Genomic DNA, 57671 nt, shown 5'->3' on the forward strand with positions numbered 1-57671 from the left:
GCACCCACTGATCCGCGAGCAAATGCTCGCTCAGTTGAAACAGCAGCCACCTCCCTACTCGGTTCTGGTCGCTCCTTTGCTATTCGAGAACAATCTGGATGCCTTGTGCGATGAAACAGTTCTGATCGATGTACCGGAGTCGGTTCAGCGCCAGCGGGTGACTCAGCGTGACCGAGTGGATGAGAACCAGGTACAGCGGATAATCGACAGTCAGATGAGCCGCTCCGACAAACAGGCCCGAGCGACGCATTGCTTAGACAATACTGGCACACTCGCCCACCTGGAATCCGCCATTCTTGCATTGCATAGCCACTTTGTGGCAAAAAGCTCCTGAGGAGCCTCTGAATCATTCCCCCCTGTGCTCTGGCTTATCCGAGGGACGTTGCCACAAGGCGGACTCATGCAGGAATGTCTGGACCTTTCAAATGAGTCCAACGCGGTGGCAACGTTCCTCGGAAAGTCGGAATGCCGCACCACCCGTAGGGCGCGGCTAAAACGTCCTGCCCCGGCGTTGCACTTCTTGACAAGGGCTACGGCCATTGTGCTGCGAAGTGCGCCTTTTGCCAGAACTTTTTTAGCTCGTGCAGAGCCCTGGGGGAATGGTTCAGAGGCTCCTCAATAATCTGAATTGAATCAAGAGGAATACCGGCATGTCAGCCAAAGCGCCACCTCAGGTACCCTGCCCCACGTGCAAGAAGCTCATTACCTATTCAAAAGACAATACCTGGCGGCCCTTCTGTTCGGAACGGTGCAAGCTGATAGATCTGGGTGAGTGGGCGAGTGAAGGACATAAAATTGCCGGCAAACCGGCGTATGACGAAATGATGAGCGAAGACTTGGAACGCTGGACGTCCAGCGACTCGAAGCATTGAATGACGTGGACCCGTTAGAGACGCCAGCCAATAGAAGAACGGACGCCCATGAGTTAGGTGACATGGCTGCCCGGCGACAAAGGCCTCGAGCAATCACCGGTCTCATTCTAACTTCCGGCGCGCCCTTTACTCATTAAGCCTTGCCCGCTTTTGCGGGGATCAGCCAGGCGGCAATGAGCGCTGCACCCAATGCGCCGACTGCCAACATGACCAGACTGCCCCCGTAAGCGAGTTGATAAGCGCCAACAATGGCGTCATACCCGTCAGCGTTGGAATCAGGGAAGAGACCAAATTTACCCTGGTCTGACTGATTGAACGTTTGAAACAGGAGCGCCGCGCAGGCACCCGCCCCAGCAATGGCGAACAACCCCGCCAGCCGACTGGCGGTGTTGTTGATGCCCGAGGCGGTGCCGGCACGGGCATCAGACACCGAATTCATGACCGTCGTCGTCAGCGGAGATACGACGATGGCCATGCCCAACGCCATAATGCACAGGGGCAGCTCCACACCCAGCCAGAAGTTGTCGAACTGAAATGCAAGCCCGGCAACCCCTGCAGCCACCACCAACGAACCAAATAATAACATCGGGCGCGCGCCTATCCGGTCGCCCAGCTTGCCTGCCTGGCTCGACAACAAGCCAATAATCAGCCCAAACGGCATCATCGCCAACCCTACCTGGGTGGGCGTCAGGCCCCGGTACTCTATAAGGTCGATTGGCACCAGAAACAGGGTGCCGGACAATGTCCCGTAAAGCAGCAGGGTCATTAGGTTGGTGCCGGTAAAAGCCCGGCTTCGAAACAATACGGTCGGTGCCAGGGGTTGCTTCACCCGGCCTTCGTACCAGAAAAAAACCATCAAACCAACGAGTCCCAGGCAGACCAGCGCAAGGGACAGGGCGAGACGCCCTTCCGTATCGGTCAGCCAGGTCAACCCCAGCGTCAGCGACCCGCAAGCGAGAAAAGCGATGAGCGCTCCTCCCCAGTCGAGTCGACCTCTAGCGGAGCGGTCGCGGGTTTCAGGCATGAAAGCCAGGGTCAGCAACAGCACCAGTGCGGCCAGTGGCAGGTTGATCCAAAAGGCCGCCCGCCAGCTGAACAGGTCCATTAAAATACCACCGACAGCAGGACCGAGGGCTGTAGTCAGCGCTGAAGCACCGGCCCAAAGCCCAATGGCATGGCCGCGTTCGCCTTCCGGATAACTAGCCGAGATTATAGCCAGGCTTTGGGGAACCAGCAGTGCAGCACCAACGCCTTTAAGGGCCCGTCCAGCGACCAGCACTTCCGGGCTGGGTGCCAGAGCGCAGAGCAGCGATGCCAGCGCAAAAAGAAGAGTACCGGCCAGGAACACACGGCGCCGGCCAAGGCGGTCACCTGCGCCACCGCCGACCATTAACAGGGCTCCCAGAAGCAGGGTATAGGCATTCAGCACCCAGAGCATCTCTGTGAGGGAGGCACCAAGATCGGTGCGGATGACCGGCAGGGCGATGGTGACCACGGAGCCATCAATAAATGCCATCGCCGAGGCCAGGATCGTTGCCGCCAGCACCCAAGGCCGTTGTTTTGGTGGGCAGGGCTCAAGCCAGTCAGTCATAACTCGAAGGACCCGTGTTGTTGATAATCGGCGTCCATAGGATAGCCCGCTTTCGTCGGGACAGACTCACGTCCCTCGCAATGCTAACGTGATTGCCGGAATCTCGAGATCAATTCTGCATTGGCTTCGGGGAAGGTGTACCCGTCGAGCTCATCGATAGGCACCCATTGAACTAGCTGGCCTTCGCAGCCCCGGGCAACACCCTCAGTGCTGTGGCACACCCAGGTGTCCAGTAGAACAGTTTTGTCGCCGTAGTCGAAGGGAAGCTCCATCAGGGGCGTCATTTGCTCGGGATCCAGGATCAGACCAACTTCTTCCTGAAACTCTCGGACCAGTGCTTGAGCCGTGGTTTCACCAGCCTCTACTTTGCCACCGGGAAATTCCCAGAGGCCGCCCTGATGCTGATGGTCCTGACGTTTGGCGATCAACACCTGGCCATCTCGCACCACCATACCAACAGCAACGTGTACGGTTTTTTTAGGCGTGTTGGTCACTGTCTTGCAACCCTTTAACTACGGTAATCTGCATTGATGCTGACATAGTCGTGAGACAAGTCTGTGGTCCAGATCCGGTCTGAGACCTCGCCTTGGTTCAGGTGAACCCGAATGGCAATTTCTTCCTGAGCAACGACGGCGCTACCCGCTGCTTCGGTGTAGCCGGGTGCTCGTTCGCCTTTGCTGACGATCTGAACATCATCCAGCCAGATATCAACCTGGTCGACGTCGAGCTCTGCTACGCCACTGCGGCCCACCGCGGCCAGAATGCGGCCCCAATTGGCATCAGAAGCCGTGAGCGCCGTCTTTACCAGAGGGCTATGGCCGATGGTATAGGCAACGCTGAGTGCTTCTTCGGTGGTTTTAGCGCCTTCGACGGCAATCTCAACAAACTTGGTTGCCCCTTCGCCATCCCGCACGATGGCCTGCGCCAACTCCAGCATGACTTCCGAGACGGTCTTGAGCAAATGACGGTAAACGTCGCTGTCTGTCGACGTGATGGCCGGGGCTTCGGTCTGGCCGGTGGCAATGAGAATACAGGCGTCATTGGTCGAGGTGTCGCCGTCGACGGTAATGCGGTTAAAGCTGCGCTCATTCGCGGCCGTCAGCAATTGCTGCAGGATATCTGGCGCAACGTTCGCATTGGTGGCAACAAAACCCAGCATAGTGGCCATGTTGGGCTTGATCATGCCCGACCCCTTGGCGATGCCAGTGACGGTAATGGTTTCATCCTGGTATTCGAACTGGCGCGAGCAGCCTTTGGCACGGGTATCGGTGGTCAGAATGCCTTTGGCGGCATCGGCCCAGTGGTTAGGGCTCATCGCAGCCACCACATTGGGCAGTGCCTGGGCAATGGCGGGCATTGGCAGGTACTCGCCAATAACACCGGTTGAAAACGGCAGCACCTGCTCGGGCTCAATGCGCTTCAGGGCCGCCAGGCGGGCACAGGTTTCATGCGCGTCTTCAAGCCCCTGCTGGCCGGTGCCGGCGTTGGCATTGCCGGTGTTAATGACCAGACAACGGATATCACCCTGTTTCAGATGCTCGCGAGCCACGATAACCGGTGCGGCACAGAAGGCGTTGGTCGTAAATACACCGGCCACCGAACTGCCCGGAGCCAGTTGGAACACCACTAGGTCTTGCCGGTTGGGCTTCTTAATGCCCGCGCAACCGACACCGATGGAGATGCCGTCGATCGGAATCAACGGGGCTGTATTGGGTTGTCCAACGGCCATCCTTGCACCCTCAGTTCAATTTTCCGTGACAGTGTTTGTACTTCTTGCCAGAACCACAGGGGCAGGGCTCGTTTCGGCCCACCTTGGGGGCCTGACGCGCCGGAGCAGCCTGGGCTGCCGCTGTATCGGGTGCCGAACCTGCGTCGGCTTCCGCCTTGGCGGCGTCTTCCAGCGGCGTTGCCTTGCTGTGTTCGAAATTCATTCGGGCCATAGCAGCTTCGCGGCGTTTGCGCTCTTCTTCGGCTGATTCTTCCGGCGTACGCACTTGAACGTGTGACAGGATGCGAATGGTATCGGCTTTAACCTGCTCGAGCATGGCCTGAAACAGCTCGAACGACTCGCGCTTGTATTCCTGCTTGGGGTTTTTCTGCGCATAACCGCGCAAATGAATGCCCTGACGCAGGTGGTCCATGTTGTAGAGGTGCTCTTTCCAGTGCTGGTCCAGCACCTGCAACATGACCTGCTTTTCGAACTGGCGCAGGGCCTGTGGGCCAGCGACCGATTCTTTCTCTTTGTAGTGAGCAACGGCGGCTTCAAGGATGCGTTCGCGCAACTTCTCTTCGTGCAGGTGGTCGTCGGCATCCAGCCATTCCTGAACCGGCAGTTTCACGCCGAACTCTTTCTGCACCGCAGTTTCCAAGCCAGAAATATCCCATTGCTCGGGCAGGCTCTGCGGCGGAATGTATTCGCTGATTTCAGCGTTGACGATGTCGCTGCGAACATTGTCGATCACATCTTCAATGCTGTCGGCCGCCATCAGGTCATCGCGTTGCTGATACACCACCTGGCGCTGAGAGTTGGCCACATCGTCGTATTCCAACAATTGCTTGCGGATGTCGAAGTTGCGGTTCTCGACCTTGCGCTGCGCCTTTTCGATGGCGTTACTGACCATTTTGGCTTCAATAGCTTCACCGTCTTTCATGCCCAGCGATTGCATGATGCCTTTCATGCGTTCGGGCATGAAGATTCGCATCAGGCTGTCTTCCATCGACAGGAAGAAGCGGGATGACCCCGGGTCGCCCTGGCGACCGGCACGGCCACGCAACTGGTTATCGATACGGCGGCTTTCGTGGCGCTCGGTACCAATAATGTGCAAACCACCGGCTTCGATCACTGTCTGGTGGCGTTCCTTCCAGTCAGCCTCGGCGCGTGCCAGAGCATCCGAGTCGGCGCTGTCGAGATCCAGCACTTCTGTTTCCCAGTTACCACCAAGCTTGATGTCGGTACCCCGCCCTGCCATGTTGGTCGCAATGGTCACGGCGCCGGGCTGCCCTGCCTGGGCAATCACCTGAGCTTCCCGGTCGTGCTGCTTGGCGTTCAGAATGTTGTGGGGCACCTTGGCTTTGGTCAGGGCTTCGGAGATTCGCTCCGACGCCTCTACAGAGGCTGTACCCACCAGAACCGGGCGCTTTTTGTCGCGCTCGGCAATGATGTCTTCAATCACTGCGTTGAATTTTTCAGGTTCGGTCAGGAAAATCAGGTCGTTAAAGTCGGTACGGGCAATGGGCTTGTTGGTTGGTATCACCACCACGTCGAGACCATAGATCTGGTTAAGCTCGAACGCTTCGGTATCGGCCGTGCCCGTCATGCCAGACAGCTTATCGTACAGCCGGAAATAGTTCTGGAAGGTGGTTGATGCCAGGGTCTGGTTCTCTTTTTGAACCTGGAGGCCTTCTTTGGCCTCTACCGCCTGGTGCAGACCATCGCTCCAGCGACGCCCGGGCATAGTGCGGCCGGTGTGCTCATCAACAATGACCACCTGGTCGTTTTGCAAAATGTAGTCGACGTTGCGCTGAAACATGTAGTGGGCTTTCAGGCCCGCCGTAACGTGGTGAAACAGCAAAAGATTGTGCGGTGCGTAAAGGGATTCGCCTTCTGGCAGCAAACCCGCATCCTGCAGCAGGGATTCAACCCGGTCATGGCCCTGCTCGGTCAGTTCAATGGAGCGATTCTTCTCATCGACCAGGAAATCGCCGTCTACAGCTTCTTCACCCTCGGTCGCTTCTTTGGCCGGTTTCAACGATGGAATCAGCTTATTGACCTGAATGTAGCGTTCGCTGGAATCTTCGGCAGCCCCGGAGATGATCAGAGGGGTCCGGGCTTCATCGATCAGAATGGAATCCACTTCATCCACAATGCCGAAAGCCTGACCGCGCTGGAATTTGTCTTTCAGGCTAAACGCCATATTGTCGCGCAGGTAGTCGAAGCCGAATTCGTTGTTGGTACCGTAGGTGATATCAGCCTGGTAGGCGGCCCGCTTTTCGTTCGGGTCCTGTTGTGAGACCACAATGCCGACTGTCAGCCCAAGCGCTTCATACAAAGGGCGCATCCATTCCGCATCACGCCGCGCCAGATAGTCGTTCACGGTGATGATGTGAACTCCTTTGGCAGGCAGGGCATTCAGGTAGGCAGCCAGGGTGGCTACGAGGGTTTTACCCTCGCCGGTCTTCATCTCGGCAATCTTGCCGGAGTTGAGCACCATACCGCCGATCATCTGCACATCGAAATGGCGCAAACCCAGTACGCGGCGGCTTGCTTCCCGCACCAGTGCAAAGGCTTCGGGGATCAGGCTGTCGAGCGATTCACCCTTTTCCAGCCGTTCACGAAATACAGCCGTCTGACCTTTGATCTCGTCGTCAGACAGGCGTTCCATGTCGGGTTCCAGGACGTTAATTCGCTGTACCAGGCGGGCCAATCGCTTAATTTCGCGGTCGTTCTTGGAACCGACCACCTTCTTCATCAGTGTCGTGAACATAGGAGAGTGTCGTTTTTTAGATTCGATTCAAAGACTTAGTGGTGGTCAACTATACTGACTGCAAGTGCTCTTGTCTTTGAAATTGTAAAAATAGTCTGGCGGGGGCTTTTCGGGCCATCACCCGAAAAGGTGAGGGGTGTCTATTTGGCCAAAACGCCCCGGACAGGACGCTAAAACCGGGCTACGCGATCGATGTATTTCGCCGGATCAACCGACTTGTCACGGTGCAGCACTTCAAAATGCACGTGCGGGCCAGTCGAGCGGCCGGTGCTGCCCATCAGGGCGACAACATCGCCCTTGCTGATCACATCACCTACGTTAACCAATATTTCCCGGGCATGAGCATAGCGGGTGACATAACCATTGCCATGGTTTACTTCGACCAGATTACCGTAGCCATATCGATCGCTCGCCCAGGTAACCACGCCGGCAGCGACGGCAATGACGTTCGAGCCTTCCTTACCAGCAAAGTCGACCCCGTCGTGCCAGGCTACGTTGCCATTGAAAGGGTCATTCCGGTAGCCATAACGGGAGCTCATCCAGCCGCGCTCAATAGGGCGGCCGGCAACAAAGGTAGAGGATTGTATTTTGCGGTCGCCCAACAGCGAGTCCAGTACAGACAATTGCTGCTCGCGGCTGTCGATCAGGCTGGAGAGTTCATTGAGGGCATTCACGAAATCGGGCGGTGAATAGGCATCACCGACATCGCTTTCCGGACCACCTACGGCCGGGTCGATGCTGAAATCAAACTCGCCGTCTTCAAGCTTGGCAACGTTAACCAGACGCTCACCGAGTGCGTCGAGGCGGGTCAGACGGGATTGCTGTTGGGCGAGTTTTACGGTTAGGGCACGAATCTGGTCTTCGGTATAACTGCGGGTACGTTCAAGCTCTTCTTCCTGAAACGCCATACGCTCCTGCCAGGCCTGAACCGCCCGGGAATCCATTACCAGAGGCGTATCGTCCTGATACCAGAGGTGCACCATGTAAGCGCCACTGCCCATCAGGCTGACCGCGATCAACACCAGGAATGCCACCAGCAGTGGCAATGATAACGTTCTGGAACGGCTATGACGCCGACTGACAAAGATCACGTTCATACTGCGCGATTACCTATCCTGAACAAGCGGCACGAAAGACCGGGACGAGTGTTTCGTGCGAACCGCCCGATCACCACTCAGTGCTGCCCTGCCAGTCGCAGGCGCCGTGATTGTGAGACCCGAGCGGTACACATGAGTTGTTAGCTTGTTGCAAGCACCGGCGCATAGGCGATGGGCACTGAAGCCGCTTCTTCATTTTCGAAAGTTACGAACTCCCAGGCGTCTTCCTGCTTGAGCAAAGCCCGTAACAGCAAGTTGTTCAGCCCGTGGCCCGACTTATAACCGACAAAGCGGCCAATCAGGCTGTGGCCCAGCAAGTACAGGTCACCCACGGCGTCCAGTACTTTGTGCTTGACAAACTCGTCTTCGTATCGGAGCCCATCTTCGTTCAAGATTTTGTAATCGTCAACGGCGATTGCGTTATTCACGCTAGCGCCCAGCGCCAGATTATTGGCTCTCAGGTACTCGAAATCGCGCATAAAACCGAACGTACGGGCCCGGCTGATCTCTTTCACAAAAGCCGTGGTGGAAAAATCCAGCTCGGCCGTTTGCGAACGATCACGAAACACCGGGTGATCGAAATCGATGGTGAATCGCACAGCAAAGCCTTCATAGGGCTCAAACCGGGCGATCTTGTCGCCATCTTCCACGATGACCGGCTTCTTAATACGAATAAAGCGTTTGGCCTTGCCCTGTTCTTCGATTCCGGCGGACTGCAGCAGAAAGACGAAGGGACCGGCGCTGCCGTCCATAATCGGCACTTCGGCCGCGCTGACTTCGATGTAGGCATTATCAATGCCCAGGCCAGCGCAGGCCGACAGCAGGTGCTCGACGGTGTCGATGCAGACATCACCCTTTACCAGGGTCGTCGACAAGGTGGTATCGCCCACATTCAGGGCATGGGCAGGAATTTCCACAACCGGATCAAGATCCGTGCGGCAGAAAACGATACCCGTGTCGACGGGCGCAGGTTTCAACGTCAGATACACCTTTTTGCCTGAGTGCAAACCCACGCCGGTAGCACGAATTGCGTTCTTGAGTGTTCTCTGTTTTACCATGCGTTCCGATCCTACTGTTTGGTTCAGCCAGTCGCTACTGGCTCAACGCCGTCAAAATATTAAGGGCAAGCATTCTACCAGAAGCTTGACAGCGAACCTACGCTATTTCTGTACAGATTCAGTCAGCCTGACGGCGCAAAAACGCTGGAATATCGAGGTAATCCAGGTCTTTCGCACTGCGCATTGGTTTGCTGTCTTCCGCTGCGGCTTCTGAAGGCTTGGCATTACGCACTGCAGTGGGGCGATCGAGCTTCTTGTAGTCGACACTGCCATCTGCTTTGCGGGTGTTATCTACCGCCACCTTGGGCTTGGCAGCCATGGCTTCGGCCTGGCCAATGCCAGTCGCTACCACGGTCACACGAATCTCATCACCCAATTCAGGATCAATAACCGTGCCAACTACAACAGTTGCGTCTTCAGAAGCGAATTCTTCGATGGTATCACCGACTTGAGTGAACTCATCCAGCCCCAGATCGACACCGGCTGAGATGTTGACGAGGATGCCTTTGGCACCATGCAGATCAACGTCTTCAAGCAGCGGGCTGCGAATCGCCATCTCGGCAGCTCTGACCGCACGGTCTTCTCCGGAGGCAATGCCACTACCCATCATCGCCATGCCCATCTCAGACATAACAGTCCTGACGTCGGCGAAGTCGAGGTTGATGGTACCGGGACGAATAATCAGGTCAGCGACACCTTGAACAGCGTTCAGAAGCACGTTGTTTGCTTCGGAAAAAGCTTCCAAAAGCGTCACATTCTTACCCAAAACGGTCAGTAATTTCTCGTTGGGGATAGTGATCAGTGAATCCACATGCTCGCGCAGCATGTCCAGACCTTCATTGGCGACCTTCATCCGGCGGCGGCCTTCAAACGGGAAAGGCTTGGTCACTACAGCGACGGTCAGAATGCCCAGTTCTTTGGCCACTTCTGCGACGACAGGCGCAGCGCCGGTACCGGTGCCGCCACCCATGCCCGCGGTGATGAACACCATGTCAGCGCCCTTGAGCACTTCGGCAATGCGCTCACGGTCTTCCAGCGCCGCCTGACGGCCTACTTCCGGGTTCGCACCGGCACCCAAGCCCCGGGTAATGCCATTACCCAGCTGCAGTTGGGTAGTGGCCTCTACGCCACGCAATGCCTGGGCATCGGTGTTGGCGCAAATGAACTCAACGCCATTGATGTGCGACTGCAACATGTGACGCACGGCGTTACCGCCGCCGCCGCCACAGCCAAACACCTTGATCACCGCCGCTTGCGGCTGTTCGTCGACGAGTGTGAACATATCGCCGCCGTTTACTTCCGGATCATAATGTTTCATTTTCCTGCTCCTTCCATTGTTTTAAGAATGGATGTTGTTGTTTCAGACCCGAAGGTCTGTGCCCTGAATGTGTGAGGGTCGTCCTGTCTTGGCTGCCACTTACTGCCTGAATGCGGCAACCGTCCTTTTTCCGATCCGGCGTACCGGCTCGGTCTTGCAAAATGGTTAAAAATTGTTCGCCATCCAGCTGCGAAACCGGGTCCAGGCGCTCTCTTTGGGAACCTGCGCCTGTTTGCGCACCCGAGTGGCGGGCTGCTTGCCGCCCTGAAGCTGCTTTAACCCGTACTGCAACAGGCCAACGCCGGTTGCGTGAATCGGGTTGGAGACCACATCCGACAAGCCCGAGACATTCTGCGGATAGGCCAGCCGGACTGGCACATGAAAAACCTCTTCGGCCAGTTCCACAGCGCCTTCCATCTTGGCAGTGCCACCCGTCAGTACGACTCCGGCCGGGATCATGTCTTCGAAACCGCTGCGGCGCAGTTCTGACTTGATCAGGTTAAACAGCTCCTCATAGCGCGGCTCGACCACTTCAGCCAGAGCCTGGCGGGTCAGTTCGCGCGCACTGCGGTCACCCACGCTCGGCACCTTGATGGTTTCATGCGCACCGGCCAATTGAGACAGCGCGCAGGCGTATTTGATCTTGATCTCTTCGGCATGCTGGGTCGGCGTGGCAAAGGCCATGGCGATGTCGTTGGTCACCTGGTCACCGGCAATCGGGATCACCGCCGTGTGGCGAATCGCGCCTTCAGTAAAAATCGCCATATCGGTCGTGCCGCCGCCAATGTCGACCAGGCAAACGCCCAGCTCCCGTTCATCGTCAGTCAGTACAGCCTGGGCAGAAGCCAGCTGCTCGAGAATGATCTGATCGACTTCCAGCCCACAGCGACGCACACATTTGTCGATGTTCTGCACGGCATTCTGGGCGCCAGTCACCAGATGCACCTTGGCCTCCAGTCGCACGCCACACATGCCCAAAGGCTCTTTAATACCTTCTTGTGAATCGATGATGTATTCCTGCGGCAGTATGTGCAGAATCCGCTGATCGGCCGGGATAGCGACGGCTTGGGCAGCATCGATCACGCGCTCAAGGTCAGCCTCGATCACCTCTTTTTCCTTGATCGCGACAATACCGTGGCTGTTCAGACTGCTAATGTGGCTGCCCGCGATGCCGACATACACAGAATGAATATCGCAGCCAGACATCAGTTCAGCTTCCTCAACCGCGCGCTGAATGCTCTGCACGGTGGATTCAATGTTCACCACCACGCCTTTTTTCAAACCGCGCGACGGGTGCGACCCCAGGCCAACAATCTCAATGCCGCCTTCGGCTGTCACCGTACCCACGATAGCGACGACCTTGGATGTACCGATATCCAGCCCGACGATCAATTTTCCCTGAAACGGCGATGTCATCTCTCACCTCATACCGATGGTTCAGAAGATGCCCGGTGTCCGACGGCCAGGCCGTTCGGATACCGCGCATCGATGTATTCAATCGTGCCGGGTGCCACGCCCTCTGCATTCAGCAGCACAACCACCCGACGTGTTCTTGCCAGCATGTCTTTGGACCCCAGCGCTACTTCAATGCCACTGTCCAGCGTGAGCGTCCACGCACCACGACGGTGCATTTCGACGCCATTGAGCCGCTGCCCTGCACCGGAAAAGACCCGGCTAAACTGCAGGTATTGCTCCATCACGCGCTTGGCCTGTGCGTCCGGCCCACTCAATTCAGCCAGAACCAGTTCAGCAACCGGACGGCTCAGCGGCTCACCGTCGCTGTTTAGCACCTGATCGCCGTTCCAGCGGGCGACCGGCTCATGCTCGGTTACGGCCAGTTGCAACCGGTCGGGCCAGGCTTTGGTGACACTCACTTCGGCTATCCAGGGCAACTGTTCCAGCCTCTGCTGCACCTCACCCGGCGCAATGGTCAGCAAGCTGCGCCCGCGGAAAGCCTCCATGGCCGTATCCAACCTGTTGCGATCTTCATAAACCAGCAGTTCATCCACCTGCCAAGTGGTGACCGCCATGGGGCGCCAGTCCAGTGATACGTCCTGCTCGGTCACCCACCGACCACCAACAACCAATACCGCGACAGCCAAACCACCCGCCAATGCCTGCGCTGACAGGCGCAGTGCGCGCCGCCAATTGCGCGGCGGTTTGCTGGGCTTGCGCGGTACAGCGCCCTGGCCGCGTCGCTTGTGCTCGGTCACGCCCGCTGCTCCGGCACCGTGGCCAGAATCCGGTGCATCAGCTCCGGCAATGGCCAGCCATGCGCTACCGAGGCTTTGGGCACCAGGCTGTGATCGGTCATACCCGGAATGGTGTTCACTTCCAGCACAAAGGGCTGTCCGGCACTGTCCATCATCAGGTCAACCCGCCCCCAGCCCTGGCAGCCCAGCGCCTGAAAGGCTTTTACCGACAGTGCTTTCACCTCGGCTTCCTTAGCGTCCGATAAACCCGAGGGCAAGGCATAGTGGGTGTCGTCTGCAATGTATTTGGCGTTGTAATCGTAAAACCCGGACGCCGGCTGCAAGCCAATCACCGGTAATGCCTGATCTCCGATAACAGCGACGGTGTATTCCTTGCCCACCACGAACTGTTCGATCATGACCTCGGTGTCGAACTGGAACGCCAGCGCACAGGCTTCACTCAGACCGGAAGCGTCTTCGACCCGGCTCATACCAATACTCGAACCTTCATGCACCGGTTTGACCATGACCGGGTATTCCAGCTGGCTAGCCAGTGCCGTGCATTCTTCTGCCGATCGCACCACCGCAAACGGCGGTGTCGCAATCTGGCTAGCGCCGAACACCCATTTACTGCGCAATTTGTCCATTGCCAGAGCCGACGCCAGAACGCCACTGCCCACATAGGGTATGCCCAGCCATTCGAGCAGGCCTTGCAGCGTGCCATCTTCGCCGCCCCGGCCATGCAGCACCGGGAATACCAGATCAAGCCCGGTGGTTTGCAGCCAGCTGATCAGCTCCGGACGACCGGTTACGTCGTGCTCGGCCACCTGATACCCTGCCTCTTGCAAGGCCCGGATAACGGTACGTCCACTGCCCAGAGCAACCTCGCGTTCAGCTGACTGCCCGCCATACACCACACCCACACGTGGGAATCGCGCCAGGGTTTCAGTATTGACGAATGCAGCACCGGTCATGATTCAAACCCCAGCCTTGCTGCAGCAATGTCGGCCGACAGCGCCCCAACATCACCCGCGCCCTGCGTTAACAGGATGTCTCCGGCCCGCAACACATCAGGCAGTACATTCAGCACCTTGTCTTTATGTTCGATAAAAATCGGATCTACCCGGCCGCGCAGCCGGATGCTACGACTCAGACTGCGGCCATCGGCACCGGCAATGGTCTCTTCCCCGGCCGGATACACATCCAGTAACAACAACACATCGACTTTGGACAACACGTCGACGAAGTCTTCATACAGATCCCGGGTGCGGCTGAACCGGTGCGGCTGAAACATCACCACCAGGCGACGATCTGGCCAGCCCTGACGAATGGCATCGAAGGTCACTTCCAGTTCGCGCGGGTGGTGTCCATAGTCGTCGACCAGCATCACCTCACCACCGGGAACCGGGTATTCGCCCTGCAACTGGAACCGGCGACCCACGCCTTCAAAACCGTTAAGCCCCTGGCAGATGGCGTCGTCCGTCATGCCTTCATCGGTCGCAACGGCAATGACGGCCAAGGCATTCAGCACGTTATGCATGCCAGGCATATGCAGCACGATGTCGAGCGGCTCGTGTCCGCTTGGCCGGTGCACACGGAACTCGGTCCGGCCACTGATCTGACGAACATCCACAGCGCGGTAGTCGGCATCCGAGGCCAGCCCATAGGTTACAAACTGGCGTGACAGGCGCGGCAATATGGATTGAATGTGCTCATCATCGGCACACAGCACCGCCAGCCCGTAAAACGGCAGGTTGTGCAGAAACTGGATGTAGGTGTCTTTGAGCTTTTCGAAATCACCTTCGTAGGTATCCATGTGATCGGCATCGATATTGGTGACGATCGCCGTCATCGGTTGCAGATGCAGAAAGGAGGCATCGCTCTCATCCGCTTCAGCCACCAGATAGCGGCTGGTGCCCAAACGGGCATTGCTGCCCGCGCTGTTGAGCTTGCCGCCAATCACAAAGGTCGGGTCAAAACCACCCTGCGCCATCACCGAGGCCATCAGCGATGTGGTGGTGGTTTTGCCATGTGCACCGGCAATGGCAATGCCGTGCCGGTAGCGCATCAGTTCGGCCAGCATTTCGGCACGGCGAACCACGGGAATGCGACGATCCAGTGCCCATTTCACTTCCGGGTTCAACGGGTTAATGGCACTTGACACCACCACAACATCAGCGCCAATAACGTTATTCTCATCGTGACCGATAAACACCGTGACACCCATGGCGGCCAGCCGCTCGGTAGTCACGCTGTCTTTCAGGTCGGAACCACTGATGTTGTAGCCCTGGTTATGCAACACCTCAGCGATGCCACACATGCCAACACCGCCGATGCCGATAAAATGGATGCGGCGAATGCGGCGCATTTCAGGAATCGGAAACTCTTGTCCGTTGTTTATATCCAGGCGCGTCATGCCGCGTCCTCCACTGCCAATTCGTTAATCACCGAGACTACTCGCTGCGCGGAGTCCCGTATTCCGCAGCGCCAACTGTTCGTGGCCCGGGTCTTCAATTCGGTTCGGTGGCTGTGCCAGTAGGTCAGGCGTTCAGCCAGCCAGGTGCCAGTAAAGTCGGCCTGGTCGATCAGCTCAGCGGCCTGTTCATTCACCAGCCATTCGGCATTGCGAACCTGTTGCTGATCGCGATGCCAGGGGTACGGCACCAGAATGCTGTAGGCACCTACGGCGGCGAGTTCCGATACCGTCGATGCACCACTGCGGCACACCACCACATCGGCCCAGGCGTAGGCTTTGGCCATATCGTCAATAAACTCAACGACGCTGCCTTCTACGCCAGCGGCCTGATAGGCCGCCAGGGTTGCTTCAACTTTGCCACGGCCCGCCTGATGCCAGAGTTCGGGGCGTGTTGACTGGGTAAGCGCGCCAACGGCACGGGGCACAACCTCGTTCAATGCCTGGGCACCCTGACTGCCGCCCATCACCAGCACCCGCAACCGCCGGTGACCACCGAGGCCGCGCTGTACCGGCTCTCCCAGCCCAAGCAGTGCCTTGCGCACCGGGTTCCCGACCACTTCCACATCGCCGGCAAAGGTGCCGGGGAAAGCCTGCAACACCCGGGTCGCGCGCCCGGCCAGGCGAGCGTTGGTCAGGCCGGGAATGCCATTTTGTTCATGCAACACCAGCGGTACCCGGCGCAACAACGCCGCAATACCACCCGGTGCCGACGCATAGCCGCCAAAACCAACCACTACGCCGGGGCGCAACTGGGTCAACACCGACCAGGCTTGAGCCAGTGCGCGAATCAGATTCAGCGGCGCCATCAATTTGCGAAGCAGCCCACCGCCCTGCCAGGCAGAAACCGACAGGGCGTGAAGGTCATATCCGGCTTTTGGCACCAGCGTCATTTCCATGCCACGACGCGCACCCAGCCAGCTCACGGCATAACCGGCTTCCTGCAGCGCTTCAGCCACTGCCATCGCCGGGAAAATATGACCGCCGGTTCCGCCAGCCATGATCAGCACACGCTTCATTTGGCCCCCTTCGCGCTCATGCGCAAGGTTTCGCCATAAACACGATTAACCAGTGCTACCAACGCCATGCACACCAGCAGGCTGGTCCCGCCCGCGCTGACGAATGGCAAAGTGAGGCCCTTGGTAGGCAACAAGCCGGTATTCACACCGACGTTGATAAAAATCTGAATCGAAAACAGCATGGCGATGCCGTAGCTGACAAAAGCACCGAACAAATACCCTTTTTGCTCTGCCAGACGGCCAATGGCGAACATCCGGTAAATCAGCGCCGTAAAGAGCCCCAGTACAACCATCACGCCGACCAGGCCCAGCTCTTCACCAATAATGGCCAGAATAAAGTCGTTGTGGGCCTCCGGCAGGTAGAACAGCTTCTGCATGGAATTGCCCAGGCCAACGCCAAACCATTCACCCCGTCCAAAAGCGATCAGAGACTGGGTAAGCTGGTAGCCGCTGCCATAGACGTTCTCTTCCGACCAGGGGTCCATGAACGACAACAGCCGCTGTACTCGGTAGCTCTGTGCAAACGCCATCAGCGTTACTGCACCTGCCGCCGCGAGCACGGCCAGGAAAAACTGGCCGGCCTTGACGCCCCCCAGAAACAACATGCCGAGAATGGTACCGATCACCACCACCACGGTGCCGAAATCGGGCTCCAGCAACAGCAACACCACCATCACCGACATCACCAGCAAGGGTTTAACGAACCCGGACAGACGGCTGATGACTTCATCCCGGCGCCTTACCAGATAAGAGGCGACGTACAGAATCATCGCGACCTTGCCCAGTTCGGAAGGCTGAAAACCCACCGGGCCGAGATCAATCCAGCGCCAGCTGCCTTTTACTTCCCGGCCGATGCCCGGTATCAGCACCAACACCAACAGAACCATCGCCAATACCAGTAGCAGCCAGCTGAAGGATTGCCACAATCGCAACGGCACCGCACTCACCAGATAGGCCAGGCCAAAGCCGAGCACCATGTAAACCGCATGGCGCAAAACAAAGTGGTGAGGCACACCGAACGTCTGTTCACTCACATCGATGGATGCCGAGCCGATCATCACCAGACCAATCAGCAACAGCGCCATGCTGGTTCCCAGCAAAACCCGGTCGGGCTGCCACATGGGTTGATAGGCAACCGCCAAACGATCAGACAGTAACGGCAGGGCATTCGCCTGAGCAGTCATAGGCGCGCCTCCACCCAGGACCGAAACACATTGCCCCGATGCTGAAAGTCATTGAACTGATCAAAACTGGCACAGGCAGGTGACAACAACACAATGTCGCCGGTGAGCGCTTCTGCTTCGGCTCCGGCCAGTGCCTGCTCCATGGTGTCGGCCCGGTGAACGGTGCTGGACCGTCCGCCAGCGGACAGCGCGGCGACAATCTGCTCCTGATCCTGACCAAACACCCAGGATGACTTGCACAACTTCGCCACCGGCTCGTTCAACGAACTGAAATCGGCCCCCTTGCCCTGACCACCCAGCAACAGGATCAGGCGCCCTGGATGATCACGGCCCAGTCCATCGACAGCGGCCAGGGTGGCACCCACGTTGGTGCCTTTTGAATCATTCACAAACTGCACACCATTAATGGACCCAACGGGCTCGCACCGGTGCGGCAAGCCTTTAAAGGACTTCAAGGATGCCAGAATGGCGTCGCGGCCCAGGCCAATGGCCTTAGCCAGCGCCATTACCGCCAGGGCATTGCTGCGATTGTGACGACCAGGCAAGGCAACGTCGCTTGCCGGGAACCACAGGTCACGACCACAGGCCAGCCAGGCTTCGCCTTCATGCTCCAACACTCCAAACTGATTCAGATCGGGCTGACCCAGGCCAAAGGTTGTCTGGGCGACACCGGTTGGCAGCAACGGCGAGGTAAGAACGTCATCCCGGTTATACACAGCGTGACGGCAGCCAAAGTAAATACGCTGCTTGGTTTGCTGGTAGGCGGCAAAGCTCGGGTAACGGTCCTGATGGTCCTCGGACACATTCAGTACCGTGGCCACATCGGCACGTAAGGGCCCGACCAGCTCCAACTGAAAGCTCGACAGCTCCAGAATCGCCAACTCGACGGGCTCCTCCAACAAAGTAAGCGCCGGCTGCCCGAGATTGCCTCCAACCACATAAGACAGCCCGGCACGGCTGGCGATATCCGCCAGCCAACTGGTGACCGTCGATTTGGCATTGGACCCGGTGATCAACACGGTGCGGCCCTGATGCGCCTGGCAAAACAGCTCGATGTCGCTGCTCAGACGGACTCCGTTAGCGAGCGCCGTCTGAACCGCCGGAGTCGATAGCGGCACGCCCGGACTCATCACCAGGACATCCACCCGGGTCATGACATCGGCATCAAAGCCACCGAGCGTGACGTCAACGTCCGGAAATTCAGCCCGCAACGTATCCAGCCCCGGGGGCGTCTGCCGGCTGTCGATCACCGAAACCAACTTGCCCTGCGCCACCAGATAACGGACACACGACAGCCCCGTAGCCCCAAGGCCCACGACTAAATAATGTGTGTCTGCTGCTATCAGTGCCATATCAGCGAATCTTCAACGTTGCCAAACCGATCAGCACCAGAATGACGGTGATGATCCAGAACCGAACAATGACCCGGGGTTCGGGCCAGCCTTTTAATTCATAGTGGTGGTGCAGGGGTGCCATCCGAAAAATCCGCCGGCCGGTCAGCTTGTATGACGCGACCTGCAGAATCACCGATACCGTCTCGGCCACGAAAACACCGCCCATAATAAACAGCACCAACTCCTGCCGAACGATCACTGCCATCACACCCAGGCAGGCGCCTAGCGCCAGCGATCCCACATCCCCCATAAATACCTGGGCCGGATAAGTGTTGAACCACAAAAAACCGAGGCCGGCGCCGACCAGTGAGCCACATATGATGATCAGCTCACCCGCGCCCGGCACGTAGGGAATCTGCAGGTATTCTGAATACACCGTATTGCCGCCAACGTAAGCCAGCACGCCCAGAGCGCCACCGACCAGTACCGTGGGCAGAATCGCCAGGCCGTCCAGGCCATCGGTCAGGTTGACCGCGTTGGACGTGCCGACAATGACGAAATAGGCCAGCACCACAAAAAAGCCACCCAGTACAATGGCGATGTTCTTGAAAAACGGCACATAAAGGGTGTTCGCCACAATGTAATCACCTGATGTCCAGAACAGCGCCAGCGCACCGCCCAGACCAAACACCGACTGCCACAAATACTTCGAGCGGGCCGACAAACCGCGACTGTCACGCTTGACCACCTTGCGATAATCATCAACCCAGCCAATGGCGCCAAAACCGGCGGTCACCAGAATGGTGATCCAGATGTAACGATTACCCAGATCAGCCCACAGTAGCGTCGACACAACGATCGACACCAGAATCAGTGCGCCGCCCATAGTCGGGGTGCCAGCCTTGCTCAAATGACTCTGAGGTCCGTCGGTCCGAACCGACTGCCCAATCTGGTACTGACGCAGTGTCCGAATCAGCCAGGGGCCCAGAACCAGCGACACACCAAGCGCCGTCAGCACGCCAAAAATGGCTCTCAGTGTCAGGTACTGCAACACGCCGAAGCCGGAGTGGAGCTGAATGAGGTACTGTGTCAACCAAACAAACATCAAGGTTTCCTTTTCAGGGTTTCTACGACCCGTTCCATACCTGCACTGCGCGATCCCTTGACCAGTACTGCGGTGGTTTCTGTCAATCTGGATGGCAATGCATCCAGCAATTGCTTCAACGTTTCAAATGACTGACCGCCAAAGGCGTTGGCGGTCACGGATGATTCAGTTCCCAGCGTCCAGAGCGACTGAATGCGGCCTCGCGCGTATACACCCAGCTCCTGGTGCAGAGCGTGGCTATCGTCGCCAAGCTCCGCCATATCGCCCAATATCAGCAAGGTATCGCTGCTTTGCTCCGCCAATACATCGATGGCGGCTTTAACCGACGCCGGACTGGCGTTGTAGGCATCGTTGATCAGAATACCGCCATGCCCGGACACCAGCGGTTCCAGTCGGCCGGGCTCGGGCTGCATTTGTGACAACCCCTCGGCGATATCCAAAGGTGAAACCCCGGCCAGCCAGGCCGTTGCCGCAGCAGCGGCCGCGTTCAGCGCCATGTGCTTGCCCAGCATCGACCAGGAGACCGAAATATCACCATCGGGCAACGACAGGGTGAATTCACTGCCGGTGCCCGAAGCCTGGAAAGACAACAGGCATACATCTGCACGGCTGTGCTGCCCGAAACTGATCACTCGACGATCAACCGCCCGCTTCAGCCAGCCCTGATAACCCGGGTCGTCATGATTAAGTACACAACCGCCATCGCGTTCGGTGCCTTCAAGAATCTCGCCTTTAGCCTGGCGAACCTGTTCCAGGCCACCAAAGCCGCTTGAATGGGCTTCAGACGCATTCAGCAGCAGACTGATGTGCGGACGGGAGAAGCGGGTCATCCATTCAATCTCTCCGATAGCACTGGCCCCCATTTCAAGCAACACGCGCTGATGCTGATCACTCAACCTAAACCAGGTCTTCGGTACACCAATGTCGTTATTGAAATTGCCCTGTGTCGCCAGCAACCCGGGCTGCTGGTTAAAAATATGCTGTAACATTGACCGGGTAGAGGTCTTACCGGCGCTGCCGGTAATGGCCACCACCTGGCCTTCAAATGCGTTGCGCAGCAGCCCGGCCAAATACCCCAGCGCCAGCCGCGTGTCGTCCACCACTATTTGCGACACCGGGCAGTCAGCAACGGGGTTATGCACGACAATAGCCGCCGCCTGCTTGAAAATGGCGGTCGTCACATAGTTGTGCCCGTCGAACAGGTCGCCCACCAATGCAACATAGACATCGCCTGGTGCAACGGTGCGACTATCGGTTGAGACCTCCCCGATAACCCGGTCTTCACCAATAAGCTGCCCCTGACAGGCAGAAGCCCACTGACTCAGTGTCGGACTACTCCACATGGTTAACCTCCTGCCAGGCCAACACCGTTTCCTGATCTGAAAACGGATGCCGTGTACCCATGATTTCCTGATAGGCCTCATGGCCTTTTCCTGCAATCAGCAACACATCACCTGCGCCGCAGCGCGCCAGCGTTTGCTCGATGGCGGACCGCCGGTCGGGGATTTCAGTCACACGATCCGGGTGGGTAAAGCCCGGCCGGATATCAGCCAGAATGGCTGCCGAGGCCTCACCACGAGGGTTATCGTCGGTGACCACCACAAAATCGGCTCCCTGCTCGGCTGCGGCGCCCATTTCGGGGCGCTTGCCGGGATCGCGGTCTCCGCCGCAGCCAAAAATCACACCCAGTCGCCCGGATACATGGTCCCGGCAGGCCGACAGCGCCTTGCTGACGGCATCGGGCGTGTGGGCATAGTCAACGACCACGGTGAGGCCTGAGTCGAGCGTCAGTTTTTCCATACGACCCTTGACCGGGCGCAAGGTCGATAACACCCGCGCGGCGGTCGACAAGGGTACAGATTCAGACAGCAGCACCGAAAAAGCGGCCAGTGCATTGCTCAGGTTAAATTGCCCGAGAAGAGGAAGATTCAATTCAGTTTCGCCCCAGGGCGTTGCGATCACAGCATCGATGCCACCGGGATGGCACTGGTGAGAAACCACGCGAACATCTGCCTCGGGCGCATGACCAAAGGTAATGACCCGCTCGGCCACAATGGTGTCCAGATGCTGCTGCACCCAGGCATCGTCGAGGTTCACAATGGCATTCACCAGGCCCGGCCGCTGGAACAGAGTCCACTTGGCGTTGCCGTAGGCTTCCATGGTGCCGTGATAGTCCAGATGGTCACGGCTCAGATTGGTGAAGACCGCCGTCTTGTAACGCACACCGGCAACCCGTCCCTGAACCAGACCGTGGGACGACACTTCCATCGCACAGAAACGCCCACCCTGGTCGCGCTGGCGCGCCAGCTCACGGTGCAAGCGCACCACATCGGGCGTAGTGTTAATGGTTTCCTGCAAGGCACCCCACAAGCCCTGACCATTGGTGCCGATGATGCCGCAGCGCTTACCCAGGTAATCCAGCGACTGGGCAATGTACTGGCAGGTCGACGTCTTACCGTTGGTGCCGGTAATGCCGATCATTTGCAGGTGGTCACTCGGTGCCTGATAAAAATCGTGCGCCAGCTCACCCAACCGGGCTTTAAGATCGGAAACGACCACAACCGGCACGTCAGTGCCGGTGACCGGGTGTTCAGCGATGACCGCAACCGCACCAGCCTTGACCGCCGCGTCTATATAATCATGACCATCAACGGCCGCCCCTTTCAGTGCAATGAACACATCCTTGCGGCCCACTTCACGGCTGTCGAGCGTCAGATCGCGCACGGCCAGTCCAGACAGCTCAGGAATACCAGGCAAACCATTATGCAGAGGCATCATTGATCACCCTCCATGCGTGCCTGGGGTGGAATCAGATCCGGCTCGACGCCCAGTAAAGGCAGTGCCTGCCGCATAATGCCGTTAAATACCGGAGCAGCCACCCGACCACCATAATAAGCATCGGAAGGGGGTTCGTTGATCACCACCACGGTGACCACCTCGGGATTTTGAGCTGGCGCCACTCCAACAAAAGTCGACATATAGCGATCGTCAAAATAGCCTTCACCGCCCACCTTGTGCACGGTACCTGTCTTGCCTGCCACACTGAACCAGTCGAGCGTGGCGGAGGTGCCGGTACCGCCCGGTTGCACCACGGTTTCCATCATCGCCAGGACCTGACTGGAGATTTCGCCGGAGATAACCTGAGGGCCCGTCTCAATGGGCGCATCCATCAAAATGCGAGCGTTGACCTTGTGTCCGCCATTGGCCAGGGTCGAATAAGCTTGGGCCAATTGCAGTGGCGTGACCGCAATCCCATAGCCATAGGCCATGGACGCTTGCTCGACCGGCCGCCACTCCACCTGATTCGGCAAGCGGCCAACCGCTTCACCGGGGTAGCCAATGCCCGTACTCTGACCCAGACCCAGCGAGTAGAGCATGTTCCAGATATCCTGCCCTTCGAGCGCCAGCGCTACCTTGGCCATGCCAATATTGCTCGATTTGGTAATAATGCCGGTCAGATCCAGTTCACCGTAATTGCGAAAATCGCGAATGGTGTAGCTGCCCAGCCTCATATAGCCAGGACTGGTATCAATAACGGTGTCGGGCCGGAACTGGCCACTTTGCAGCGCAACCGCCATGGTAATGGGCTTCATCACCGAACCCGGCTCAAACTGATCGGTCATCGCCCGGTTACGCATGGCGGCAGGCGTCATGCTGGCCCGATTATTGGGGTTAAAGCCAGGCTGGTTCACCATAGCCAGCACATCACCGGTATGCACATCCATCATGACTACCGACCCGCCGGTTGCGCCCATCTGCGTCACGGCTTTCTTCAGCTCCCGGTAGGCCAGATACTGCAACCTCAGATCCAGAGTCAGACTCAGATCCCGACCGGCCTTGGGGGCTTCCAGCTCGCCAACATCACGCACCGACCGGCCAATCAGATCGCGAATCACTTCTTTCTTGCCAGCACGTGACTGCAGTTGCCGGTCGTAAGCCAGTTCAATACCTTCCTGACCACGGTCGTCAATATCCGTTATCCCAACGATATGACTGGCCACTTCACCCGCTGGGTAATACCGCTTGTATTCGGTCAGCCCATAAACACCGGGAATGCTCAGCGCCAGAATTTCTTCCGCGTCAGAAGGCGCCAGGTGCCGGGTTACGTACATGAACGCGCGGTGTTGCTGGCGGCGCGCCGCCAGCGTGCGCTCACTCACCCCTGATGCCGCCGCGAGACGGCTGATATCGGACTCGCCAAGCTCGCGAGGGTCTGCCCAGACAGAAACCACGGGCGTGCTGACCGCGACCGGCTCACCATGGCGATCGGTCAACATACCGCGGGGCGCGTTAATCACTTCCGCACGCTGCCAGCGCGAGGTACCCTGGTCGATCAGAAACTCCTTCTCAAGTACCTGCAAACTGAGCACGCGCCAAACCACGACCGCCAGCAGAGCCAGCAGCACGATTTGAACAAAATGAAAGCGCCAGTTTGCCAACATGTTTTTTCTGGTTTCCCTTTTAAGTGACTTAACTCAATCTGTTTGTATTTGCCGTTCGTTTCGGTTCAACCAACGCATCTGCTCTGGCTCAGGTTCCGACATACCCAACTCTTCGCGTACCAGACGCTCGACCCGGGCAGGAGACGAAAAAGCGCTCTCTTCCAGCAGCAAGCGCCCCCACTCTTCTTCCAGGCGCTGCCCTTCCAGTCTCAACGACTCCAACTGGGCAAACTGCACTCGGGTCTGGTAGGTCACCTGAATGACCCCGAAGGCGGACACCAGTACCGCAACCAGCAACCCCAGCGTCAGCAATCGGGCTGGCCAGGACATCACCAGACCTCCATCACAACTTCTCAGCAACCCTGAGGGTTGCACTGCGCGATCGAATATTGCCCTGCACTTCAGCCGCACTGGCCTTGATCGGTTTACCCACCTTTTTCATGGTGCGCGGAATCTCTGCCTCAAGCACCGGCAAACCCGGCGGTAATTCAGGGCCCTGCTCCTGCTCACGAATAAACTGCTTAACCAGCCGGTCTTCCAGGCTGTGAAAGGTAATGACCGCGAGCCGGCCACCGGGGGCCAGCAATTCAACGCAGTCGGCCAGCAGCGTTTCCAGATCAGCCAGCTCTGCGTTGATGTGAATGCGGATTGCCTGAAAACTGCGCGTTGCCGGGTGCTTGTGACGCTCCCAGGCCGGGTGCGCCTTCGACACGATGTCCGCCAACTGCAAGGTTGTGGTAATGGGTACCTCACCGCGCGCGCGCACTATGGCGCGGGCAATCCGGCGGCTGTAACGCTCATCGCCGTAGCGAAACAGTACATTGGCCAGATCTGTCTCGCCGACATGCGCAATCCACTGCGCTGCACTGACGCCCGAGGTCGGATCCATGCGCATATCCAAAGGGCCATCCGCGCGAAAACTGAACCCCCTGCTGGCATCGTCCAACTGCGGCGAAGACACTCCCAGGTCCAGCAAGATGCCATTGACCCGGCCGGCCAGATCGCGCTGCTGCAACTGAGATTTCAAATCGGCGAAGCTGGCGTGGCAGACGCTTACCCGGGAATCCTGCTCAGCCAGCTCATTAGCCGTCGCTATCGCCAGCGGGTCCTTATCAACCACGACCAACTGGCCCGCAGGCGCCAATTGCTCTAACAACAAACGGCTGTGACCGCCCCGCCCGAAGGTACCGTCGACGTAGACGCCATCCGCCACCTGCAATGCCGCCACGGTCTCGTGCAGCAAAACGGTTTCATGACTGAACGCCTGGTCCGGTGTTGGGGTCACAGTGAAATTTGCTCCAGTTCTTCAGTTAAGGTGTCTTCATCGCCAGCTTCATCCAGGTAGGCATCGCGCGTGCGCTCCCACAGTTCTTCCGACCACAATTCAAATTTGTTGCCCTGACCCAGCAGGACGACTTTTTTATCCAGGCTGGCATAATCGCGCAGCGGCGGCGGAATCAGCACCCGGCCGGAACCGTCCATCTCCACATCCGTCGCATGACCGACCAGCAACCGCTGAATACGGCGGGCCGCTTTGTTGAAGCTGGACAGTGCAGTGATTTTTTCCTGAATGACTTCCCACTCATCCAGCGGGTAGATCAGCAGACAGCGGGCTTCAGTATCAATGGTGACCACTAGCTGGCCTTCGGCCAGCGCCTGTAACACCGAGCGGTAACGACTAGGCACGGCGAGGCGACCCTTGGCATCCAATGCCAGGGTGTGCACTCCTCGGAGCATGATTGTGTCGGTCGCTCGTGCCATGGTGGTCGTAATCCGTTGTATTGGTCTGACTTCCTGTTGGGTTGTGCCGGATGCGTGCCCGGATGCCTAACGGCCAATTCCGGTCAATCCCTGCCCTTCAAACCCACTTTTTGCCACTTTTCTCCACATAACGACACTATAGGAGCCACGCGACCCACAAGCAAGTGGTCACTAGCCGGGGAGCTTCAGAAAAAACCACTAAAAACAGCAAGTTAGGAAATAGCGCACAAACTCGCACCTCAAAGTTAGCGACCACTAACACACCAAACCCAAGCAAACAGACCAACTTGGCCGCTCAAGTTAAAGTGACACATTAAGTTAAAGAATATTTTGGAATATAAAACCAATTAATAAGTCGACCAGGGAATTAGAGAAGCAGAACACCGGTCAGATGTGAAACGGCGCACAGCCGCATCGTTACGGGCTTTGCGGTTTGCTGACAATGGACAAAAGGGAAGTGGAGAACCAACTCACTCAATTTAAAAAATACGCCAATAAAAGCTGAGGTAAGAATTTTTTTCTGGAAGACGCTTGCATTGGGGTTTAAACGAATTAATGGAGATCTATTCAAAACGACGCCAAGCAAGTGCAGGCTGCCGGGTTAACCTGTTCGTGGGAGTCCGCAGCAAGGACTAAAACGCCAGGAGCGTTTTAGCACGAGCGCAGCGAGCCCGGAGGGTGAATCCCATGGAGGGGATTCATATTCTGCGGCCTAGGATCCATGGATGGATTTACGCCGACTCCGAACAGGTTAACCCGGTAGCCTGCACGGCCCCGATGATTCGGGGGCATACCAAGGAGGATAAAAGAGTGCGAGTCAGCCGATAAGCCGGGTTCTGTCGTGGACAGTCATTCGTCTAGCCCTGCAGTCACCCGCAGGGTCAAGCAGCCTACCCGGTCCCGACGCGGGCCGCGCCTTAGTGGGACCCTATTTGGCCTTGCTCCAGGTGGGGTTTACCATCGCCAGCTCTGTTACCAGACCTGCGGTGCGCTCTTACCGCACCTTTTCACCCTTACCGCTCGCAAGCGAACGGCGGTTTCCTTTCTGCTGCACTTTCCGTCGGCTTTCGCCGCCCAGACGTTATCTGGCACCCTGCCCTGTGGAGCCCGGACTTTCCTCTCCTTCTTTCGAAGCAGCGACTGCCTGGCCAACTCGCGGGGCGCACAATACGGGAAACCCGACGAATCGCAAGTGTTTTTCTGTCGCTGAGACCCTGAACTTCAGTCCGCCCTGTTCAAACCGGTAATCAGCTCATACCACTCTTTCTTGCGCCCACCTATTAATGACACCATGGCCGCCGCTGCCTGCTTGGGCGGCATCAGCGGCGCAAGCACATCCGCCAGCGCCTTAGGGTCCAGTCCAACCGACTGATCGGCTCGCGCCTCGCCGGCCACCATCACCACAAACTCACCTTTGCGCTGATGCTCATCCGCCTCGACCCTGGCCAACACTTCTTCGAGCGTGCCACGCAACACCGTCTCGAAGGTTTTGGTCAGCTCCCGGGCAACCACCACCCGCCGTTCGCCGCCGTAGACCGACATCATGTCCGTCAGGCTGGCGAGAATGCGGTGGCTGCTTTCGTAAAACACCAGGGTGTGGGGGCTCTCTGCACAGGCTTGCAACGCTTTTTGCCGGGCGGCCGTCTTAGCTGGCAGAAAGCCTTCGAAGCGCCAGTGATCCGTTGGCAGACCCGCGACACTCAAGGCGGTAATAACCGCGCTGACCCCAGGAACCGGGTGCACCGGAAAGCCAGCGTCGGCAACGGCCTGAACCAGGTGATAGCCCGGGTCGGAGATCAGCGGCGTACCGGCATCACTGATCAGTGCCACCGACTGCCCCTGCTCCAGTAAAGAAACAATAAAGTGTCCGCGGTCACGCTCATTGTGCTCATGGACAGAAATGAGCCGGGGCGACGCCCCCAGATGATCCAGAAGACGGCGGCTGTGCCGGGTATCTTCCGCACAGCAGACATCCACTGACGACAGCACCAAGACCGCACGGCGCGTAATATCATCCAGATTTCCGATGGGCGTCGCGACGACATAAAGAGCCGCTGGCAGAGTTGTATTGACAGACATGAGACCTCGGTTGGGTGGTGCCAGAAGCACCCGGGCAGACTAGGGTTAACGGGAACGGTAATAACCGACACTGTACCAGAAGCGGGTTCCTTACAGGCAACGCCCTATTTCATCTTCACTTTATTCAGTAGAATGCCAGTAATCCATTGTAACCAGCGCCCGGTCCATGTTGAAAATGCCCATCACCAAAACTGCCCTGTCACTCTGCATCGGGGTTGCCATCGCGCTGCTGGCTGGCTGTGCCAGCCAGTCAACCACTTCGGACCCGGTGTCGGATGAATCGGCACAAACGGTCGACGGCCTGGTCGATCAGCGCCTGGACCAGGCGCAGGCCTTGCTTGAAGACTACCAGGTCAATGAAGCCGAGGTGGTGCTGAGCGGTCTTCAGTTCAATCAGCTAACCACGGCACAGCGCACGCGTTACGCCCAACTCAGAGCCGAGCTTGCGCTGACTCTGGGTGACGGCAATGAAGCACTCAACTGGCTCAGTGGTGACCGCGCCGCCCTGTTCGATGGTTTGCCACTGGAGCAACAAAAAGTCATCAGCCTGATGCGGGCGGAAGCTTACGAATATTCAGGCAACTATTTGTCGGCCGCGCGTGAGCGAATATTTCTGGCGCCGGTTCTGGAAGATGATGATGCCCGCTTTAACAACGAACAGATTTGGTTTGACCTTCAACTGGTGCCCGAAGAATCGATTCGGGATCTGGTTGCTGCAGAATCGAGCCCCGACCTGACCGGCTGGCTCGAGCTGGCGCTGATCGCACGGGACAATCCGGACGACCTGCGCCGACAGGTGATCGCCATCGACGAATGGATCAACAGTCACCCGTCACACCCGGCCGCTCAAAACATCCCTGGCGACCTGGCGTTACTGCGCCAACTGGCCAACACCCAGCCACGCAACATTGCAGTACTGCTGCCACTGTCCGGTCCGTTGGAGATGGCCGGCAAAGCCATACGCAGTGGTTTGCTGGCAGCCTGGTACGAGTCGAGCCTTGAAGAGGGCGATGTCCCTTCCCTGACCTTCTTCGACACCACCAAAAATGCCGATGCCTACAACACCTACAAGCAAGCTGTATTCGAAGGCGCCGATCTGATCATCGGTCCGCTCGATAAAACACGGGTTCAGCAATTGCAGCAGCAAACCGTACTATCTGTTCCGGTATTGGCGCTGAATTACAGTGACCTGGCGGGCAGTGGTCCGTCCAACTTTTATCAGTTCGGCCTGGCACCGGAAGATGAAGCCAAACAAGTGGCCGAACAGGCCTGGCAGCAAGGCAACCGCAACGCCATGGTTCTGGCACCCGACTCTGAGTGGGGCCGTAAAGTGAGCGACACCTTCGTTCGCAACTGGGAAACCCAGGGTGGGCGGATAACCAGCAAATCGCTTTATACCCAGCCAGACCAATACCTCAACACCGTTCGCCGGGCACTCAATATCGACCAGAGTGAACGACGCATGCGCACGCTCGATTCCCTGATTGAGCGAGACATTATTTTTGAACCACGCCGGCGCGAAGACATCGACATGATATTCATGGTCGCTTTTCCGTCCCAGGCTCGTCAGCTCAAACCTATGCTGAACTTTCAATACGCCTCGGACATTCCGGTTATGGCTACATCGCATCTCTATGACGGCACCCGCAATACCAGTCGCGATCAGGATCTGAACGGCGTCTCGTTCGTTGAAATGCCCTGGGAGCTGCGCGAAAACCAGATCAAGCGCGATGTCCGGGCAGCGTTCAATGAACAGTTTGCCGGCTTTGAATCCCTGGTCGCACTGGGTGTAGACAGCTACCGGCTCTACCCGCGCTTGCCACAACTGCAACAGTTTCCCGACACCCGCGTCTACGGTGTCACCGGCACTTTAAGGCTCGATGCCCGGCAGCGCATTGAGCGCGAGCTGACCTGGGCCCAGTTCAGCAACGGTGAAGTTCGCCCGGGCAGCGGGCTGGTAAACGTTCTCAACCCCACGGGTATAACGCCCTGATGGTTTGGCGACCGGTAAAAGGCGGCGAAGCAGAAGACCAGGCTCACGAATGGTGCCAACAGCAGGGCTGGACGGTGCTGGCACGCAATTTTCAGGTAAAGGTCGGCGAGATCGATCTGATTTGCCGCGATGGCGAAACGCTCGTGTTTGTCGAAGTCCGGCAGCGCCGAAATGAGCGGTTTGGCTCGGCCAGCGCCAGTGTGACTCCCGCGAAACAGAAAAAACTGATTCGGGCGGCGCAATGGTATTTGCAATCCAACCCGGCGCATGCCCGCTGCGGCGCCCGCTTTGATGTACTGGCGCTCGATAAAAACGATGCCATTCACTGGATTAAAGGAGCCTTTGCGGCCTGATGACCGAGCCCGATGACATTCTCTACGAGCACATTGGCCAAAGCCTGGAATCCTTTCAGTGGGTGGCCGAACAACTCGACGAATTGCTGCACCACGGCGCCGACCTACTAACCGAAGCGCTGCTTAACGACGGAAAAATACTGGTCTGCGGCATGGGCAGTTCCGCCGCACTTGGCCAGGGCTTCGCCACCGGCATGCTCAGTCGATTCGACCGGGAGCGCCCCGGCTTACCCGTTTTAGCACTGTCGGGCGACGGGTCGCTAATGAGTGGCATTAGCTACGATACCAACCCCAATGACATTTTCGCCCGACAGGTTCGCACGCTTGGGCACGAGCAGGACGTGCTGCTCGCAATTTCAGCATCCGGCAAGGCACCTGCTGTGATAAAAGCGGTGCAGGCCGCTCACGACATGGGTTTGTGCGTTGTCGCACTAACCGGGCCGGACGGTGGTGACATCGCCACCCTGTTGGAAGAAAATGATGTTGAACTCAGTGTTTCCGGCGCCACCAATACCAGTCTGCAGCTAACCCACCATCTGATTCTGAACTGCCTGGGTGCGCTGATCGAACATCAATTATTTGGAAGTGAGCTCTGATATGAAACTCCCCGTTATCATCGTTATGTCCGGTTTTCTCGCCCTCAGCGGGTGCGCTAGCCTACTAGGCAGCGCTACCGATGAGCCCATTGTTCCCGACACCGAAGGCCGCAGCATGGGCCAGGTGATTGACGACAACAGCCTCGAAACGCGCCTCGCCGTCAACCTCGACAAAGCCGACGAGCGCTTCAGCCAGAGCCGCATCGGCATTCACGTCAACAGCGGTCTGGTGCTTCTGGTTGGCCAGGTTCCCAGCACTGACTTAATTGCCCGGGCTACCGAGGTTGCGCGCAATGACCCCACGGTTGAAGCAGTGCACAACCACCTGTCAGCCAAGGCACCTATCTCAGCCGGCGTACGCACCAATGACTCCTGGCTTGAGGTAAAAGTTAAATCCAGAATGTTTACCACCGATGAATTCTCGTCATCCAACGTTAATATTGTGGTTGAAGAGGGTGTGGTTTATTTGCTTGGCCGGGTGACCCGTGACACCGCACAACAGGCGGTTACCATCGCGTCGGAAGTCTCGGGTGTGCAAAAAGTGGTGACGGTTTTTACCCCGGCCGACTAATGGCGGCCAGCACCGGGAAGGCTCGGAATAATTTGAAGCGCGCGCAGACAAGCGCAGTAACTGCGACTAAGCTTTAGACAACAGCTGCCGAATGTATCGACCCTGTGAGGAACTGGCCATGTTTAAACACAAACACATTATTGTCCTGATTGATCCGGCCGAAGACAGTGCCCTGGCCGTCAGCAAGGCAAGCCGTCTGGCGCGTCTTGACGACGCGCACCTCACCCTGTTCGCCTGCGGCTACAATGCCAGCCTGGCGTCCAACCATCCGCTCAACCCGGAGACGTCGGAAAAAGCCCAGAAAGCCTACATGCATCGCATGATGGAAGGGCTGGAAACCATCGCCGACATCGCTCGCAATGAAGCCGTCGAGGTCTCACTCGAAGGTGTCTGGGACAAGCATGCCGGCACGGCGCTGCTGAATTACCTGTCTGAACACCCGACCGATATGGTGGTAAAGGCAACGCACCATCAAAACGTCATTCAGCGTACTTTTTTCAGCCAGACCGACTGGGAGCTCATTCGCCATTGCCCGGTGCCGTTGCTGCTGACCAAATCAAACGCCTGGGGTGATCCGGTGCGCCTTACTGCCGCCGTAGACCCGGTGCAGGCCAACGATAAACCCGATACGCTGGATGAACACATTGTCCGCTGGGGCAAGGATTTTGGCACCCATCTCAACGGCCGGCTCGAACTGCTGCATGTGTACGACCCCACGCCGCTGCTTATTTATCTCGATCAGCCGACCATTGACAGTGCCGATATCAGCGAAGAGATTCGCGAGCAACACGAGCAGGCCTTGCACCAACTGGCCGATCAGCACCAGATCGACCGGGCCAACACGGTGCTCGAAACCGGTTCAACACTGTCGGTTATTCCGGAATATCTGCACCAGGCCAATGTTGACATGGTTATCATGGGAGCCGTGGCCCGAAGCGGACTGGAACGCTGGCTGCTTGGCCATACCGCCGAGAAAATTCTAGACCGCATAACAGTCGATATTCTGATCGTGAAATAACAGCACAATTCCCGTTGAGCATGCCGTAAGGTGCAACACTCTCTTTCAAGGTGTTGCACTGGATGCAAGACCACCCCAAGCTGACGTACAATAGCCGCCCGATTTCTTCAGCGTACGGATGGCTATGCAAACTCTGACCCTCCCCAGACTGCGACAGGCGCGCGGCACCGTTCAAATTCCGGGCTCCAAAAGCCTGTCGAACCGAATCCTGCTGCTGGCGGCCCTGTGCAAGGGCACTACCCGCGTCAGCAACCTGCTGGTCAGCGACGACATCCGCTATATGCTCGACGCCCTGTACGAACTGGGCATCCCCTATTACCTGAGCGAAGACGGCACCGAATGCCGCGTAGTCGGCCAGGCGGGTGAACTGGCTCGCGGCCAGGTGTTGACCCTGTTTCTGGGCAATGCTGGCACCGCTATGCGGCCCCTGGCTGCCGCCCTTTGTGCCGGTTCCGGTGAGTTTGAACTGACCGGTGAGCCGCGCATGGCTGAACGTCCCATCGGTGACCTGATCGACGCACTGACGCCGCTAGGTGCCAACGTAACCTACCTCGGACAAGCCGGTTTCCCGCCCCTGCGGATTAAAGCCGAGACACTTAGAGGCGGCGAAGTCAGTATCGATGGCAGTATTTCCAGTCAATTTCTCACCGCGCTGCTGATGGCAGCGCCGCTGCTGACCGAAGACCTTACCATCAGGGTAACCGGTGAGCTGGTGTCCAAACCCTATATCGACATCACGCTCAATGTTATGCAGCAATTCGGAGTTACGGTTACCAACGACAACTACCGCTCCTTTCACATCAGTGCCGACCAGGCATACGTCAGCCCGGGCCGGATCATGGTAGAGGGCGATGCCTCCAGTGCCAGCTATTTTCTCGCTGCCGGCGCCATTGGTGGCGGACCCGTTCGGGTTGAAGGCACCGGAACGGCATCGGTACAGGGTGATGCCCGTTTCGCCGAGGTACTCGAACAAATGGGTGCCCGGGTAACCTGGAGCGAACACTGGATTGAAGTCAGCAAGGACGGCCCGCTCAAAGCCGTTGATGTCGACCTGAACCACATTCCCGATGCGGCCATGACCATTGCCACCACAGCCCTGTTTGCCGAGGGCACCACACGCATCCGCAATATTTATAACTGGAGGGTCAAGGAGACCGACCGGCTTGCGGCCATGGCGACAGAACTGCGCAAACTGGGCGCCACTGTGGATGAAGGCGAGGATTACATTGCCATCACGCCGCCCAAGGCAGTGCAATCGGCCGCCATTGATACGTACAACGATCATCGCATTGCCATGTGCTTTTCGCTGGCGGCTTTCAGCGAAGCCGAGATCACCATTAACGACCCGGGCTGTACGTCAAAAACCTTTCCGGACTATTTCGAACGCTTTGCCAGCATCACCCACAGTCAGTGAGCTCTGCGCACCGTGCGGAAATCCCTCACACTGCGACCATGGTAAGGCTGCAAAGCTGCGTGTCAGTCCCTATAATGGCGCGCACACTGTTAATACCTGCCGCCTGAGACCAGGCGGTACCACTTTACGAACCAGGAGGCCCGCTTCATGAGCTATAACCAGATCCCGGCCGGGAAAGACCTGCCTAACGATGTCTACGTTGCCATTGAAATCCCAGCGAACAGCAGCCCGATCAAATACGAAATCGACAAGGACTTCGACGCCCTGATGGTCGACCGCTTCATGGCCACGCCCATGTTCTATCCGGCTAACTATGGCTACATTCCCAACACCCTGGCCGATGATGGCGATGCGGTAGACGTATTGGTCGTTACGCCCTACCCGGTGGTACCCGGGAGTGTCATTCGCGCGCGTCCGGTGGGCGTATTGGAGATGTCCGACGAAGCGGGCTCCGATGCCAAAGTGGTTGCGGTTCCGCACAGCAAGCTCAGTGCTCTGTACGACGATGTGCAGGAGGTGACCGACCTGCCCGCCCTACTGCTGGAACAGATCAAACATTTCTTTGAGAACTACAAGGATCTCGAAAAAGGCAAGTGGGTCAAAGTCGAAGGCTGGGCCGATGCAGCCCGCGCCAAAGACATCATTACTGAAGCGGCCACCGCCTACGACAAGCAATAACCCAATTGGCCTGACTCGCCGAAAAAACGAAAAAAAAAGCCGGGATCACACTCCCGGCTTTTTTTATGTCTGTCGCTAACCCGTTAACCACTGGCCATCAGCTCGCGCAGATCGGCCAGAGCTGCGTTCGCACGCGATATGTAGTTGGCCATAACCAGCGAATGATTGGCCAGAAGACCAAAGCCACTGCCGTTCAGGACCATGGGCGAAAAGACCATTCTCTGGGTGCCTTCCAGCTCGCGGATCACTTGCTGCAAACTGACCCGGGCATTCTTGTTATCCAGAATCGAACCAAAATCTGCTTCGATGGCTTTCAAAATGTGTAACAACGCCCAGGCAGATCCCCGGGCTTCATAAAAAACATTGTCCACTTCGAGGCGCGGCGTTTTCACAATCTCTTCTTCGCTACTGATAACGCTAGTGGCCGCATCAGGGTTGAGCATCAGATTGGTACTGACACTGCGCTGACCCACCGAGGCGCTCAGTCGCTGTGACAGGGAGCCCAGTCGGGTTTCAACATCTTCCAGCCAGCGGTTCAGGTTATCGGCACGCGCATAGAACTGAGCCCGGGTGTTTTCGGGATCGGACAAGCGCAGCATATAGGCATCGATGTACCCAAGCCCCCGCCGGTACTCACTCTCGGTGGACGGAAGCATCCAGCTATTGTGGTCAAAATGGAACAGCGGCTCCGCTCTGGCCAGATCGGGGTCTTCAGTCGACTGAGACTGGGAGCGACTCATATCCCGGCGCATGGCACGGCTCAGATCCCGCACCTGAATGATCACCCCAAATTCCCAGCTTGGCATGTTATCGAGCCACAACGAAGGCGGTGTCACGTCATTGGACAGGTACCCACCGGGCTTTTCCAGCACCACCGTCATCAGTTCCTTTAGGGTATAGGTTGTGGTGTACCCAACGACCAGCTCGTGACCATTGTCGCTGGCATGGCGTTCGGCGAGCGCAACGACATCCCGCTCTCCGGGTTCGTTACTCCAGTACCAGCCCAGCAGAACCAGCGCCAGAAACACAACCAGTGCCACCAGGCCCAGCCAGCGGCTGGAACGACCGGTCAGTCGAAAACGGCTAAGCCCCCGACCCAGCCCTGTCTTAATGCGTGACCATCGTTCACGAATCATCTGTCTGAACTCCCTGCCTGTCGACTTTAAAATAGTGTGGAATGCAATGCCGTTGCCGCCAGCTTAGTCATCCGCTCACCCGAAACCAAGGGATGATGGTCACAAAAGCAATAATGCCCATTGGGCCGCCTTCATTGTTTCCGGCCGGACAGCGCCTGAAATGCACGAAAAGCATGGAAAGGCAGGCATTTGATGATGTAAATTCACAACTAAAATTCGTCGATTCAGTTGTTCGACGAATTTAACAGCACTATCGTCTATATTTCCGGTCAGGTTCCCGGACATTGGTCGATTCACCACCTACACTCTCATCCGGACCAACAGCTAAGGACTAACAGGTACTCATGGCGCAATTACTGCTGCTCAATGGCCCCAACCTCAATTTGCTGGGCACCCGGGAGCCCGAGGTATACGGGCACACTACGCTCAACGATATCGAACAGTCGCTAACACGCGCCGCTGCCGACCTCGGCCACAGCCTGGCCTGTGCCCAAAGTAATCACGAAGGCATGCTGATCGATCGCATTCATCAGGCCCGGGATGAAGGGGTCAACTTCATCCTGATTAACCCCGGTGCATTCACTCACACCAGTGTTGCCCTGCGCGATGCACTTGCCGGCGTTGCCATTCCCTACATTGAATTGCACCTGTCCAATGTGCATGCCCGTGAACCGTTCAGACATCATTCGTATCTTTCCGACCAGGCGGTTGGAGTGATATGTGGATTTGGAGCGCACAGCTACGAACTCGCTCTGCACGCCGCCCATCAACAGTTAACGCACTGAATAAAGGAACCCGTTATGGACATTCGCAAGGTCAAGAAGTTGATCGAATTGCTGGAAGAATCCGGCATTGATGAAATTGAAATCACCGAAGGTGAAGAAGCCATTCGCATCAGCCGTACCTCACACAGCCTGCCCCCGCAGCAGATGCATTACGCAGCAGCGCCCGCTCCGATGGCAGCGCCTGCCGCCGCACCGGCCCCGGCAGCTGCCGAACCCAGTGCCCCGGCTGAACCGGCTGGCCACTCTGTACGGTCACCGATGGTCGGCACTTTCTATCGCGCACCGTCACCAACCAGCCCCAACTTTGTAGAAGTAGGTCAGCAAGTGAAACAGGGTGACACCATTTGCATCGTTGAAGCGATGAAGATGATGAACCAGATCGAAGCCGACAAGAGCGGCACCGTTGAAGCGATTCTGGTTGAAAACGGTCAGCCGGTCGAATTCGACCAACCCCTGGTCACCATTAGCTAACGAGGCCTGTCATGCTTAAGAAAGTCCTGATTGCTAACCGCGGCGAGATTGCCTTGCGCATCCTGCGGGCCTGCAAAGAGCTGGGCATTCAGACGGTGGCGGTGCACTCTGTCGTCGACCGTGAGTTGAAACACGTGAAACTTGCCGACGAGTCGGTCTGTATTGGCCCCAATGCCTCCTCCGCCAGTTACCTGAACATACCCGCCCTGATCGCCGCGGCCGAAGTCACTGATGCCGATGGCATTCACCCCGGTTACGGCTTTCTGGCCGAACGGGCTGACTTCTGCGAGCAGGTCGAGAAATCCGGTTTTACCTTCATCGGCCCGTCGTCCAGTGTTATCCGGCTGATGGGTGACAAGGTATCGGCCATTGAAGCCATGAAAAAAGCCGGCGTACCGACGGTTCCGGGTTCCGATGGCCCGATGACCGACGACCCGGAAAAATGCCTGGCCATGGGTCGCCATGTAGGCTATCCGGTCATAATCAAGGCCGCCGCGGGTGGCGGCGGTCGTGGCATGCGCGTTGTTCATGCAGAAAAAGACCTGCTCAACGCCATTCAGGTCACCCAGAACGAAGCTGCAGCCGCCTTTGGTGACGGCACCGTTTACATGGAAAAGTTCCTGCAAAATCCGCGTCACGTTGAAATTCAGGTACTGGCCGACACCCATGGTAACGCCATTCACCTCGGCGATCGCGACTGCTCACTGCAGCGTCGTCACCAGAAGGTTATGGAAGAAGCACCGGCGCCGCACATCGACCCGGAAGCGCGCGCCAAAGTGCAGAAGGCCTGCGTGGATGCCTGCATCGAGATTGGCTACCGGGGCGCTGGCACCTTTGAATTCCTGTACGAAGACGGCAACTTCTATTTCATTGAAATGAACACCCGCGTTCAGGTCGAACATCCGGTGACCGAAATGGTGACCGGGGTGGACATCATCAAGGAACAGCTGCGCATCGCCTCGGGCGAGCCACTGTCCTATCGTCAGGATGAAATTCATATCAAGGGCCATGCCTTTGAGTGCCGCATTAACGCCGAAGACCCGCGTACTTTTATGCCCAGCCCGGGCAAAATCACCCAGTTCCACCCGCCCGGTGGCCTTGGCGTGCGTTGGGATTCGCACATTTATTCCGGCTATACCATTCCGCCGTTTTACGACTCCATGATCGGCAAGCTGATCACCCTGGCAGACGATCGTCCCCAGGCGCTGGCGCGCATGAAATCGGCACTGGATGAACTGGTTATCGCCGGGATCAAGACCAACACCCCGTTGCAAATGGATCTGGTACGAGACGCTGGCTTTGCGCGTGGTGGTGTTAACATTCACTACCTTGAGCACAAACTGGCCGACGAACAGTAAGCGGACAATCCGGCACCCGTTGCCGGAACACTGACTGCTACCAAGCCGGGTTCTGCCCGGCTTTTTATTGCTTGGCCGTAAACAGTCTTTCGCGAGCCAGATTGCAGGCAGAACTGAACCAACAGTCGCTCTGGTGTACACTTCGCCTCTGAAACGCTGCCCAACTTTGCACAGGATTTGCCATGCCCTGGTTACACATCAAAATTCCCACGCTACCCGAGCACACCGACGCTCTGGAAGATGCCCTGCTGCTGGCCGGGTGCCAGGCGGTGACCCTAGTCGATACCGAAGACCAACCGGTTTTCGAACCCATCCGTGGCACAACACCGCTGTGGCAGCACACAACGATTCAGGGCCTGTTCGACCACGAACTGGATGCCAATGCCCTGACCCGGCAGTTACAAGACGCCATGCAGGCAATGAACATTGACGCTCAGGGCCCTATCATCACGGAAATTCTGGAAGACAAAGACTGGGAACGCAGCTGGATGGACAATTTCAAGCCGATTCCATGCGGCGACCGGTTGTGGATCTGCCCATCCTGGCTCGAGCCACCCGATCCGACGGCCATTAACCTGAGACTGGACCCCGGCCTCGCGTTTGGTACTGGCACTCACCCGACCACCTTCCTGTGCCTGACCTGGCTCGACCAGAATACCCGGCACGGCGATACTGTGCTGGACTATGGCTGTGGCTCCGGCATCCTCGGCCTGGCCGCCTTATTACTGGGTGCTGACCGCATGGACGGACTCGATATTGACCCCCAGGCACTCGATGCGACCCGGGCCAATGCCGTCAACAACGCCATCGACCCATCACGCTTTCGGGTCATGCTCGACGACCAGGATCTCGACCCGCACTATGATCTGGTGGTCGCCAACATTCTCGCAGGCCCGCTGTGCGACCTGGCAGCGTCGATTTGCAACCGGCTCAGACCCGACGGCAAAATCGCACTGTCCGGCATACTGGAACACCAGGCCGATGCCGTACTCGCAGCCTATGCCCCCTGGGTCGACTTTGAGCCCCGCGCAAGCCATGATGGCTGGGTTCGACTGAACGGGCGCCGGCGTTCGCAGTGAGGCTGGCTTGTCGGGTGAAGCAGTCACATATTGTTATCTGACAGCGCCTTTCTTACACTAACCGACCGTCGCGCCACACAAAACGGATCAATATTACCCTGCGGGTCACCTGAACCGTGGCCAGAGACAGGACCAATCGTGCATGGATGCCAGGAAACCTAATTAGCAATGGCTGAAACCTTTATTACACAGTGCCCGCACTGCGGCACCTCTTTTCGCGTCAGTGACGAACAGCTGTCCATTGCCAACGGCTCTGTCCGCTGTGGCGCCTGCCTGCAGGTTTTTAGTGCCCGAAACCACATTGTGACTGCCGCTGCCGGCAAGCCAAAGCCCAAACCGGTAGCCCGCCCGGCGACCGGCGCTGCAAAGCAGGCCCGGCCAACAGAAAAAAAACCGGCTCAAGCCCAGCGAGCAGCAGCACCGAAAGTCGCAGCAGCCGCCAAACCCAAGGCACCGCCAGCCAAACCCAAGCCCGCCAAGCCAGCCCCGCCCTCGCGTTTTGCCGCAGACGACGATGACGATGCCGACTTTTTGTTTGCAGACAACCCAGAAGAAGACCAGGAATTCGTCTTTCAGGACAGCGATGACGATCTCTACGACCAGGACGATGACGATTCCGAACTGGGCGATTTAAGCGACTCGTTCATTAGCCTCAACAACCCGACCAGCAATCGCAAAAGCGCCAACCCCTTCCAGCGTGAGGCCGATGATGAAAAAGACATCCTCGACGACCCGGAAAGCGCCGATGAAAGCTGGGCAGAGTCAATTCTGGAAGAACTAGAACGCGAAGAATCCCGGGATAACCATCGCCAGGAAAAAGCACAGTTCGCAAGCAAGCCAATGTCCGACCCCCGGCCGGTCAAGGCAAAACGGCCGGAAGCCGAACCCGCCTGGTCCGTTGACGACTCGGAACCCGACGAGTTCGACAGCCCCGCTTTCGGCAGCACCGACCGGCGCGGCAACGACAAGGCCACCGCATCCTCAGTTGTTCGTCAGCTAAATCACGACATCGACCTGGATTTCAATGCCGAAGACCGGCTGGCGCGCTGGCGCTGGCTGGGTGCGGTCTTTATTGTCGTGCTGATCGGAGTCTTGGTCGCCCAGCTTGCCTGGGTGCAACGGGACACCTACGCCAAAATGGATCAGTGGCGGGGTATTTATCAGACGGTGTGCAACGCAGTGGGCTGTACCCTGCCGGAACAGGAAGACCTGGATCTGGTGCGCACGTCAAACGTCCTGATCCGGGATCACCGGGCCTTGAATGATGTGAAATTGCTCGACGCCGTTCTGACCAACCGCGCCGCCTTCCGGCAACCGTTCCCGATATTGATTCTGCAATACACCGACGTCAACGGGGAACTGGTGGCCGACCAGTCGTTCACACCAGAGCAATACCTGCGTGGCGAGCTAACCGGCACCCGGTTGATGCCCGTCAATACCCGCATCTATGTCTCCCTTCCGATTCGCGATCCCGGCACCCGGGCCGTGAACTACCAGCTTGTTCTGGCGCCTGCCGGACCCGGTTGATAGCAACACCGGAACAGCTCAGACAATCAATGGGGCCACTGGCCCCATTTTTTGAAAAGAAACGGATTGTCAATCTTTCATCTGAACGCCAGAGCCAGTATCATTCCCCGCCCTTGAGCTGAGCAATTTTTAACCGATTACTGTGTTTGCCATCGGCCCCTATACCATTACACAACCGACCGTCCTGGCGCCTATGGCCGGAGTCACCGATCGACCGTTTCGCTCGCTGTGCCGGTCGCTGGGTGCGGGTCTGGTCGTGTCGGAAATGGTCACCAGTGATACTCGCCTGTGGAACAGCAACAAGTCTCGCTGGCGGCTTGACCACCGTGGTGAACAGGGGCCGATCAGTGTCCAGATTGCCGGTGGCGACGCCGACATGATGGCGCAGGCTGCGCAGGCCAATGTGGCCCGCGGCGCACAGATTATCGACATTAATATGGGCTGCCCGGCCAAGAAAGTGTGCAACAAGGCGGCCGGTTCCGCCCTGATGCGCGATGAAGGTCTGGTTCGGGACATCCTGGCCGCCGTGGTTGGGGCGGTTGATGTACCCGTTACCCTGAAAATCCGGACTGGCTGGTCAGCAGACCAGCGCAATGCCGTCACCATTGCTCGCATGGCGGAAGACCTGGGCATTGCGCTGCTGTCGGTGCATGGACGGACCCGGGCCGATGCCTATAAAGGCGCGGCCGAGTACGACACCATCGCGCAGGTAAAGCAGGCCGTAACAATTCCGGTGCTCGCCAATGGTGATATCGACAGCCCGCAGCAGGCAGCGAAGGTGCTCTCAGTCACCGGTGCCGACGGGGTGATGATTGGCCGGGCGGCCCAGGGAAACCCCTGGATCTTTCAGGCGATCAATCATTACCTGGCCCATGGCGAGATACTGCCAGAGCCGGATCTGGACACAGTTGCTGCAACGCTGAGCCAACATGTCCAGTCGCTGCATCAGTTTTATGGAGACTACATGGGCGTTCGCATTGCCCGTAAACACGTGGGCTGGTACCTCAAAGCCCGGGGTGTCGACCGGACGACACTCTCAGCATTCAATCACCTGGAGCAACCGCGTGAGCAGCTCCAGGTTATAGCCACCCTTTTTCAACGTTTGACATCGTTAAAGGATACAGCAGCATGAACCTCGACACCGTTGCCCAGGACCCTCAGCGCCCTGATTCAAAAGATTCACTGAACATCCACTCCTCGGCCGACAACCCCCAGACTTTGCGTGACAGCGTTGAAATTGCCATGCGCAACTACTTTGCCCACCTCGAAGGCCAGGACGTTGCCAATGTCTACCAGATGGTTATGAGCGAAGTGGAAGCCCCCATGCTCGAAGCCGTCATGCGCTTCAGTCGGGACAACCAGACCAAAGCCAGCCGGGTGCTCGGCCTTAACCGGGGTACCTTGCGCAAGAAACTGAAGCAGTACGGGCTGCTCTAACCACTTAAAAGGCGACATCGAGTCGCCTTTTTGCATTTCGGACAACCGGTTTTTGACCAGTTGCACCAGATTGACCATCACAGACTCTGCTTTTTGACTGAAACCGGCCCAACCCGGCACCGCGTCTGCCGCTACAAGCCACCGACCGATCGTTCGAGGATCTTATGACCAAAACGCCACAACGCGCCCTGATCAGCGTCTCCGACAAAACCGGCATCGTCGACTTTGCCCGCGAACTCAACCAGCGCGGTGTCGAGCTGTTGTCCACAGGGGGCACCTTTCGCCTGCTGACCGACGCTGGTGTTCCGGTAACCGAAGTATCCGCCCATACCGGTTTTCCGGAAATGATGGACGGCCGGGTAAAGACGCTGCACCCGAAGATTCACGGTGGCATTCTGGGCCGGCGCGGTCAGGACGACACGGTCATGAACGAACACGGCATTGCTGCCATTGATCTGGTGGTGGTCAACCTCTACCCCTTCGCCGACACCGTCAGCCGTGACGACTGCACCCTGGCCGACGCCATTGAAAACATCGACATCGGCGGCCCGACCATGGTGCGCTCAGCGGCCAAAAACCACGCCGACGTGGCCATCGTCGTTAACACCGACGATTATCCGGCCATTCTCAGTGAATGGGATGCCAGCGGTGGTTTGTCGCGCTCAACCCGCTTCCGGCTGGCCCGGTCCGCCTTTGAACATACGGCTGCGTACGATGGCATGATCGCCAATTACCTCGGCCGGGTAGACCTCGATACCGACCCGGCCAGCGTTCCCGAAAAAGCCGATTTCCCGCACACCTACAATCAGCAGTGGCAATTGAAAGACGTAATGCGCTACGGCGAAAACCCGCACCAGAAAGCAGCATTTTACGTCGATACAGAGACCCCCGAGGCCAGCATAGCCACCGCAACCAGCTTGCAGGGTAAGGCGCTGAGCTACAACAACATTGCCGATACCGATGCGGCCCTGGAATGTGTCAAACGCTTCGAGCAACCGGCCTGTGTCATCGTCAAACACGCCAACCCCTGCGGTGTGGCGGTTGCCGATACACAACTGGCCGCCTACGAACGCGCCTTCCAGACCGACCCGACCTCGGCTTTTGGTGGCATCATCGCCTTCAATCGGGAGCTAGATGCCGCCACGGCCCGCGCTATTATTGACCGTCAGTTTGTCGAAGTGATCATCGCGCCCTCAGTCAGTGCCGAAGCAGCCTCCATCGTTGCCGCCAAACCCAATGTTCGTCTGCTCAGCAGTGGCTACTGGGATCGTGCTCTGCCCGGTTTTGACTTCAAACGCGTCAACGGTGGCCTGCTCATTCAGGACCGGGATCTGGGCGAAGTCCCGGCTGATGAATTCAGGCTGGTCACGAAAACAGCACCAACCCCTGAACAACTGCTCGACCTGCAATTCGCCTGGTCGGTGTGCAAGTTCGTTAAATCCAACGCCATTGTCTATGCCAAAGACGGCCAGTCCGTCGGTATCGGCGCGGGTCAAATGAGCCGCGTTTACAGCGCTAAAATTGCCGGCATCAAGGCCGCGGACGAAGGGTTGCAAATCGCCGGTTCGGTTATGGCATCCGACGCCTTCTTCCCGTTCCGGGATGGCCTCGACCAGGCCGCTGAAATGGGCGTCAAAGCCGTGATTCAACCGGGTGGCAGCATGCGCGACGACGAAGTCATCGCCGCTGCAGACGAGCATGGTATTGCCATGGTGTTGACCGGTATGCGCCATTTCCGCCACTGATACCCGCCGGGCTTGGTGACCCGAGTTTCGGCGTTCGCGGTTGATTGCATTGCCAGTCGCCCGCACCGGTCACCAGGTAGGGCTATCGAGGGTCGGCGTAAACCCGTCCATGGGGCCTGGACCGCAGCATCCCTGCTGCGGACCACCCTCGATAGCCCTACCTGGCACCCGGCGCTAAACCTTTGAAGGCGAACACGAAACTTGAGTTGGTAACCTATTAAGTACACAGGACATCTGATATGAACATTCTGATCATTGGCAATGGCGGGCGTGAGCACGCCCTGGCCTGGAAAGCCCGACAAAGCCCCCTGGCCGACACGGTTTATGTCGCACCGGGCAATGCGGGAACAGCTCGTGAAACCGGAATCGAGAACGTTGCCATCGACGTTCTGGATCTGGAAGGCCTGGTCCGCTTTGCTGAAGAGCACCAGGTTGGCCTGACCATCGTCGGCCCAGAAGCACCATTAGTCGCTGGCGTGGTCGACTTGTTCGAACAGCGCGGGCTGCCTATTTTTGGGCCTACCCAGGGTGCGGCCCAACTCGAAGGCTCAAAGGCATTCACCAAAGACTTCCTGCAGCGTCATGCTATCCCGACGGCCTGGTACCAGGTTTTTACCGACGCCGCTGAAGCCCGCGCCTTTGTGCAGGAAAAAGGCGCGCCCATCGTCGTTAAAGCCGATGGACTGGCAGCCGGCAAAGGGGTCATCGTCGCCCAGACCGAAGCAGAAGCAATAGCCGCCATCGACGACATGCTGTCTGGCAATGCGTTCGGCAACGCCGGTTCACGCGTCGTGGTTGAGCAATGCCTGACTGGCGAGGAAGCCAGTTTCATCGTTATGGTCGACGGTGACATCGTTGTGCCCTTTGCCTCCTCCCAGGATCACAAGGCACGCGATAACGGCGATACCGGACCCAACACCGGGGGCATGGGTGCCTATTCGCCCGCCCCTGTGGTCACCGATGAATTGCATCAGCGCATCATGGATGAGGTGATTTACCCCACCGTTCACGGTATGCAGGCCGAGGGCAACCGCTACCGGGGCTTTCTCTACGCTGGCATCATGGTCGCCGCTGATGGCACGCCCAACGTGCTGGAATACAACTGCCGCTTCGGTGATCCGGAAACCCAACCGATCATGATGCGCCTGCAATCGGACCTGGTAGCCTTGTGCCTGGCAGCGGTCAATGGTGAGCTCGAAGGCCAGCAGACCCGCTGGGACCCGCGGCCGGCGCTGGGTGTTGTACTGGCTGCAGGAGGGTACCCGGCCAGCTATCGCTCGGGCGATGCCATCAGCGGTCTGGACACCGACCTCGGCCCCGATGCCAAAGTCTTTCAGGCGGGTACAGGCCTGAACGATCAGGGTGAGACCGTCACCCGGGGTGGCCGCGTACTGTGTGCCACTGCTCTGGGCCAGACTATTGGCGATGCCCAACAACGCGCCTATGAGGCGGTCGAGTCGGTTCAGTTCGCAGATAGCTACTACCGCACCGACATAGGACACCGGGCGATCAACCGCGACTGACCGGCACAGCAAACGGGGCGAAAGCCCCGACTTCTGCGGCACCGACTTGGGGCCAGTGCCCGTCGGCGTTATACTGCGCGCACGCGGGCATCAGCAACCAGCTGACGCCCAGGGACGTTCAGTGCCGGAGCTCTGCCTAGTGAAAACTGTTCGACTGATCCACAGCGCCAGCGCTGCCATCACGGTGATGTTGGCGTTCACCCTGCTGGCGAGCCTGGCGGCGGCCGATGAGCCCATCATGCTCAACCAGAGCTCTCTGGATATTAATATCCTTGAGCATTCGGATTATCTGTTCGATGCCGACAACCAATACTCTGTCTACCAGCTGCAGCAGGAAGGTCTGGCCAATCAGTTCGCGCCCTTGCACCAGCGCCTGTTACGCAGCGGCCTCTTTGATGGCGCCTACTGGATCCGCGTACCGGTCAACAACTCCGGTGGCCAGACCCGGAGCTATTCATTTTTTGTAGAAAGTCACGCGAACCATCTTATTGAGATCTACTACCCCAGCACCAATCCGACTGCCTATACCAGCTTTAACGAGAGTGCCACCGCACTGACCTTCAGCAGCGTTCGTTCAGGCGCCAGTGTGCCGATGGACAGTCGGCCGGAGCCACTTGGAACCTACGTTCTTCCGGTCCCGATTCAGCCCGGAAACCAATATCTGTACATCAAACTGCAATCGGCCGACCCGCTAAACACCCTTATTTCTGTGGTGGATGAGCGCACTCTTAAGCTCCGGGTTGCGCGCAGCATCAGCACGCACTCTGCGCTGTTTGCTGTTCAGTGGGTACTGGCGCTGATCGCGCTGATCGCCTGGTTCAAGCTGAGATCCGCTGCCATTCTGTGGGCGCTGCTCCTTAACCTGGGGTTTATCGCGATCAATGCAGGCTGGAGTGGCCTGGCCTCTTTCGTGATTCCGGGTCAGGGTTATCTGGACATTCATGCGCGTAACGTGGGTGGGGTAACGGTTCTCATGAGCATGCTTGGCCTACTGGCCGAGGTTCGCAAAGAAACCTACCCCGCCTGGCTGCGCGAAAGCCTGACCTGGCTGCTGCGGCTACTGGCCGTACTGGCCGTGGTCACCCTACTGCCGATGTCACGCAACTTCAGCCCGATTCTGCTGACCCTGATCCCGGTACTGTTGCTGACCATTGTTGCACTCTGGTTTTATCGGCGGGATGCCAAGGCTCCCTCTGAAGGCTGGTTGTTGGCCGGCGTAGGCAATCTGCTGATTCTGTTCATTGTCATCTTGACCGCCAGCCTCGGCCTGATTAAGAGTATTGCCCTGAATGCTTTCGCGCTGCACAGCCTTGCCGTGACCGCCGCCCTGATAGTCGGCTGGGCGGCCTTTGGCGTTGCCCGCAAGAGTGATTCCCGGCTCGCGGTCGACGGTCTTAATCTGCCCAACCTGCACTGGCCCCTGTTACGTAAACTGAACCACGAAATGCGCGGTCCGATCAACGGCGTGCTCGGCATGACCGAACTGCTGCAAGACACCAGCCTGTCGGCGCACCAGCAGGAATACGTGAACACCGTGCAAGCGGCCGGGTTCTCCTTGCTGCGCCAGGCTGATCAGCTGCAAAACCTGGTGCGCATCGGTCTGAACCGGCTGCCGGAAGGCGAAGACGAGTTTGATCTGTACGATTTGCTGGAAGACGCCATCCAACCCTATTCTCGTCTCGCCCATGCCAAGCAACTGGAACTGGTGATGGACGTCGCCCCGGAACTGCCGACGCGCTATCGGGGCAACGCCCAGATCATTGCCCAGGTACTGAGCAACCTGCTCGACAACGCCCTGAATTACACCGACAACGGCGAGGTTCTGATTCAGGTCAAACCCTGGCATCACAACCGCATCCGCTTCAGCGTGACCGATACCGGGCCCGGCCTGCCCAAGGAACTGAAAAGCAATCTGTTCGACTTTCCGGCGGTTCGGGCAGAAGATCAGCTGGCGCCGCGTGATATGCACCTGGGCTTGCCCATTACCCGCATTCTGGTCGGATTGCTGGGTGGCCAAATTACCTTCAGCAGTGAACTGCGCATGGGCACAACGTTCTGGATCGATCTGCCGCTGGCCGAAATCAGCGCGACCACCGAAGTCGATGACTATTCGGTTCAGGATCTGGACCAGATGCGACTGATGGTCGTCGACGACAACCTCACCTGCCGCAAGGTTATTGAACATCTGGGCATGAGCTGGGGCATGGATGTCTTTAGCATGAGCAATGGCCAGTCAGCTCTGGCCAATCTCCATAACGAATTTCACAAGGGCACGCCGGTGGATGTACTGGTCCTCGACCAGAATATGCCGAGCATGACCGGCATCGAACTGGCGGAGCGCATTCGCGCCGACAGCAGTCTGAACAAAGACATTATTATCATCATGTTAACCGGGGTTGATGTCGGTCATGTCGATCTCGATGAAAGTCGGCTTAATATTCAGTATTTGCTGACCAAGCCGGTATCCGGCCGGGCACTGAAACAAACGCTCATGCAAGCCATGCCTGATATTCAGGCCAACCGGGAACGCACCCATGCCAAGAAGTCACTCTTTTTCTGATCGTCTGGTCGCCCACCTCGACAACGCCCTTAAGACGCTGACGCCGGGGGCCGTTCAGGCGCGCCAGCCACTGCCGGTCGAAGATCAGGACATACCGGCGCTGGACACCGCTCAGACACACCATATCGCCGGTTTGATGCGCATCAATCATACCGGTGAAGTCTGTGCCCAAGGGTTGTATCAGGGCCAGGCGCTCACCGCGAAACTGGCGCAAGTCCGGGAAGACATGAACCAGGCGGCCGAAGAAGAGCTCGATCACCTGGCCTGGTGCGAGCAGCGTCTCAATGAACTGAACAGCCGCACCAGCTTTCTAAACCCGATATTTTACGGGCTTTCCTACGCCATGGGGGCTGCGGCGGGCATGGCGGGTGACCGCTGGTCGCTGGGTTTCGTCGCTGCCACAGAAGACCAGGTCAGTGCGCATCTGCGTGACCATCTGAACCAGATTGGCCGGCAAGACCCTCGCTCAACCGCCATTCTCAAGCGCATGCTGTCTGATGAAGAACGACATGCCGAACACGCCCTAGCGGCCGGCGGACGGACATTCCCGACCCCGGTGAAGCAACTCATGACAGAGATTTCTAAGGTTATGACCAAAACGGTCTACCGGATTTAGGGCGCCTCTGACCTTGCTGGCGTGGCTCTCTGCTAACAGAGTGCCACGAATGGGCCGCTAGCGAACTTCCGGCGTCACCCGGAACACCTCTTCCGGTGTGGTAATACCGGCTGCCACTTTACGGGCTCCGGATAAACGCAAGCTGAGCATGCCCTGTTTGATGGCGTGTTTGCGAAACCGTTGCGGATCACAGTCGTCCGTCACCAACCCGGCCAGCTCGCCGCTCATCAGAAAGCTTTCATACAAACCTGAACGACCCAGATACCCAGTATTGCGACACTCCAGGCACCCCACCGGCTGATAGAACGACGCCGGTTTCGGCGCTGACCAGGGCTTAACCAGTTGCTGCCAGATATCCTCACTCGCGTCGGTGGTGGTCTTGCAATGCGGACACAGGGTTCGCACCAGGCGTTGCGCCATGGCGCCCAGGACGGTGGCTTTGATCAGGTAGCTGGGCACACCCAGATCGAGCAGCCGCGTGATGGCGGTGGGGGCATCATTGGTGTGCACGGTTGAAAGAACCAGGTGGCCCGTGAGCGCAGCTTGCACCGCCATTTGTGCGGTTTCCAGGTCGCGAATTTCACCAATCATGATGATGTCCGGGTCCTGACGCATCAGAGCGCGAATGCCGTCGGCAAAACTGAGATCGATGTTCTGCTGAATCTGCATTTGATTGAACGCCGGCTCCACCATTTCAATCGGGTCTTCAATGGTGCAGACATTCACCTCCGGCGTAGCCAGGGTGCGCAGCGTTGAGTACAGCGTGGTCGTTTTACCCGAGCCGGTTGGCCCGGTGACCAGAATGATACCGTTCGGGTTGCGGATCATCTGCTTCCAGTTGTTGAGGTCTTCATCCTGCAAACCAAGCGCAGAGAAGCTTTTCAGCAACACTTCCGGATCAAATATCCGCATCACCAGCTTTTCGCCGAAGGCGGTTGGCAGCGTCGACAGTCGCAGCTCCACTTCCTGCCCTTCCGGCGTTTTGGTTTTAACCCGCCCGTCCTGAGGTTTGCGCTTCTCTGCAACGTTCATCCGGCCGAGAATCTTGATGCGGCTGACCACAGCCTGGCCCACCTGAATGGGCATTTGATACACAGCGTGTAAGATGCCATCAATCCGGAACCGGATATGAGCATAATCGCGTCGAGGTTCGACGTGAATATCACTGGCGCGCTGATCGAATGCATACTGAAACAACCAGTCAACGATATTGACGATGTGTTCATCGTTGGCTTCGACATTCTGCAGATTGCCGAGTTCAATCAGTTGTTCAAAGTTGCCGATACCGGCTGCCGTCTTACGGCCAACCGCACCGGTCACCGAACGGTTTAGCGCATAAAATTCGAGCGAAAATCGGTCGATGTCTTCGGGGCTGGCTACAACCTTGCGTATGCTTCGCCGGGATACCTGTTCGATCGCGTCTTCCCAACCGGTCAGCAATGGCTCGCTGGTGGCGATTTCCACCACGTCATCTTCAATGACCAGAGGTAACAGGTTGTAACGACGCGCGAATTCATACGACATGACATCGGTGATGCGGGTGACGTCGACTTTCAGCGGGTCAATATTTCGGTAGGGTAAGCCAACGTGTTCGGCCAGCCATTGCGTCAGCGCATTAAGGCTTAGTTTTTTGGCGGGGTTGGCCAGGTCAGTTAACTCGAGCGATGCCAGGCGCTGCAGCGGATGTTCCTTGCCCGGGCGCACCTTGCGACGGGCCCGGTCGGTTTGCTCGGCACTGAGACGTCCATCGTCCTGCAGTGCCCGCAATACGCTGTCTATGTCTAACCGACCCGGCAACAAGGAGGCTGCGGCCAAGATTACACCTCCAGTACGGCGTCCCGGGAATCAAACAGGCGACCCGCCAGTTGCTTGATGTCGCGCAACAGCACTGGCTGGCTGCGCGTCCAGCTGTACACCGAGGCTTGCTGTTCCAGAGGCAAGTCGTTTAGCCATTCGTGCAGTCGACTGACGACATCCATGGCCGACAATTTCGACAGATTATCTTCAAGCGCCTGAAGCTCGGCCTGGTAATGATCCAAATCTTCGCTATAGAGGGTGTTGAAGTACTGGCACAGCATCAACAAACGATGCACCGCCGGGTACTGAGCCAGAGCATGACTGGTGCTGCCGGCAAACTGATCGGGGTTGAAGGCCTGCCAGGCAGTAGACAGCGAACGGTCGAGGCCGTCGCTCACCGCAACTTCGGAAGCACACTTGTGCTCCTCGGTCTGATCTTCCCGCCAGCTGCGCAAATGCAACCACTGCGTCATCGACATCAGCGTATGACCAAAATCGGCATTGCTCGCCAGATCTTCAATGCCCTCCAACGCACGGATGGCCTTGGCCTGCTGCAAACTGACGGCAATGTTTTCCGGCTCGCTGCGAGCATCCTGACTGAGCGCAAAACACGCCGGCCACCAGGACACCAGCGGCCGAATGGCGCCTTCAAGCCAGCCCACCCAGGCTTTAACCTGAAGGCGATGCCGGGTTGGCAGAATATCGCTAAACCATTCGAATTCTGTCTGCATATTGCCCAGCGTAACCAGCATGGCCTGTACCTGAGACCATTGCTGTGTCATCCAGAACAAATCCCATTGCCGCTGCAGGCGCTCCAGTTCGTAACCGAAAAGTGCACAAAAGGCGCTCTCCATGCTCTGCTGGGCCACAATGGCTGGCAACGGCAGATTAACCGGTACTGCATGGTTCAACAGGCGGTACCCACGCTCGGCCTTGGAGATATCGGAAGGCACCAGCGGTATACTGCGCGTCAGCTCGTGCGCCAGGGACAGCAGGGCCGCCAGGCCACCCGACTTCAATTCAAGTTCGACTTCACTGATCGCCTGGGAGTCGGCGCCCGCAGTCACCTCTCCTTCATCCAGCACAACTTCAATATCGGCACCCTGGTGCTGTACCAGCCAGCGGTGCCGGTTAAACCGGGTGCTAAACAGCTGCGTCAACTGACTGGCAACGCCTTCAGGCAGCACCCCGTCCGGACATTCCGACAGATCAAGCTGGCCATCGGGCCGTTCAACTTCCCACTCGTCGCGCTGATGCAGCCCGCCCACATTGGAGCCCCGGGTTTTCAGCGTCTGAACACAGTGACTGCCCTGAAAACGCAAACGCAGTGCCGTACCGGACTGCGTCAGTTGTTGATCGGGCGTATCGTAATACTGGTTTTCGAGCGCAGAAGACTGGGATGGCAGTGAGGACAACACCGGATGTGACCTGAAAGCTTCGACCGCCGAGGGACGAATACTGAGCTTCAATTCGATTTCCTGACCCATGAGACTACCCGTTTTGCTGATGCTTATAGTTATAATTCAGCCAGCTTCACTCAACACCACCCAGCGTGGATGGCGACACTGCGGCCCGGCTGGCAACCATCATCCTGATAGACGATGTATTCTTTGTGTCAGTTTACCTTGCCGGGCCGGGGTGTACAGTCAGGAATAGGCGATATTCATCACACTTTACGGTCTATTCGAGCCGATCGCCAAAATTTACAGCGAACCTGTTCAATGTTTGAACAATTTAGCCGGAATGACTGGGGCCGGGGCCGTTGCTCATGTTGCGAGAGTAGAAGATTTCCTGCATTTCCCGCCAGAGTCGTTCGGTAATGCTGGTCAGTTCAGACTCGGAATAGGCATCAACGCCACTGCCAAAGAGGTAATTTTCGATATTGAACTCTTTCAGCAGCATTTTGGTGTGAAAGATGTTTTCCTGATAAATATTCACATCGATCATTTCGTAAGCTTGCTTGGTGTCCTCCGCCAGATAATTCTGAATGGAATTAATCTGGTGATCGATGTAGTGCTTGCGCCCGTCGACATCCCGGGTAAAGCCCCGCACCCGGTAATCGGTGGTTACAATGTCGCTGTCGAAGGAGTGAATCAGGAAATTCAACGCTTTCAGGGGCGAGATAACCCCGCAGGTGCTGACGTCGATATCGGCACGAAAGGTCGAAATGCCATTATCCGGGTGGCTTTCCGGGTAGGTATGGACGGTAATGTGGCTTTTATCGAGGTGCCCCACTACCGAATTGGGCATCGGCCCCGGCGTCGCGGTGGAAAAGTCCTCGTTGCCGTCAACCGGGTACTCGGAGATCAGAATCGTAACGCTGGCACCGTGTGGCTCGTAATCCTGACGGGCCACATTCAGTATATTGGCTCCGATAATATCAGTCACCTGAGTCAGGATTTCAGTCAGGCGATCGGCATTGTACATTTCATCAATGTAGGCAATGTACTCGTTCTGCTGCTGCTCGGTTTTGGCATAGTTAATGTCATAGATGTTGAAGCTGAGCGATTTGGTTAGGTTGTTGAAACCGTGTAAACGCAATTCGTCGTTCATGAGCAATGGAACCTCTTACAGGCCGGCAATTTCAAGGGGCTGAACCGTCAAACCAGTCACCCCACGGGGCACAGCACAGCCGGGCTGTACTTGAGCGGGCCGTATTATGCGGATCACACCCGGATGAGCCCAGCACTTTTTTATTGAATTTCCAATGGTGGCTGTGGCTACACCCGGTGGCTGAATTAACTACAGCGGGTGCCAGATTCCGCGATGGCCAATGTCACTCAACTTCAACCAACTCAAAATCATGAGTGATCACAACACCACCCTTTTCCAGCATCATGGACGCCGAGCAATACTTCTCAGCAGACAGGGCGATAGCGCGCTCCACTTGTGCTGGCTTGAGCTGACGCCCGGTAACGACGAAGTGGATGTGTATTTTGGTAAAGACCGCCGGCACAGTATCGGCGCGCTCAGCGCTCAGGTGCGCCTCGCAGTTCACCACGTCCTGGCGGCTTTTCTGAAGGATGTTGACCACATCATACGAGGTGCAGCCACCCAGGCCATTCAGCATCAATTCCATCGGGCTTGGGCCTTTGCTACCCGGGCCGTCTTTGGCGGCGCCATCCATATAGCCCTTATGGCCCGAATCCGACTCGTATGAAAAGGCCTTGCCACCTGCCCATGCAACCGTTGCTTTCACGTTTCATTACTCCTCTGAAACCCAACTGAGCGGGTCCGGGTTAGTGTTCAATATCGTCTGAGGCGCGAAGCCTAGCACAGTCTGATTTAAAGCCGAACAGCGGCCTTATATCCTCCCAGAAACGCCCTGTCACTCAAGTTCGGAGTTCGATGACATCGATAGGCGGCGACTGACACCTGGACCCAGCCCTAACTCCGAATCCTGGGCCATAATAGTCAATGAACGAGTAAAAACGGGACGCAAGTCATACAAATAGGCAGAGCCCATAGCCAGAATCGATTGAATATCCCATAATGCCGAGCAGTGTTCGCACACTGTGCACAGACATTCTGTGCCCGAATTCACGTAATTCGGTCTATACTCGCAGACGGGTTACCCTTTAATCTGACAGAGGTTGAAGGCACCGGTCTTTGTTGCGTTCGTCGCACAGCGGTAAGGCCGAACATACAACATGGAGCCCCGGGGCTGATCAGGCAGTGACCCCCCGGCCGTAGACGCTACACTGGAAAGCAGAGATCATGGTTAATCAGTCACTCGAACATACGCATCTCGACTACTTCCTGTCGCAATGCCACCGCCGTCGCTACCCATCCAAAACCACCCTGATTTATGCCGGTGACAAAAGCGACTCCCTGTATTACATCATCAAAGGCACCGTTTCGGTCATTATCGAAGATGATGACGGCCGGGAAATGATCATGGCGTATCTAAACGCCGGTGATTTCTTCGGCGAACTGGGCCTATTCGACGCAATGGATTCGCGATCGGCCTGGGTTAAAACCAAAACCGAGTGCGAAGTGGCCGAAATTTCCTACACCAAATTTCGCGAGATCACCCAGAACGACGCCCGCATTCTGTATTTTATTGGAGAACAGATGGCCACCCGCCTGCGCGCAACAACCCGCAAAGTGGGCGACCTGGCATTTCTGGACGTTACTGGCCGGGTTGCGCGCACCCTGCTCGACCTGTGCAAGCAGCCCGATGCCATGACGCACCCCGAGGGCATGCAGATCAAGATTACTCGCCAGGAAATCGGTCGCATTGTCGGTTGTTCACGCGAAATGGTCGGCCGGGTACTGAAGAACCTGGAAGAACAAGGTCTGGTCAGCGTGAAAGGCAAGACCATGGTGGTCTACGGCTCACGCGAGTTTTTTCAGCAGCCGGCCTGACAGCACCTGCGCTGGCAGTGACCCTGAGCGGTCACTCGCCCGGCGGCTGACACGGCCTGCACCAATTTCTGCCCCTGTTTTGACCCAGATCAGCCCTCCTCTGCGACCAAAGGCTTAGGCTTGCATGCTGTTAACCCTTCAGCACAGCGAGCATACGCCATGTCGGCTTTCAACGCCCAGTCCATTCAGTGGGATGCGCATCTGATCGAAAAGTACAACGTTCAGGGACCACGCTACACCTCCTACCCGACCGCTGCCCAGTTTCATGACATCAGCGCAGCCGGGGCCAGCGAGCACTATCGCCTGCAGACAAGCTCCGTGGCGCCCTTGTCGCTGTACGTACACATCCCGTTTTGTCGCCACCTCTGCTATTACTGTGGCTGCAATAAAGTGGCTGCAAAAAGCAGCACCCGAGGCGACGACTACCTGACCTGGCTGGAACGGGAAATGGCGCTGATGTCGCACGATTTTGGCCAGCGCCCCGTTACCCAGCTTCATCTCGGTGGCGGCACGCCCACCTTTCTGACGGTAAATCAGATGCGGCAACTGCTGGACCGGCTGTCGATCTATTTCGACTGGAACCCAAGCGACCGCCCGGGCGAATACTCCATTGAACTCGACCCCCGGGAAACCTCGTCCGACATGCTAGAGTTGTTGCGCCAGCGTGGGTTTAACCGGTTGAGCTTCGGAATTCAGGATTTCAACCACCAGACCCAGGTCGCCATTCACCGGGTACAACCAAAGTCGGTAGTGGAACCCCTGGTACATCAGGCGCGGTACCTGGCGTTCGAGTCGATCAGCTTCGATCTGATTTATGGCTTGCCCTACCAGACCGTCAGCCGGGTTGATGCAACGCTCGACGACGTGCTCGATCTGGGACCCGATCGTATCAGCCTGTACAACTACGCCCACTTGCCAGATCGCTTTCTGGCTCAGCGGCGAATCAGCAGCGACAGCCTGCCAGACGCCGACGAGAAACTGCGCATTCTGCAGCACTGCATCATCAAATTGCAGGACGCGGGCTATGTCTATATCGGCATGGACCATTTTGCACGGCGTGACGACACCCTGGTCAAAGCACTCGCCGATGGCAGCCTGCAACGTAATTTTCAGGGGTATTCCACCCAGGCGGAGACCGACATGCTGGCACTCGGTGTCTCCGGCATCAGCCAGATACAGGGCGGCTTCATTCAGAACCACACCCAGCTCGACCCCTACTACAACGCACTCAAGCAGGGCACATTGGCGGTTCAGCGCGGCTATTTCCTGACCCGGGATGACCAGATGCGGCGGGACGTCATCAACCAGCTGGCCTGCCAGGGGCAGATTGATCTGGCCCCTGTCGCAAAACAATATGGCCTGGATGCAGATCGGGATTTCAGCCGCGAATGGCAGCAACTGGCCGATCTGGAACAGGACGGTCTGGTGCAATTGAATGGGCACCGGATAACCGTAACGGCTCTCGGCCGATTATTGCTTCGCCCGATCCTGATGGTTTTTGATGCGTATTTAAGCGACCAGAACCGACAGCGTTTTTCCAAAGTGATGTAACAACCGTCTGTATCTGGCGGTAGAGCCTGACAGGCCTTATCCGGTATCATGGCGGCAACTAAGGAGACCCGCCTTGACCGACTTCGTTCGTATTTTTCGCAACAGCGCACCCTACATTCATGCCTACCGGGGCAAAACCGCTGTTGTCTGGGTGCGCGGCACCGTGCTCAGCCCGTCGTCCGTGCATGCCCTGGTCAGCGACCTGGCCCTGCTGAACAGCCTGGGCATGAAACTTTTGCTATTGTTTGATGCTGAAGATGAAGTCGGCGAATTGCGACTGGATGAACACGCCCAGATTGATGGCGATGCCATGGATTCCATACTCAATCGCATCGGCCACTGGCGCAGCCGGCTTGAAGCGCAGTTCACTCAGGGTCTGGCCAATTCGCCGATGCACGGAGCCCGGGTCAGGGTGATCAGTGGCAACTTCGTCACCGCACGCCCCACGGGCGTAGTGGACGGTGTCGACTTGCTCGCCCAGGGGCGCGTGCGCCGCATCGATCACCTGGCCATTCGCGAACACCTCGACAAAGGCAATATCGTGCTGATGCCCCCATTGGGTTATTCGGTCACCGGTGAGGTTTTTTATCTGGCGCCCGATCATCTGATGGTTGAGACCGCGCGCCGAATGGATGCCGATAAAATCGTCATCGTCGGCGACAACCCGCACCCGGTTACCGGCAACCAGAAAGAAATGGACGCTTTTGAACTGCGCCGGTGCCTCGATGGCAAAACCGGACTGGCCGCTGGCGAGCGCGAGTTGCTGACAGCGCTGGCCGCCAGTGAAGCCGGCATTCCGCGCTGCCATGTGATCGACGGCCACCAGGACGGTGCCTTGCTGGCCGAGCTCTTTACCCGCGACGGCGTCGGCACTCTGATCGCCCGCGACCGCTACGACACCTTTCGCCCGGCCAGGCCCGATGACATCAACGGCATACTCGCCCTGCTGCAACCGCTCGAAGAGCGGGGCATTCTGGTTCGCCGAGACCGTGAAAAACTGGAGAATGAGATCTCGCATTTTCACGTCAACGAACGCGACGGCATGATCGTCGGCTGTGCTGCACTGTACCTGATTCCCGACACGGA

The 57671-nt window shown here is 57.6% G+C and carries 50 protein-coding genes and 1 other RNA gene (2 of these 51 running past the window's edge); 23 read left to right on the top strand and 28 right to left on the bottom strand.

Annotation, left to right across the window (positions count from 1 at the left end; translation table 11 throughout):
- Both coaE and ABJT94_RS05200 read left to right on the top strand, forming a co-directional pair.
- Positions 1 to 334: the 3' portion of a dephospho-CoA kinase gene (coaE, locus tag ABJT94_RS05195; RefSeq protein ID WP_348477188.1), read on the top strand. 257 nt of this gene lie to the left of the window's left edge; the window shows 334 of its 591 coding nt (coding positions 258-591); its start codon lies beyond the left edge, outside the window; its stop codon occupies positions 332 to 334.
- A gap of 316 nt (positions 335 to 650) precedes the next feature.
- A complete protein-coding gene (locus tag ABJT94_RS05200; RefSeq protein ID WP_348477187.1) occupies positions 651 to 872 on the top strand; it encodes a DNA gyrase inhibitor YacG in 222 nt (73 codons plus the stop codon).
- 133 nt (positions 873 to 1005) lie between these two features.
- Here ABJT94_RS05200 and ABJT94_RS05205 read toward each other — a convergent pair whose 3' ends face one another.
- The 23 genes from ABJT94_RS05205 to rsmI all read right to left on the bottom strand — a co-directional run bounded on the left by ABJT94_RS05205 (position 1006) and on the right by rsmI (position 28009).
- The gene (locus ABJT94_RS05205) at positions 1006 to 2463 is read right to left on the bottom strand and encodes an MFS transporter (protein ID WP_348477186.1); all 1458 of its coding nucleotides are present in this window, start codon (positions 2461 to 2463) and stop codon (positions 1006 to 1008) included.
- 83 nt (positions 2464 to 2546) lie between these two features.
- A complete protein-coding gene (mutT, locus tag ABJT94_RS05210) occupies positions 2547 to 2957 on the bottom strand; it encodes an 8-oxo-dGTP diphosphatase MutT (protein ID WP_348477185.1) in 411 nt (136 codons plus the stop codon).
- Positions 2958 to 2971: 14 nt separating this feature from the next.
- On the bottom strand, positions 2972 to 4192 hold the full coding sequence (argJ, locus tag ABJT94_RS05215) for a bifunctional glutamate N-acetyltransferase/amino-acid acetyltransferase ArgJ (RefSeq protein WP_348477184.1): 1221 nt from the start codon (positions 4190 to 4192) through the stop codon (positions 2972 to 2974).
- Between the two features lie 10 nt (positions 4193 to 4202).
- Positions 4203 to 6947, bottom strand: coding sequence for a preprotein translocase subunit SecA (secA, locus tag ABJT94_RS05220; RefSeq protein ID WP_348477183.1), 2745 nt, complete (start codon positions 6945 to 6947; stop codon positions 4203 to 4205).
- Positions 6948 to 7117: 170 nt separating this feature from the next.
- The gene (locus ABJT94_RS05225; RefSeq protein ID WP_348477182.1) at positions 7118 to 8044 is read right to left on the bottom strand and encodes a peptidoglycan DD-metalloendopeptidase family protein; all 927 of its coding nucleotides are present in this window, start codon (positions 8042 to 8044) and stop codon (positions 7118 to 7120) included.
- A 140-nt stretch (positions 8045 to 8184) separates the two neighbouring features.
- The gene (lpxC, locus tag ABJT94_RS05230; RefSeq protein ID WP_213679309.1) at positions 8185 to 9102 is read right to left on the bottom strand and encodes a UDP-3-O-acyl-N-acetylglucosamine deacetylase; all 918 of its coding nucleotides are present in this window, start codon (positions 9100 to 9102) and stop codon (positions 8185 to 8187) included.
- Positions 9103 to 9220: 118 nt separating this feature from the next.
- A complete protein-coding gene (ftsZ, locus tag ABJT94_RS05235) occupies positions 9221 to 10384 on the bottom strand; it encodes a cell division protein FtsZ (protein WP_127557857.1) in 1164 nt (387 codons plus the stop codon).
- Positions 10385 to 10585: 201 nt separating this feature from the next.
- Complete coding sequence (gene ftsA, locus ABJT94_RS05240; RefSeq protein WP_213679310.1) at positions 10586 to 11836, bottom strand: cell division protein FtsA; 1251 nt, start codon at positions 11834 to 11836, stop codon at positions 10586 to 10588.
- Positions 11837 to 11844: 8 nt separating this feature from the next.
- Positions 11845 to 12633, bottom strand: a complete 789-nt coding sequence (locus ABJT94_RS05245; RefSeq protein WP_348477180.1) for a cell division protein FtsQ/DivIB — start codon at positions 12631 to 12633, stop codon at positions 11845 to 11847.
- Positions 12630 to 13586 carry a D-alanine--D-alanine ligase gene (locus tag ABJT94_RS05250; RefSeq protein ID WP_348477179.1) on the bottom strand — a complete coding sequence of 319 codons (957 nt, stop codon included), beginning with the start codon at positions 13584 to 13586 and terminating at the stop codon, positions 12630 to 12632. Before ABJT94_RS05250 ends, ABJT94_RS05245 begins: the two co-directional genes overlap by 4 nt.
- A complete protein-coding gene (gene murC, locus ABJT94_RS05255; protein WP_348477177.1) occupies positions 13583 to 15028 on the bottom strand; it encodes a UDP-N-acetylmuramate--L-alanine ligase in 1446 nt (481 codons plus the stop codon). Before murC ends, ABJT94_RS05250 begins: the two co-directional genes overlap by 4 nt.
- Positions 15025 to 16104: an undecaprenyldiphospho-muramoylpentapeptide beta-N-acetylglucosaminyltransferase gene (gene murG / locus ABJT94_RS05260; protein WP_348477176.1), complete on the bottom strand. Its 1080-nt coding sequence runs from the start codon at positions 16102 to 16104 to the stop codon at positions 15025 to 15027. The genes murC and murG overlap by 4 nt, the downstream gene beginning before the upstream one ends.
- The gene (gene ftsW, locus ABJT94_RS05265; protein WP_348477175.1) at positions 16101 to 17288 is read right to left on the bottom strand and encodes a putative lipid II flippase FtsW; all 1188 of its coding nucleotides are present in this window, start codon (positions 17286 to 17288) and stop codon (positions 16101 to 16103) included. The genes murG and ftsW overlap by 4 nt, the downstream gene beginning before the upstream one ends.
- Positions 17285 to 18640, bottom strand: coding sequence for a UDP-N-acetylmuramoyl-L-alanine--D-glutamate ligase (gene murD / locus ABJT94_RS05270; protein WP_348477174.1), 1356 nt, complete (start codon positions 18638 to 18640; stop codon positions 17285 to 17287). The genes ftsW and murD overlap by 4 nt, the downstream gene beginning before the upstream one ends.
- A 1-nt stretch (position 18641) precedes the next feature.
- The gene (mraY, locus tag ABJT94_RS05275) at positions 18642 to 19727 is read right to left on the bottom strand and encodes a phospho-N-acetylmuramoyl-pentapeptide-transferase (RefSeq protein ID WP_348477173.1); all 1086 of its coding nucleotides are present in this window, start codon (positions 19725 to 19727) and stop codon (positions 18642 to 18644) included.
- Positions 19727 to 21070: a UDP-N-acetylmuramoyl-tripeptide--D-alanyl-D-alanine ligase gene (murF, locus tag ABJT94_RS05280; RefSeq protein WP_348477172.1), complete on the bottom strand. Its 1344-nt coding sequence runs from the start codon at positions 21068 to 21070 to the stop codon at positions 19727 to 19729. Before murF ends, mraY begins: the two co-directional genes overlap by 1 nt.
- Positions 21060 to 22505 (bottom strand): UDP-N-acetylmuramoyl-L-alanyl-D-glutamate--2,6-diaminopimelate ligase, encoded by a 1446-nt coding sequence (locus ABJT94_RS05285; protein ID WP_348477170.1) that lies wholly within the window; start codon positions 22503 to 22505, stop codon positions 21060 to 21062. Before ABJT94_RS05285 ends, murF begins: the two co-directional genes overlap by 11 nt.
- The gene (locus tag ABJT94_RS05290; protein WP_348477169.1) at positions 22502 to 24169 is read right to left on the bottom strand and encodes a penicillin-binding protein 2; all 1668 of its coding nucleotides are present in this window, start codon (positions 24167 to 24169) and stop codon (positions 22502 to 22504) included. The genes ABJT94_RS05285 and ABJT94_RS05290 overlap by 4 nt, the downstream gene beginning before the upstream one ends.
- Before the next feature lie 33 nt (positions 24170 to 24202).
- Positions 24203 to 24499 (bottom strand): cell division protein FtsL, encoded by a 297-nt coding sequence (gene ftsL, locus ABJT94_RS05295; protein WP_348477167.1) that lies wholly within the window; start codon positions 24497 to 24499, stop codon positions 24203 to 24205.
- Positions 24500 to 24512: 13 nt separating this feature from the next.
- Positions 24513 to 25454: a 16S rRNA (cytosine(1402)-N(4))-methyltransferase RsmH gene (rsmH, locus tag ABJT94_RS05300; RefSeq protein ID WP_348477166.1), complete on the bottom strand. Its 942-nt coding sequence runs from the start codon at positions 25452 to 25454 to the stop codon at positions 24513 to 24515.
- Positions 25451 to 25906, bottom strand: coding sequence for a division/cell wall cluster transcriptional repressor MraZ (gene mraZ / locus ABJT94_RS05305; RefSeq protein WP_127557859.1), 456 nt, complete (start codon positions 25904 to 25906; stop codon positions 25451 to 25453). The genes rsmH and mraZ overlap by 4 nt, the downstream gene beginning before the upstream one ends.
- 833 nt (positions 25907 to 26739) lie before the next feature.
- An RNA gene (rnpB, locus tag ABJT94_RS05310) (RNase P RNA component class A) lies at positions 26740 to 27086 on the bottom strand.
- A gap of 65 nt (positions 27087 to 27151) precedes the next feature.
- Positions 27152 to 28009, bottom strand: a complete 858-nt coding sequence (rsmI, locus tag ABJT94_RS05315) for a 16S rRNA (cytidine(1402)-2'-O)-methyltransferase (RefSeq protein ID WP_348477165.1) — start codon at positions 28007 to 28009, stop codon at positions 27152 to 27154.
- 175 nt (positions 28010 to 28184) lie between these two features.
- Between rsmI and ABJT94_RS05320 the strand changes: the two genes are divergently transcribed.
- The 7 genes from ABJT94_RS05320 (at position 28185) to ppa (ending at position 34632) form a co-directional block, all read left to right on the top strand.
- Positions 28185 to 30002: a penicillin-binding protein activator gene (locus ABJT94_RS05320; RefSeq protein WP_348477163.1), complete on the top strand. Its 1818-nt coding sequence runs from the start codon at positions 28185 to 28187 to the stop codon at positions 30000 to 30002.
- On the top strand, positions 30002 to 30355 hold the full coding sequence (locus tag ABJT94_RS05325) for a YraN family protein (RefSeq protein ID WP_348477162.1): 354 nt from the start codon (positions 30002 to 30004) through the stop codon (positions 30353 to 30355). Before ABJT94_RS05320 ends, ABJT94_RS05325 begins: the two co-directional genes overlap by 1 nt.
- Entirely contained in the window at positions 30355 to 30951 is a 597-nt protein-coding gene (locus ABJT94_RS05330) for an SIS domain-containing protein (RefSeq protein WP_127556410.1), read from the top strand. The genes ABJT94_RS05325 and ABJT94_RS05330 overlap by 1 nt, the downstream gene beginning before the upstream one ends.
- A 1-nt stretch (position 30952) precedes the next feature.
- A complete protein-coding gene (locus ABJT94_RS05335; protein ID WP_348477161.1) occupies positions 30953 to 31522 on the top strand; it encodes a BON domain-containing protein in 570 nt (189 codons plus the stop codon).
- A 118-nt stretch (positions 31523 to 31640) separates the two neighbouring features.
- Positions 31641 to 32540 (top strand): universal stress protein, encoded by a 900-nt coding sequence (locus tag ABJT94_RS05340; protein ID WP_213679328.1) that lies wholly within the window; start codon positions 31641 to 31643, stop codon positions 32538 to 32540.
- Between the two features lie 124 nt (positions 32541 to 32664).
- Positions 32665 to 33954 (top strand): 3-phosphoshikimate 1-carboxyvinyltransferase, encoded by a 1290-nt coding sequence (aroA, locus tag ABJT94_RS05345; RefSeq protein WP_348477160.1) that lies wholly within the window; start codon positions 32665 to 32667, stop codon positions 33952 to 33954.
- A gap of 147 nt (positions 33955 to 34101) precedes the next feature.
- A complete protein-coding gene (gene ppa / locus ABJT94_RS05350; RefSeq protein WP_348477159.1) occupies positions 34102 to 34632 on the top strand; it encodes an inorganic diphosphatase in 531 nt (176 codons plus the stop codon).
- A gap of 83 nt (positions 34633 to 34715) precedes the next feature.
- Here the strand turns inward: ppa and ABJT94_RS05355 are convergent, their stop codons facing one another.
- The gene (locus ABJT94_RS05355; protein WP_348477158.1) at positions 34716 to 35768 is read right to left on the bottom strand and encodes a DUF2333 family protein; all 1053 of its coding nucleotides are present in this window, start codon (positions 35766 to 35768) and stop codon (positions 34716 to 34718) included.
- 344 nt (positions 35769 to 36112) lie between these two features.
- Between ABJT94_RS05355 and aroQ the strand changes: the two genes are divergently transcribed.
- The 11 genes from aroQ (at position 36113) to coq7 (ending at position 48869) form a co-directional block, all read left to right on the top strand.
- The gene (gene aroQ, locus ABJT94_RS05360; protein ID WP_348477157.1) at positions 36113 to 36553 is read left to right on the top strand and encodes a type II 3-dehydroquinate dehydratase; all 441 of its coding nucleotides are present in this window, start codon (positions 36113 to 36115) and stop codon (positions 36551 to 36553) included.
- A gap of 15 nt (positions 36554 to 36568) precedes the next feature.
- On the top strand, positions 36569 to 37024 hold the full coding sequence (accB, locus tag ABJT94_RS05365; protein WP_127556417.1) for an acetyl-CoA carboxylase biotin carboxyl carrier protein: 456 nt from the start codon (positions 36569 to 36571) through the stop codon (positions 37022 to 37024).
- 11 nt (positions 37025 to 37035) lie between these two features.
- Positions 37036 to 38382 carry an acetyl-CoA carboxylase biotin carboxylase subunit gene (accC, locus tag ABJT94_RS05370; RefSeq protein ID WP_348477156.1) on the top strand — a complete coding sequence of 449 codons (1347 nt, stop codon included), beginning with the start codon at positions 37036 to 37038 and terminating at the stop codon, positions 38380 to 38382.
- 182 nt (positions 38383 to 38564) lie between these two features.
- A complete protein-coding gene (gene prmA / locus ABJT94_RS05375) occupies positions 38565 to 39461 on the top strand; it encodes a 50S ribosomal protein L11 methyltransferase (protein ID WP_348477155.1) in 897 nt (298 codons plus the stop codon).
- Positions 39462 to 39629: 168 nt separating this feature from the next.
- Complete coding sequence (locus ABJT94_RS05380; protein ID WP_348477154.1) at positions 39630 to 40988, top strand: DUF3426 domain-containing protein; 1359 nt, start codon at positions 39630 to 39632, stop codon at positions 40986 to 40988.
- Between the two features lie 142 nt (positions 40989 to 41130).
- A complete protein-coding gene (dusB, locus tag ABJT94_RS05385; RefSeq protein ID WP_348477153.1) occupies positions 41131 to 42120 on the top strand; it encodes a tRNA dihydrouridine synthase DusB in 990 nt (329 codons plus the stop codon).
- Positions 42117 to 42425, top strand: coding sequence for a DNA-binding transcriptional regulator Fis (gene fis / locus ABJT94_RS05390; protein ID WP_028669477.1), 309 nt, complete (start codon positions 42117 to 42119; stop codon positions 42423 to 42425). Before dusB ends, fis begins: the two co-directional genes overlap by 4 nt.
- 164 nt (positions 42426 to 42589) lie before the next feature.
- Positions 42590 to 44170, top strand: coding sequence for a bifunctional phosphoribosylaminoimidazolecarboxamide formyltransferase/IMP cyclohydrolase (purH, locus tag ABJT94_RS05395; RefSeq protein ID WP_348477152.1), 1581 nt, complete (start codon positions 42590 to 42592; stop codon positions 44168 to 44170).
- Between the two features lie 239 nt (positions 44171 to 44409).
- On the top strand, positions 44410 to 45693 hold the full coding sequence (purD, locus tag ABJT94_RS05400; protein ID WP_348477151.1) for a phosphoribosylamine--glycine ligase: 1284 nt from the start codon (positions 44410 to 44412) through the stop codon (positions 45691 to 45693).
- Between the two features lie 139 nt (positions 45694 to 45832).
- Positions 45833 to 48253, top strand: coding sequence for an ATP-binding protein (locus ABJT94_RS05405; RefSeq protein ID WP_348477150.1), 2421 nt, complete (start codon positions 45833 to 45835; stop codon positions 48251 to 48253).
- Complete coding sequence (coq7, locus tag ABJT94_RS05410; protein ID WP_348477149.1) at positions 48228 to 48869, top strand: 2-polyprenyl-3-methyl-6-methoxy-1,4-benzoquinone monooxygenase; 642 nt, start codon at positions 48228 to 48230, stop codon at positions 48867 to 48869. The genes ABJT94_RS05405 and coq7 overlap by 26 nt, the downstream gene beginning before the upstream one ends.
- Before the next feature lie 57 nt (positions 48870 to 48926).
- On the opposite strand, the gene ABJT94_RS05415 is transcribed toward coq7, so the two are convergent.
- The 4 genes from ABJT94_RS05415 to ABJT94_RS05430 form a co-directional block, all read right to left on the bottom strand.
- Positions 48927 to 50684, bottom strand: a complete 1758-nt coding sequence (locus ABJT94_RS05415) for an ATPase, T2SS/T4P/T4SS family (protein ID WP_348477148.1) — start codon at positions 50682 to 50684, stop codon at positions 48927 to 48929.
- 2 nt (positions 50685 to 50686) lie between these two features.
- The gene (locus ABJT94_RS05420; RefSeq protein ID WP_348477147.1) at positions 50687 to 52153 is read right to left on the bottom strand and encodes a CYTH domain-containing protein; all 1467 of its coding nucleotides are present in this window, start codon (positions 52151 to 52153) and stop codon (positions 50687 to 50689) included.
- A 247-nt stretch (positions 52154 to 52400) separates the two neighbouring features.
- Positions 52401 to 53219: an adenosylmethionine decarboxylase gene (speD, locus tag ABJT94_RS05425; protein WP_213679341.1), complete on the bottom strand. Its 819-nt coding sequence runs from the start codon at positions 53217 to 53219 to the stop codon at positions 52401 to 52403.
- Positions 53220 to 53442: 223 nt separating this feature from the next.
- On the bottom strand, positions 53443 to 53865 hold the full coding sequence (locus ABJT94_RS05430) for an OsmC family protein (RefSeq protein WP_348477146.1): 423 nt from the start codon (positions 53863 to 53865) through the stop codon (positions 53443 to 53445).
- A gap of 518 nt (positions 53866 to 54383) precedes the next feature.
- Between ABJT94_RS05430 and crp the strand changes: the two genes are divergently transcribed.
- The 3 genes from crp to argA form a co-directional block, all read left to right on the top strand.
- Positions 54384 to 55034, top strand: a complete 651-nt coding sequence (gene crp / locus ABJT94_RS05435) for a cAMP-activated global transcriptional regulator CRP (RefSeq protein WP_028669485.1) — start codon at positions 54384 to 54386, stop codon at positions 55032 to 55034.
- A 159-nt stretch (positions 55035 to 55193) separates the two neighbouring features.
- Positions 55194 to 56585: an oxygen-independent coproporphyrinogen III oxidase gene (hemN, locus tag ABJT94_RS05440; protein WP_348477145.1), complete on the top strand. Its 1392-nt coding sequence runs from the start codon at positions 55194 to 55196 to the stop codon at positions 56583 to 56585.
- A gap of 73 nt (positions 56586 to 56658) precedes the next feature.
- Positions 56659 to 57671, top strand: partial view of an amino-acid N-acetyltransferase gene (gene argA, locus ABJT94_RS05445; RefSeq protein WP_348477144.1) — the 5' portion only. The gene runs 259 nt beyond the window's last position; the window shows 1013 of its 1272 coding nt (coding positions 1-1013); its start codon is at positions 56659 to 56661; the stop codon falls past the right edge of the window.

The organism is Saccharospirillum sp. (assembly GCF_039982735.1).
Classification (GTDB): Bacteria; Pseudomonadota; Gammaproteobacteria; order Pseudomonadales; family Natronospirillaceae; genus Saccharospirillum.

What these genes read in the sequence shown, in the direction of transcription:
- ppa (WP_348477159.1), top strand. Translation starts at nt 34,102, where the DNA reads ATGAGCTATAACCAGATCCCGGCCGGGAAAGACCTGCCTAACGATGTC.
- ABJT94_RS05330 (WP_127556410.1), top strand. Translation starts at nt 30,355, where the DNA reads ATGACCGAGCCCGATGACATTCTCTACGAGCACATTGGCCAAAGCCTG.
- ABJT94_RS05320 (WP_348477163.1), top strand. Translation starts at nt 28,185, where the DNA reads ATGCCCATCACCAAAACTGCCCTGTCACTCTGCATCGGGGTTGCCATC.
- speD (WP_213679341.1), bottom strand. Translation starts at nt 53,219, where the DNA reads ATGAACGACGAATTGCGTTTACACGGTTTCAACAACCTAACCAAATCG.
- accC (WP_348477156.1), top strand. Translation starts at nt 37,036, where the DNA reads ATGCTTAAGAAAGTCCTGATTGCTAACCGCGGCGAGATTGCCTTGCGC.
- murG (WP_348477176.1), bottom strand. Translation starts at nt 16,104, where the DNA reads ATGAAGCGTGTGCTGATCATGGCTGGCGGAACCGGCGGTCATATTTTC.
- murF (WP_348477172.1), bottom strand. Translation starts at nt 21,070, where the DNA reads ATGTGGAGTAGTCCGACACTGAGTCAGTGGGCTTCTGCCTGTCAGGGG.
- ABJT94_RS05355 (WP_348477158.1), bottom strand. Translation starts at nt 35,768, where the DNA reads ATGATTCGTGAACGATGGTCACGCATTAAGACAGGGCTGGGTCGGGGG.
- ftsZ (WP_127557857.1), bottom strand. Translation starts at nt 10,384, where the DNA reads ATGTTCACACTCGTCGACGAACAGCCGCAAGCGGCGGTGATCAAGGTG.
- ABJT94_RS05200 (WP_348477187.1), top strand. Translation starts at nt 651, where the DNA reads ATGTCAGCCAAAGCGCCACCTCAGGTACCCTGCCCCACGTGCAAGAAG.
- purH (WP_348477152.1), top strand. Translation starts at nt 42,590, where the DNA reads ATGACCAAAACGCCACAACGCGCCCTGATCAGCGTCTCCGACAAAACC.
- ABJT94_RS05225 (WP_348477182.1), bottom strand. Translation starts at nt 8,044, where the DNA reads ATGAACGTGATCTTTGTCAGTCGGCGTCATAGCCGTTCCAGAACGTTA.
- prmA (WP_348477155.1), top strand. Translation starts at nt 38,565, where the DNA reads ATGCCCTGGTTACACATCAAAATTCCCACGCTACCCGAGCACACCGAC.
- argJ (WP_348477184.1), bottom strand. Translation starts at nt 4,192, where the DNA reads ATGGCCGTTGGACAACCCAATACAGCCCCGTTGATTCCGATCGACGGC.
- mraY (WP_348477173.1), bottom strand. Translation starts at nt 19,727, where the DNA reads ATGTTTGTTTGGTTGACACAGTACCTCATTCAGCTCCACTCCGGCTTC.
- ABJT94_RS05290 (WP_348477169.1), bottom strand. Translation starts at nt 24,169, where the DNA reads ATGTTGGCAAACTGGCGCTTTCATTTTGTTCAAATCGTGCTGCTGGCT.
- purD (WP_348477151.1), top strand. Translation starts at nt 44,410, where the DNA reads ATGAACATTCTGATCATTGGCAATGGCGGGCGTGAGCACGCCCTGGCC.
- lpxC (WP_213679309.1), bottom strand. Translation starts at nt 9,102, where the DNA reads ATGGTAAAACAGAGAACACTCAAGAACGCAATTCGTGCTACCGGCGTG.
- accB (WP_127556417.1), top strand. Translation starts at nt 36,569, where the DNA reads ATGGACATTCGCAAGGTCAAGAAGTTGATCGAATTGCTGGAAGAATCC.
- rsmI (WP_348477165.1), bottom strand. Translation starts at nt 28,009, where the DNA reads ATGTCTGTCAATACAACTCTGCCAGCGGCTCTTTATGTCGTCGCGACG.
- ftsL (WP_348477167.1), bottom strand. Translation starts at nt 24,499, where the DNA reads ATGTCCTGGCCAGCCCGATTGCTGACGCTGGGGTTGCTGGTTGCGGTA.
- secA (WP_348477183.1), bottom strand. Translation starts at nt 6,947, where the DNA reads ATGTTCACGACACTGATGAAGAAGGTGGTCGGTTCCAAGAACGACCGC.
- aroQ (WP_348477157.1), top strand. Translation starts at nt 36,113, where the DNA reads ATGGCGCAATTACTGCTGCTCAATGGCCCCAACCTCAATTTGCTGGGC.
- ABJT94_RS05205 (WP_348477186.1), bottom strand. Translation starts at nt 2,463, where the DNA reads ATGACTGACTGGCTTGAGCCCTGCCCACCAAAACAACGGCCTTGGGTG.
- crp (WP_028669485.1), top strand. Translation starts at nt 54,384, where the DNA reads ATGGTTAATCAGTCACTCGAACATACGCATCTCGACTACTTCCTGTCG.
- ABJT94_RS05285 (WP_348477170.1), bottom strand. Translation starts at nt 22,505, where the DNA reads ATGATGCCTCTGCATAATGGTTTGCCTGGTATTCCTGAGCTGTCTGGA.
- ABJT94_RS05325 (WP_348477162.1), top strand. Translation starts at nt 30,002, where the DNA reads ATGGTTTGGCGACCGGTAAAAGGCGGCGAAGCAGAAGACCAGGCTCAC.
- ABJT94_RS05335 (WP_348477161.1), top strand. Translation starts at nt 30,953, where the DNA reads ATGAAACTCCCCGTTATCATCGTTATGTCCGGTTTTCTCGCCCTCAGC.
- mraZ (WP_127557859.1), bottom strand. Translation starts at nt 25,906, where the DNA reads ATGCTCCGAGGAGTGCACACCCTGGCATTGGATGCCAAGGGTCGCCTC.
- ABJT94_RS05380 (WP_348477154.1), top strand. Translation starts at nt 39,630, where the DNA reads ATGGCTGAAACCTTTATTACACAGTGCCCGCACTGCGGCACCTCTTTT.
- murC (WP_348477177.1), bottom strand. Translation starts at nt 15,028, where the DNA reads ATGACGCGCCTGGATATAAACAACGGACAAGAGTTTCCGATTCCTGAA.
- fis (WP_028669477.1), top strand. Translation starts at nt 42,117, where the DNA reads ATGAACCTCGACACCGTTGCCCAGGACCCTCAGCGCCCTGATTCAAAA.
- ftsW (WP_348477175.1), bottom strand. Translation starts at nt 17,288, where the DNA reads ATGACTGCTCAGGCGAATGCCCTGCCGTTACTGTCTGATCGTTTGGCG.
- hemN (WP_348477145.1), top strand. Translation starts at nt 55,194, where the DNA reads ATGTCGGCTTTCAACGCCCAGTCCATTCAGTGGGATGCGCATCTGATC.
- aroA (WP_348477160.1), top strand. Translation starts at nt 32,665, where the DNA reads ATGCAAACTCTGACCCTCCCCAGACTGCGACAGGCGCGCGGCACCGTT.
- ABJT94_RS05340 (WP_213679328.1), top strand. Translation starts at nt 31,641, where the DNA reads ATGTTTAAACACAAACACATTATTGTCCTGATTGATCCGGCCGAAGAC.
- murD (WP_348477174.1), bottom strand. Translation starts at nt 18,640, where the DNA reads ATGGCACTGATAGCAGCAGACACACATTATTTAGTCGTGGGCCTTGGG.
- ftsA (WP_213679310.1), bottom strand. Translation starts at nt 11,836, where the DNA reads ATGACATCGCCGTTTCAGGGAAAATTGATCGTCGGGCTGGATATCGGT.
- coq7 (WP_348477149.1), top strand. Translation starts at nt 48,228, where the DNA reads ATGCCAAGAAGTCACTCTTTTTCTGATCGTCTGGTCGCCCACCTCGAC.
- ABJT94_RS05420 (WP_348477147.1), bottom strand. Translation starts at nt 52,153, where the DNA reads ATGGGTCAGGAAATCGAATTGAAGCTCAGTATTCGTCCCTCGGCGGTC.
- ABJT94_RS05250 (WP_348477179.1), bottom strand. Translation starts at nt 13,586, where the DNA reads ATGACCGGTGCTGCATTCGTCAATACTGAAACCCTGGCGCGATTCCCA.